At 67.9% G+C, this 43,336-nt stretch carries 40 protein-coding genes, 1 tRNA gene and 3 pseudogenes; 20 read left to right on the top strand and 24 right to left on the bottom strand.

Going from position 1 to position 43,336, the window contains the following annotated elements:
* Positions 1–234: 234 nt before the first annotated feature.
* From gatA to ML01_RS22250, 4 genes are all read right to left on the bottom strand, one after another.
* Positions 235–1,716 carry an Asp-tRNA(Asn)/Glu-tRNA(Gln) amidotransferase subunit GatA gene (gatA, locus tag ML01_RS22235; RefSeq protein ID WP_082674558.1) on the bottom strand — a complete coding sequence of 494 codons (1,482 nt, stop codon included), beginning with the start codon at positions 1,714–1,716 and terminating at the stop codon, positions 235–237.
* Positions 1,717–1,900: 184 nt separating this feature from the next.
* Positions 1,901–2,770 carry an IS21-like element helper ATPase IstB gene (gene istB / locus ML01_RS22240; protein ID WP_082674553.1) on the bottom strand — a complete coding sequence of 290 codons (870 nt, stop codon included), beginning with the start codon at positions 2,768–2,770 and terminating at the stop codon, positions 1,901–1,903.
* On the bottom strand, positions 2,767–3,417 hold the full coding sequence (locus tag ML01_RS22245; protein ID WP_058557591.1) for an IS21 family transposase: 651 nt from the start codon (positions 3,415–3,417) through the stop codon (positions 2,767–2,769). Before ML01_RS22245 ends, istB begins: the two co-directional genes overlap by 4 nt.
* A 75-nt stretch (positions 3,418–3,492) precedes the next feature.
* A complete protein-coding gene (locus ML01_RS22250; protein WP_216819252.1) occupies positions 3,493–3,780 on the bottom strand; it encodes a hypothetical protein in 288 nt (95 codons plus the stop codon).
* 252 nt (positions 3,781–4,032) lie between these two features.
* On the opposite strand from ML01_RS22250, the gene ML01_RS22255 reads away from it, so the two are divergent.
* From ML01_RS22255 to ML01_RS22265, 3 genes and pseudogenes are all read left to right on the top strand, one after another.
* Positions 4,033–4,461 (top strand): site-specific DNA-methyltransferase, encoded by a 429-nt coding sequence (locus ML01_RS22255; protein WP_058557593.1) that lies wholly within the window; start codon positions 4,033–4,035, stop codon positions 4,459–4,461.
* 132 nt (positions 4,462–4,593) lie between these two features.
* Positions 4,594–5,547: pseudogene (locus ML01_RS22260) on the top strand (amidase family protein); the annotation flags it as partial.
* 227 nt (positions 5,548–5,774) lie between these two features.
* Entirely contained in the window at positions 5,775–6,809 is a 1,035-nt protein-coding gene (locus tag ML01_RS22265; RefSeq protein WP_156427917.1) for a class I SAM-dependent methyltransferase, read from the top strand.
* Here the strand turns inward: ML01_RS22265 and ML01_RS22270 are convergent.
* From ML01_RS22270 to ML01_RS22280, 3 genes and pseudogenes are all read right to left on the bottom strand, one after another.
* Positions 6,764–7,234 carry a Uma2 family endonuclease gene (locus ML01_RS22270; RefSeq protein WP_058557595.1) on the bottom strand — a complete coding sequence of 157 codons (471 nt, stop codon included), beginning with the start codon at positions 7,232–7,234 and terminating at the stop codon, positions 6,764–6,766. The two genes, ML01_RS22265 and ML01_RS22270, sit on opposite strands and share 46 nt — an antisense overlap.
* On the bottom strand, positions 7,216–7,785 hold the full coding sequence (locus ML01_RS22275; protein ID WP_058557596.1) for a Uma2 family endonuclease: 570 nt from the start codon (positions 7,783–7,785) through the stop codon (positions 7,216–7,218). The genes ML01_RS22270 and ML01_RS22275 overlap by 19 nt, the downstream gene beginning before the upstream one ends.
* 173 nt (positions 7,786–7,958) lie before the next feature.
* A pseudogene (locus tag ML01_RS22280) lies at positions 7,959–8,216 on the bottom strand (putative PEP-binding protein); the annotation flags it as partial.
* 197 nt (positions 8,217–8,413) lie between these two features.
* Here ML01_RS22280 and ML01_RS22285 point away from each other — a divergent pair.
* Positions 8,414–9,754, top strand: a complete 1,341-nt coding sequence (locus tag ML01_RS22285) for a DNA methyltransferase (RefSeq protein ID WP_058557598.1) — start codon at positions 8,414–8,416, stop codon at positions 9,752–9,754.
* Between the two features lie 41 nt (positions 9,755–9,795).
* Here the strand turns inward: ML01_RS22285 and ML01_RS22290 are convergent, their stop codons facing one another.
* A complete protein-coding gene (locus tag ML01_RS22290) occupies positions 9,796–10,407 on the bottom strand; it encodes a hypothetical protein (protein WP_058557599.1) in 612 nt (203 codons plus the stop codon).
* Positions 10,394–10,645 carry a helix-turn-helix domain-containing protein gene (locus tag ML01_RS22295; RefSeq protein ID WP_058557600.1) on the bottom strand — a complete coding sequence of 84 codons (252 nt, stop codon included), beginning with the start codon at positions 10,643–10,645 and terminating at the stop codon, positions 10,394–10,396. The genes ML01_RS22290 and ML01_RS22295 overlap by 14 nt, the downstream gene beginning before the upstream one ends.
* Positions 10,646–10,769: 124 nt before the next feature.
* On the opposite strand from ML01_RS22295, the gene ML01_RS22300 reads away from it, so the two are divergent.
* Positions 10,770–12,005 (top strand): site-specific DNA-methyltransferase, encoded by a 1,236-nt coding sequence (locus ML01_RS22300; RefSeq protein ID WP_058557601.1) that lies wholly within the window; start codon positions 10,770–10,772, stop codon positions 12,003–12,005.
* A 146-nt stretch (positions 12,006–12,151) separates the two neighbouring features.
* On the opposite strand, the gene ML01_RS27830 is transcribed toward ML01_RS22300, so the two are convergent.
* The 4 genes from ML01_RS27830 to ppdK all read right to left on the bottom strand — a co-directional run bounded on the left by ML01_RS27830 (position 12,152) and on the right by ppdK (position 18,047).
* A complete protein-coding gene (locus ML01_RS27830) occupies positions 12,152–13,975 on the bottom strand; it encodes a DNA methyltransferase (protein ID WP_082674554.1) in 1,824 nt (607 codons plus the stop codon).
* Between the two features lie 417 nt (positions 13,976–14,392).
* Complete coding sequence (locus ML01_RS30020) at positions 14,393–14,653, bottom strand: Uma2 family endonuclease (protein ID WP_058557603.1); 261 nt, start codon at positions 14,651–14,653, stop codon at positions 14,393–14,395.
* Between the two features lie 31 nt (positions 14,654–14,684).
* Complete coding sequence (locus tag ML01_RS22315; protein ID WP_058557604.1) at positions 14,685–15,122, bottom strand: DUF29 domain-containing protein; 438 nt, start codon at positions 15,120–15,122, stop codon at positions 14,685–14,687.
* A gap of 135 nt (positions 15,123–15,257) precedes the next feature.
* Positions 15,258–18,047, bottom strand: coding sequence for a pyruvate, phosphate dikinase (ppdK, locus tag ML01_RS22320; RefSeq protein ID WP_058557605.1), 2,790 nt, complete (start codon positions 18,045–18,047; stop codon positions 15,258–15,260).
* Between the two features lie 381 nt (positions 18,048–18,428).
* Here ppdK and ML01_RS22325 point away from each other — a divergent pair, with 381 nt between their 5' ends.
* The 4 genes from ML01_RS22325 to ML01_RS22340 all read left to right on the top strand — a co-directional run bounded on the left by ML01_RS22325 (position 18,429) and on the right by ML01_RS22340 (position 20,825).
* Positions 18,429–19,040, top strand: coding sequence for a MarC family protein (locus ML01_RS22325; RefSeq protein ID WP_058557606.1), 612 nt, complete (start codon positions 18,429–18,431; stop codon positions 19,038–19,040).
* 256 nt (positions 19,041–19,296) lie between these two features.
* Positions 19,297–19,698, top strand: a complete 402-nt coding sequence (locus ML01_RS22330; RefSeq protein WP_058557607.1) for a hypothetical protein — start codon at positions 19,297–19,299, stop codon at positions 19,696–19,698.
* Between the two features lie 90 nt (positions 19,699–19,788).
* Complete coding sequence (locus ML01_RS22335; protein ID WP_058557608.1) at positions 19,789–20,460, top strand: flavodoxin family protein; 672 nt, start codon at positions 19,789–19,791, stop codon at positions 20,458–20,460.
* Between the two features lie 77 nt (positions 20,461–20,537).
* Entirely contained in the window at positions 20,538–20,825 is a 288-nt protein-coding gene (locus ML01_RS22340) for a UPF0175 family protein (RefSeq protein WP_058557609.1), read from the top strand.
* 46 nt (positions 20,826–20,871) lie between these two features.
* On the opposite strand, the gene ML01_RS22345 is transcribed toward ML01_RS22340, so the two are convergent.
* A complete protein-coding gene (locus tag ML01_RS22345; RefSeq protein ID WP_254045359.1) occupies positions 20,872–21,825 on the bottom strand; it encodes a DUF3179 domain-containing protein in 954 nt (317 codons plus the stop codon).
* A 165-nt stretch (positions 21,826–21,990) separates the two neighbouring features.
* Between ML01_RS22345 and ML01_RS22350 the strand changes: the two genes are divergently transcribed.
* Together ML01_RS22350 and ML01_RS22355 are read left to right on the top strand one after the other, a co-directional pair.
* Entirely contained in the window at positions 21,991–22,422 is a 432-nt protein-coding gene (locus ML01_RS22350; protein ID WP_058557610.1) for a type II toxin-antitoxin system HicB family antitoxin, read from the top strand.
* A gap of 14 nt (positions 22,423–22,436) precedes the next feature.
* On the top strand, positions 22,437–22,880 hold the full coding sequence (locus ML01_RS22355; protein ID WP_058557611.1) for an NUDIX domain-containing protein: 444 nt from the start codon (positions 22,437–22,439) through the stop codon (positions 22,878–22,880).
* Between the two features lie 10 nt (positions 22,881–22,890).
* On the opposite strand, the gene recJ is transcribed toward ML01_RS22355, so the two are convergent.
* Positions 22,891–24,645 (bottom strand): single-stranded-DNA-specific exonuclease RecJ, encoded by a 1,755-nt coding sequence (gene recJ / locus ML01_RS22360; protein WP_082674556.1) that lies wholly within the window; start codon positions 24,643–24,645, stop codon positions 22,891–22,893.
* Positions 24,646–24,998: 353 nt separating this feature from the next.
* On the opposite strand from recJ, the gene ML01_RS22365 reads away from it, so the two are divergent.
* The 3 genes and pseudogenes from ML01_RS22365 to ML01_RS31485 all read left to right on the top strand — a co-directional run.
* Positions 24,999–25,802, top strand: coding sequence for a hypothetical protein (locus ML01_RS22365; protein WP_058557612.1), 804 nt, complete (start codon positions 24,999–25,001; stop codon positions 25,800–25,802).
* A gap of 277 nt (positions 25,803–26,079) precedes the next feature.
* Positions 26,080–26,364, top strand: coding sequence for a type II toxin-antitoxin system ParD family antitoxin (locus tag ML01_RS22370; protein ID WP_058557613.1), 285 nt, complete (start codon positions 26,080–26,082; stop codon positions 26,362–26,364).
* 27 nt (positions 26,365–26,391) lie between these two features.
* Positions 26,392–26,517: pseudogene (locus ML01_RS31485) on the top strand (type II toxin-antitoxin system RelE/ParE family toxin); the annotation flags it as partial.
* 167 nt (positions 26,518–26,684) lie between these two features.
* Here ML01_RS31485 and ML01_RS30820 read toward each other — a convergent pair.
* Positions 26,685–27,104, bottom strand: coding sequence for a hypothetical protein (locus ML01_RS30820; RefSeq protein ID WP_156427919.1), 420 nt, complete (start codon positions 27,102–27,104; stop codon positions 26,685–26,687).
* A 97-nt stretch (positions 27,105–27,201) separates the two neighbouring features.
* On the bottom strand, positions 27,202–30,870 hold the full coding sequence (locus tag ML01_RS22380; protein WP_058557615.1) for an SUMF1/EgtB/PvdO family nonheme iron enzyme: 3,669 nt from the start codon (positions 30,868–30,870) through the stop codon (positions 27,202–27,204).
* A gap of 273 nt (positions 30,871–31,143) precedes the next feature.
* On the opposite strand from ML01_RS22380, the gene ML01_RS22385 reads away from it, so the two are divergent.
* Positions 31,144–31,329 carry a hypothetical protein gene (locus ML01_RS22385; protein ID WP_058557616.1) on the top strand — a complete coding sequence of 62 codons (186 nt, stop codon included), beginning with the start codon at positions 31,144–31,146 and terminating at the stop codon, positions 31,327–31,329.
* A 525-nt stretch (positions 31,330–31,854) separates the two neighbouring features.
* Here the strand turns inward: ML01_RS22385 and rlmB are convergent.
* Positions 31,855–32,622, bottom strand: coding sequence for a 23S rRNA (guanosine(2251)-2'-O)-methyltransferase RlmB (gene rlmB, locus ML01_RS22390; RefSeq protein WP_058557617.1), 768 nt, complete (start codon positions 32,620–32,622; stop codon positions 31,855–31,857).
* Between the two features lie 72 nt (positions 32,623–32,694).
* Positions 32,695–35,424 carry a ribonuclease R gene (gene rnr / locus ML01_RS22395; protein WP_082674557.1) on the bottom strand — a complete coding sequence of 910 codons (2,730 nt, stop codon included), beginning with the start codon at positions 35,422–35,424 and terminating at the stop codon, positions 32,695–32,697.
* Between the two features lie 116 nt (positions 35,425–35,540).
* Between rnr and ML01_RS22400 the strand changes: the two genes are divergently transcribed.
* A tRNA-Leu gene (locus ML01_RS22400) sits at positions 35,541–35,627 on the top strand.
* A gap of 111 nt (positions 35,628–35,738) precedes the next feature.
* On the opposite strand, the gene ML01_RS29205 is transcribed toward ML01_RS22400, so the two are convergent.
* The 3 genes from ML01_RS29205 to ML01_RS22410 all read right to left on the bottom strand — a co-directional run bounded on the left by ML01_RS29205 (position 35,739) and on the right by ML01_RS22410 (position 37,794).
* On the bottom strand, positions 35,739–35,954 hold the full coding sequence (locus tag ML01_RS29205) for a hypothetical protein (RefSeq protein WP_156427920.1): 216 nt from the start codon (positions 35,952–35,954) through the stop codon (positions 35,739–35,741).
* Between the two features lie 50 nt (positions 35,955–36,004).
* On the bottom strand, positions 36,005–36,919 hold the full coding sequence (locus tag ML01_RS22405) for a bile acid:sodium symporter family protein (RefSeq protein WP_058557618.1): 915 nt from the start codon (positions 36,917–36,919) through the stop codon (positions 36,005–36,007).
* Between the two features lie 188 nt (positions 36,920–37,107).
* A complete protein-coding gene (locus tag ML01_RS22410) occupies positions 37,108–37,794 on the bottom strand; it encodes an HAD family hydrolase (protein WP_058557619.1) in 687 nt (228 codons plus the stop codon).
* Between the two features lie 242 nt (positions 37,795–38,036).
* On the opposite strand from ML01_RS22410, the gene ML01_RS22415 reads away from it, so the two are divergent.
* Positions 38,037–38,318 carry a hypothetical protein gene (locus ML01_RS22415; protein ID WP_058557620.1) on the top strand — a complete coding sequence of 94 codons (282 nt, stop codon included), beginning with the start codon at positions 38,037–38,039 and terminating at the stop codon, positions 38,316–38,318.
* Between the two features lie 88 nt (positions 38,319–38,406).
* On the opposite strand, the gene ML01_RS22420 is transcribed toward ML01_RS22415, so the two are convergent.
* Together ML01_RS22420 and ML01_RS22425 are read right to left on the bottom strand one after the other, a co-directional pair.
* Entirely contained in the window at positions 38,407–38,769 is a 363-nt protein-coding gene (locus tag ML01_RS22420) for a hypothetical protein (RefSeq protein WP_058557621.1), read from the bottom strand.
* Between the two features lie 34 nt (positions 38,770–38,803).
* Positions 38,804–39,439, bottom strand: a complete 636-nt coding sequence (locus ML01_RS22425; RefSeq protein WP_058557622.1) for a ParA family protein — start codon at positions 39,437–39,439, stop codon at positions 38,804–38,806.
* 216 nt (positions 39,440–39,655) lie between these two features.
* Here ML01_RS22425 and hemF point away from each other — a divergent pair, with 216 nt between their 5' ends.
* The 3 genes from hemF to ML01_RS22440 all read left to right on the top strand — a co-directional run.
* Positions 39,656–40,597, top strand: a complete 942-nt coding sequence (gene hemF / locus ML01_RS22430; RefSeq protein WP_058557623.1) for an oxygen-dependent coproporphyrinogen oxidase — start codon at positions 39,656–39,658, stop codon at positions 40,595–40,597.
* A gap of 141 nt (positions 40,598–40,738) precedes the next feature.
* Positions 40,739–42,079 carry a hypothetical protein gene (locus ML01_RS22435; protein WP_058557624.1) on the top strand — a complete coding sequence of 447 codons (1,341 nt, stop codon included), beginning with the start codon at positions 40,739–40,741 and terminating at the stop codon, positions 42,077–42,079.
* Positions 42,076–43,336 (top strand): tetratricopeptide repeat protein (locus ML01_RS22440; protein WP_058557625.1); only part of this gene is annotated, 1,261 nt, incomplete at its 3' end. The genes ML01_RS22435 and ML01_RS22440, both read left to right, overlap by 4 nt.

Here is a 43,336-nt window from a genome sequence, read left to right on the forward strand (position 1 = left end):
TTTTGAGCGAATGGGTTGAAGTGACAACTACCTTGACAACCACCGAAGGGTGGCAGAAGCTCGGAAATGTTCTACTCTTGGAAGCGGCGGGAATTACTGATCTCGCCACCGGTCTCTCGTCTTCGCCCCTGGTTGCGGTTACAGTCCTACAAGGTGGAGGCGACAACTAGCCTGACACAGGGGGGCGGCCGCCGATCAGGAAGCGAACCATGAGATGCGCTCATGTGCACACAGTCAGTGATGTCGAACAGCTTCGAGTTCTCTTGCAACACTTATCACATCGGCGTCCCCCATGAGGCGTCCGGCGATCGTCGCGCCCAGCGCCATTCCCATTTTTGTGTAGGCGACAGGGAGCGTCAATGCGGGCATGCCAGCCAAATTTACCGGCACCGTAAAGATGTCCTCAAGGTACATCGCCGCAGGGGTGGCGTCGTATTGGCCTATAGGGAAGGCGGCCGTCGGTGTCGTTGGCCAGATTAGGGCAGTACTGTCATCAAGCGCCTTTAGCATTTCCTGCGCTAAGAGCCGTCGAAGTTTCTGTGCCTTCAAGTAGTAGGCGTCGTAATAGCCAGCGGACAAGAAATATGTCCCAATTATGATGCGCTTTCGGACCTCTCGTCCGAAGCCTTCGGCTCGTGTGCGCTTGTATAGTTCCTCAATAGTGGCGGCGTTGCTGGCCCGGTATCCGAACCGGACTCCGTCGTAGCGCGATAAATTGGACGACGCTTCGCTGATTGCAATGACATAATAGGATGCTAGAGCGTATTTAAGCGCCGGAATGCTCACAACTTTTGTCTCAAACCCTGCGCGCTTCGACAGTAAGAAAATCGCAGTCCATGTGTCTTTAAGATCCTGGCCGAGCTCTAGCTCAAGGAATTCTTGGGGGATGGCCAGACTCCTGATTCTGGCCGGGTGAGTTAGCGAAGCTTTAAGGGAAGGTCCGGAATAGGGAAGAGAAGTGGAATCCTTTGGGTCTTCCTTCATGATAAGATCGAGTAGAATGGCGGCGTCCTCTACGGTGCGTGTTATTACTCCTGCTTGTTCCAGCGATGAAGCGTACGCAACGATTCCGTATCTAGAACACATGCCATACGTCGGTTTCATGCCTACTAGTCCGCAGAAGCTCGCGGGTTGGCGGATTGAACCTCCAGTATCGGTTCCGATAGCTGCGGCGCAGATTCCGGCAGCGACGGCAGCAGCAGAGCCACCAGAGCTACCGCCCGGCACGTAGTCGCCGAGATTTAGTTCTAGCGCTAAGGGATTCTTGGTGGCGCCAAAGAAGCTTTTCTCGGTTGAGGATCCCATACCAAATTCGTCCATGTTGGTTTTGCCGAGGAACACAGCGCCAGCCTCGCGCAGCAACTGGGTGACGGTAGATTCGTAAGGCGCGATAAAATTGGAAAGAATCTTGGAGCCAGCGCTCGTTAGAGTACCTTTCACGCAAAAATTGTCTTTAACAGCTACCGGGATGCCGTCAATTTCGCTTAGCGGTCTGTTCGTGCGGTGCCGCGCATCCGACGCTTCTGCTTGAGCGTGAGCAAGTTCCTGGGTAATGGTTACGAACGCGTTGATTTCTTTGGCATGCTCAATTGCAGCCAGGGCTTTCGTAGTGAGGGTGGTTGAACCATGTGGCTGTACCCGCAGACGTTCAGCTAGGTCCGTTATGATGGACTCGCGGCAGGTGTCAGCAGCCGAGAGCGAAGGTGCGGGAGTCATCATTTGTTCCCCTTTGTGAGGTTACGCACGAGTGCCATTCTGTCCGGCTTAGGATAATCGTGCAAGCGTGCCGGGCGTTGCGGGCGACCCGCTCCAGATGTCGCTGTCAAGCGACACCAGGAACTGCCCCCCTGGCGACACGAACAATTGACCCCCTGGGTTTTTTGGTTTCCGTCCTGGAGGGTTAGTCCTGGGCGCCGGCGGGGGCGAGCCCGGGAGGGAGCCCGTAGGGCGACCGGGCGGGCTCGCCCCCGCCGGCGCCACGCGCCCGCTCGGCGCCGTCCGCGCGGGCGCCGAGCAGCCCGGCACGGCGCTTCTCGCGCAGCCGGTAGCTCTCACCGCGGATGGTGATGACGTGGCTGTGGTGCAGCAGCCGGTCGAGGATGGCGGTGGCGACGACGGGGTCGCCGAACACCTCGCCCCATTCGCCGACGCTGCGGTTGGAGGTCACCAGCAGGCTGCCGCGCTCGTAGCGGCGCGAGACGAGCTGAAAGAACAGGTGCGCGGCCTGCGGCTGCAGCGGCAGGTAGCCGAGCTCGTCGATGATCAGGAGCTTGGGCTTGGCGTAATGGCTCAGGCGCTCGTCGAGCCGGCCGCGGGCGTGGGCTTGGCTGAGCGCGGTCATCAGGGCCGTGGCGGTGGTGAACAGCACCGAGTAGCCGCGCACGATGGCCTCGCGGCCGAGCGCGACGGCCAGATGGGTCTTGCCGACGCCGGGCGGGCCGAGCAGCAGCACGGCGTCGCCATTGGCGATCCAGCGCCCGGTGGCGAGCTCGCGCAGCTGCGCGGGGTCGACGGCGGGCTGCGCGTAGGAGTCGAAGCCCTCCAGGGTGCGCACAAAGGGGAACTTGGCAATCGACAGGCCCATCTGGATGCGCCGCTGGTCCTTGTGCGCGATCTCGGCCTCGCACAAGTAGGCCAGGGCCTCGCGCAGGTTCAACTCGCCGCGGGCGGCTTCGTCGAGGAGACTGTCGAGCCGCTCGCGGATGGCGGTGAGCCTCAGGCGCGTGAGCATGGCGTCGAGGCGCTCGGGGTCGTAGGCGCGCGTGCTCATTGCCAGCCTCCGCCGAGGAGGGCCTCGTAGTCGCCGAGCGGGCGCAGCAGCTCGCCGGTGGCGGGCGCTGGCGGCGGTGCGGCAGCGGGTGCAGCCGGCCGCTGACGCTCGGGCCAGGCGCCGACGATGCCCTCCGGGTGGGCGGGCTGAATGCTGCGCTGGCGCCGGCCGGGGCTCTGGGCATGCACGGCCAGTTCCTGTTCGCGGTGGCAGATGCGCACTTGCTGCCCGGCCACGAGCACGCGCACCGGGTGGCCGATCCACTGCCAGGGCACGCTGTAGCGGTTGGTGTCGACCTCGACGCAGGCGTCGCTGTGCACGCGGCGGCTGAGCTCGCGGTCCTGCACGAAGGGCGGCTTGCCGGCCAGGGGCTTGAGCGCGGCGGCCTCGGCGGCCCGGAAGCGCGCGATCGGTGCCTCGCCGGTGGTGCCGTGGATGCGCACGTCGGCGACCTCGCGCAGCCACCACGCCAGATGCGCATGCAGCGCCTCCCAGCTGGCAAACTCGCGCCCCGCCAGGGCGTTGCCCTTGGCGTAGCCGACGCCGTTCTCGTCCTTGCCTTTGGTACGCGCGCGGTACGGGGCACACGCCTGCGGGCGCACGCCCCAGTAGCGGCAGAAGGCATGAAAGCGCTCGTTGTAGCGCACCTCGCGGGTCGCGGCGTCGTGGTGCTCGACCAGCGCGCGGGCATTGTCAAGCAGCAGCCGATAAGCTACTGTTTCTTATAAAGTCGTCTCTTGGTTAGCGCCATTCGGGACGTACGGCGAGTCGGGCAGGCGCAACGGCGCCGACAGCGCGCGGGAGCGGCGGTGCAGCTCGTGGCGCCGCTCGGCGCGGGTGCTGCGCGCCGCCACCCGCTCCAGATAGATCGCCGGGATGAGCTGTTGGTGCACGAGCGTTTCGAGCTCGGGGGCCAATCCCAAGGCCTCGACCTTGGCCTGGATGGTGGCGAAGAAGAAGGTCAGTGTCGCCAACAACTGCGTGGTCAGGCGTTCGGCCTTAGCCGTCACGCTCGCGCGCACGCTCGGGCAGGTCAATCGCGTCGGCCAACTCGCCAAGCCGCCGCCAGCAGGCGTCGCTTCTCGGCCGCGGAAAACCGTCGCCGGGTTCGTCGCTCCAGCTTCGGCTCGGTCAGGACTTCGTTGGACTCGCTCACGCTCGTTGTCTCCTCGGCTGGCCCTCGGATTCTTTATACAAGAATCCAGACGGCGAGTGTCGGCCGTCAGGTTGACACGTAGGGCTACGGCGGATATAAGTCCAAGATGAACCCAAAAGGCGTCAACCTCTCGGACGTCTGGTGGGACGTGTCCCCCGTGCGGCATGCCAAATGTAATGGCCGCAACGGCGCGAACGAGCTGCCGCTCAAGGTGCTGGACCGAGTTATCGAGCTGTCAACGGACGAGGGAGATCTCGTCTTCGACCCCTTCGGCGGCGCTGGCACCACCTACATGGCCGCGGAAATCAAGGCCCGCCGCTGGCTCGGTATCGAGATCGGTCCGACGGACGACATCGTTCAGCGCTTCGCCGAGATCGAGCAAGACAGTAAGATCCTGGACGACCAGAGAAAAGAGCTGAACGCGCTGTTTTCCGCGCAAGTCCGTGTGGCGAGAGAGCGGGCAGGTTGGTGGACTTGTGAGTCCGTCCGGGTCGCCGACGAGGAGAAGCGGCAGCGGGCCCTAAACTTGGGGTGATGCGTATCGGAGTTGCCCGGCAAGCGGCGAAGATTCCGATCGTATCTCCCAGTCCGAACAGGAAACGCGTGCAACGTGGTACGCCCCCGTTTGCCCGCACGTTTAACGTGGAACGTCGCCGTTTGCCCCCCGACCGGCACCGACACGGGCGGCTCCATCCGCCAGCCCGCCGCCTTCTGCGGCCTCACCGGCATCAAGCCCACCTACGGGCGCTGCTCGCGCTGGGGCATGATCGCGTTCGCGTCCAGCCTGGATCAGGCCGGCGTGCTCGCCCGCTCGGCGGCGGACGCGGCGCTGCTGCTCGGCGCCATGGCGGGCTTCGATGAGCGCGATTCCACCAGCGCGGACGCGCCGGTGCCGGACTACACCGCGACGCTCGCGGACGACCTCGCGGGGCTGCGCATCGGCCTGCCGCAGGAGTACTTCGGCGCCGGGCTCGACGCCGGTGTCGAGACCTCGATACGCGCCGCACTGGCGGAACTGGAGGCCCAGGGCGCGCGGCTCGTGGACATCAGCCTGCCGAACGTGCCGCTGTCGGTGCCGGTGTACTACGTCGTTGCGCCGGCGGAGTGCTCATCCAACCTTGCGCGCTTCGACGGCGTGCGCTACGGCTACCGCTGCGAGGCGCCGAAGGATCTGGAGGATCTCTACAAGCGCAGCCGCGCCGAGGGCTTCGGCGCCGAGGTCAAGCGGCGCATCATGATCGGCACCTACGCGCTGTCGGCGGGCTACTACGACGCCTACTATCTGAAGGCCCAACAGTTGCGCCAGCGCATCGCCGAGGACTTCCGCCGCGCCTTCGAGCGGGTGGACGTGATCATGGGCCCAACCACGCCGACGCCGGCCTTCGCGCTCGGCGCCAAGACCGACGACCCGGTGGCGATGTACCTGAACGACATCTACACCATCGCGGCCAACCTAGCCGGCCTGCCCGGCCTGTCCGCACCCGTGGCGCCGGTGGACGGGCTGCCGGCGGGCCTGCAGATGATCGGCAACTACTTCGCGGAAGGGCGGCTGCTCAACATCGCCCACCGGCTGCAACAGGCGACGGACTGGCACCGAGCGCTACCGCCGGGCTTCGACTGACCAAGAGGCCGCCCAGGCCGACATCAACCGAGGACGCCCGCCGGATGCCCGCCCTCGCTGCCGAGTCGCTGCGCGCGCCACCTGAGACCGATCCCGGCGACAGTCGGCCCATCGCCTCGGAGGCGGCGCTCGCGACCACGGCCGCGCGCCTTGCCGGCAATCCCGAGGACTGGACAGTCGCAGAACGGCGCCTCGCCGACGCGGCCCCGCCCGCCTGCCCCGTGAGCTTGGCGCGGCAGGTCGAACGCGTCAGGCAAGCCATTGTCGGCGGCGCCGACCCGCTCGGTGACGCCTTCTGCCGCTTGCGCACGGCGGCGGCGCGACGCCCGACCGGCGCCGTCTACACCCCGCACAACATCGTCACGGCGATGGTCGGATGGATTGCGGCCAAGCACTGCCAGCCGGCCAGAGTCGTGGATCCGGGCGCAGGCTCGGGCCGCTTCATCGCCAAGGCGGCAGAGGTCTTTCCCCTGTCGGAATTGGTCGCGGTCGAGTTCGACCCGCTTGCCGCGCTCATGCTGCGCGCCAACGCCAACACCCTGGGGTTCGGCGAGCGACTGCGGTTGTTCGTCGGCGATTACCGCGACCTATCGCTGCCGCCGATACGGGGCACGACCGCCTTCATCGGCAACCCGCCCCATGTGCGACATCACGGCATTGATGCCGCCCGCAAAACGTGGCTCAGCGACACCGCGGCGAGCCTCGGCATCAATGCCAGTCAGATGGCCGGCTTGCACATCCGTTTCTTCTTCAAGACCGCGCTACTCGGGCGCGATGGCGACCTCGGCTGCTTCATCACCGCCGCCGAATGTCTGGATGTGAACTACGGTGCGGCCCTGCGCAGGCTCTTTCTGGGGCGGCTGGGCGGCGCGGAGATCCGCTCGTTGGCGGCGGCGGCATCGGCGTTCCCGGACATCGCCACGACAGCGGCGATTGCCTGCTTCCGGATCGGTACGGACGCGCCGACGCTTCATCTGCGCCACGCCCGAACCGACGCCGAGCTGATGCGCCCGGCGCCGGTCCGCGCCGTTGCCCGAGCGAGCCTCGCGCAGTCGGAGCGCTGGACGCCGCTGATCCTGGGCGGCACGACCAAGGCGACCACTTGGTCTGCCACCAGGGCCGTCCTCGGCGACCTGTTCCGTGTCCACCGCGGCCAGGTCACCGGCGCGAACCGAGTGTGGATCGCAGGACCCAGGGCGGCCGACCTGCCGCCGCGCTATCTGCTCCCGGCAGTGACGCGCGCGCGGGAGGACGTGCGATAGGCGCCTGCCGTCGGCTCCCGGTGCACCCAGACTGCGCGCGCCGGGATGTCGATGAGCCAGACCTCGGGGATGGCGAATCGGGCGTAGAGCGGCAGCTTGCGCTTGCGGGCGTAGCGGACGCTGCTGTCGGCGATCTCGATGAGCCGGAGGATGTCTTCGGCCCTTGGATGCGCGGAGGTGTAGAAGTCGTCCCGCGGTTTGAGGATCGCGAGGTCGGGCTCCGGTGCGCTGAGGCCGCCGAGCAGGATCGGATCCTGCGTCGAGACGATCGCGCGCCTGCCGATGGCTTCGATGAGGAGCAGGTTGAGTCGCTTGGTGCGGCCAGCATGCGGCGGTGCGATGGGCGGCAGGTCGATCGTCTCTCCTTCAATGAGCTCGATCCTAGCGTCCGGGTAGCCCGCCGTCCCTACCCCGTCGGCCCCCACAGCGCATCGAGATCAAGCGGGACGGCATCGAAGGGCTGCACACATACGGTGTCGGCATCCCGAAAACGGCCGATCTCCCGCCAGTTGCCGGCATCGAGGGCATAGGCCTCAAGGGTGCGTGCCCGCGGGTCGAGGAGCCAGGCATAGGCGACGCCGAACTGCGCGTAGATCGGCATCTTGATTTCCCGATCCACGCTTTCCGTCGAGCCCGAGAGCACCTCGCATACCCAATCGGGCACGACCGTGTAGCGATGCCCCTGCGGCAACAGCGGCATGCGTTCACGTCGCCAGCCGGCGAGGTCGGGCACGTCGACTTCGCTGTCGCGGATGAAGTGCAGCTCCGGCTCGTCGATGATCCACCAACCGCCCGGCCCCCCGCGCCCGCGCTGAAAGGGGCCGATCAGGTCATAACCCAGGGATGAGGCGGCGAAGCCGTGTGGGCCGCTCGGCCGCGGGTGGACATGCAGTTGGCCATCCAGGATCTCGCCGACGACCCCGTCCGGCAGCGCCTGCAACCGCTCGTACAAGGTTGGTCGCGTTCGGGCATGCATGCTCTGGTTACCTCGCAAAGGCGGGCTTCTCCGGACTCGGCGTGTCGAGCGCGAACGAATGCCGTCGCCACGGATCAACGCAAAGCATAGCGCGGCGCCGGTTGCCCGGCGCCGCGCTTTTTCATCAGGTTGACCGAGGCGGTGCCGGCAGGATGCCGGCACCACGGGGGAGGCTACTGCGGCCGATGCGCCATGGCCGCCTGCGCGGCGGCGAGGCGCGCCACCGGCACGCGCGGGCCGGAGCAGCTCACGTAGTCGAGGCCGGCCTCGTCGCAGAAGCTGATGGACTTGGGATGGCCGCCGTGCTCGCCGCAGATGCCCACGTGCAGGTCCCGGCGCTCTTTGCGGCCCCACTCCACGGCAAGCTGCATGAGCTTGCCGACGCCCTTCACGTCGAGCACCTCAAACGGGTTGTCCTGCAGGATTTGGCTGCGCTCGTGAATCGGCGGGCAACGGGGCTCGCGCTTGGCCTTCGGGTCGAGACGCGGGAACAGCACCTGTTCCAGGCTTAGCGGGTCCACGCGCTTCATAACCCAGCCCCATTGCCGGCGACTTTCTAGTTGCGACCCGAGCGCACCCGAGCCATCCTCAGCGTCGGTGCAAGATCCATGGCAAGGACCTACCCGACTTGGAACATCCTCTGACTCAGGCCTTCCCCTCCTGCCTCTTCCCCGACAACCTGACGCTCATCCCGGGTCTCCGGGAAGTTTACGAGTTGCACCTCGCTTGGTTGGAGGCGGAGACCCTAACCGGCGCCGCGCTTGTCGAGCAGGCGGCATACTTCTGCGCTGTCGACGGTCGCCCGACACGGCACTTCCTAACCTGCGTGGGCGAGACACTGAAGCTCCCCGATTTCTCTTCCGCGCGGCTCAAGTCGTTTTTCAAGACCAACAGCTTCCGTACCGGGTACGCGACGCATGGATTGTTCCCGTACCGGGGCAAGTTTCATCCGCAGATGGTCCGGGGCATCTTGAACGTGATCGGAGTCGGCCCCGGCAAGACGGTTCTCGATCCGATGATGGGCTCGGGAACCGTGCTGATCGAGGCGGCGTTGCTGGGTGCCGATGCGGTTGGCGTCGATATCAGTCCCTTTTGCGCCTTCATGACCGAGACCAAGGCATCCGGGCTGACCATGTCTCTGGAACGGTCCGAGGGCGCTTTGGCGAATGTCGAAACCACGTTCGACTACTTCGCTCGCCGCTACGGGGTCGCGCTTCCCGTCCCGGCGCGGCAGTCGGCAGCGGCGGATGATCTGCGGCAAGTCATGGAGGAAGGGGCCGACTACGTGGTTTCCGGCCGCCGCTTCCGCGAGCGCGGGACGGCAGAGACTTATGCGTTGCTGCTGCTGGCGTTTCTGGACACCATGGGCTACACGCAGCGCTCGCAACGAAAGCCGCCGCTCGAGCAGTTCCGCGGCATCCTGGAGCGTTATCTCCATTGTTGCCGCAAATTCCAGCGCGTTCATAACGCTCAGGGCTTCGACTTGGGCCAAGTCGACGCCCGACAAGGCGATGCCCGACGGCTTGACCTTGCCGAGGCGTCCGTCGACGCCGTGCTCTTCTCCCCTCCCTACAGCTTTGCCATCGACTACGCCGAGAACGACGCCTTTCACCTCACGGCGCTAGGCGTCGACCGCGCGAACCTGGACGACAGCATGATCGGACTTCGCGGCGGCAGCAGGCTGGCCGATAAGTACGCATGCTATCTGGACGACATGGGTCAAGTGCTGCGCGAGTGCCACCGCGTGCTCCGGAACGGTTGCCACTGCGTGATCGTCGTCGGCACCAACAGCAATCAGTTGAGCAAGGTGCTCAAGCAGCCGGCGGATCAAGTGACCGGGCTGCATAAGGTACTGCGAGACGTTGCGGAGTCGGTCGGATTCTCGTTCAGCGCAGAGATTCCACGGGCCATCAAGGGCATTGCCAACACGATGCGTGAGGAGTACATCGTGTTTCTAAAGAAGAAGTAATCCGAATGCGTACCCGCCGGACGGGCGGTCGCAGGCGCCCGCTACCGCAACGCCCTACCGTCGGTTCCCTTCGGGATCTTGGGCACGTCGAAGCTTTCAGCATCATGCTCAACGACGACGATGCGCAGCGCGCCGTTGATGCCGGTCAGATCCCGCCACAGGCTGAAATACGGCTTCAACTCGCCGATATTGCCGATGCGGTCGGTCAAGTAGACCTTCAGGCGGTTGCTGGGCACGACAAGAAAGCTCCCGATTGTCTCCGTCTCCTTCATGGTCAGAAAGAGCTTGTTCAGCGCGCGATGACTCGACGAGATGTTCCCAGTCTCCCACTCGAAGGCGACGAAGCCCTCCGGCGTCGTCTTCAACGCATCCAGGTCACCGGTGCGCAGGACGCTGGAGCCGACATCGGGCAACCGCTCGACTTGCCAGCCGCGCTCCCGCAGCACGCGGATGCACGGCACCTTGATGAGCTTCACGCCGTTGCCCTTGCCGCTCTTCTTGCCGCACTCCGGGTAGATGGTGAAAGACCCGGAGCCGTGCGGCCAATCCGTCCGCGCGATGGCCTCGCGCACATCGCCCCAAGCAACCTGCAACGCGGCCGACTGCTTGAACAGCTCCGGATTGAGGATGTCGTGATGCTCAAGAAGCCTCATGGTCCATGCCTCCCCGGGACAGGACCGCGACGACGTCGCCCACGAGTTGCTCCGGCCGCACGCCGAGCGGACCGGCAAGCTGAAGGATCGTCGTCAGAGACGGCTGGCGTAGACCGCGCTCCAATAGCGAGATGAACGTTCGGTCCAGCTCGCTCTCCTGCGCCAGCGCCTCCTGTGACAGCGAGCGCCGGCGGCGCAGATCGCGCAGCACAATGCCGAATGCCTGCTCAGGCGCCATCTTCTGCTCCGACCGGACAACAGTCGGCAGCCTAAGAACCCGTCAGACAATAGTCGACGGACTATAGTCTTCAGGCCATGCCGCAGTCGTGCTAGGATGCGGGCGGCATGACAGAGGACCGCCGATGAGTTTCTCCGATCAGTTCTTCCGCGCCCTCGGCATTGCGCCAGGCGACCGACGCCAGCTCAACGCCTTTGCGGAGCGCAGCGGCGTGCCGGTGCCGCGGCTGCGTCACTACAACGACGGCAACATCCTGCCAAGCGGCGACGACCTGCCGCGCGTGCTCGTCGCGGGGGGCATCACGGAACTGGAGCTGATGCTCGCGATGGGCCGACTGACCCGCGAGACCCTGAACGCCATCCAAGCCAATGCGGCGACCGTAGCCAAGCTGCTGCAAGCGCAGTCCGAATCCGACGCAGGCCCGGAGACCGCCACCGCCGCACCCCGGATCGCGCTGGAAACCGAGCTTGGCCGCTTGTATCAAGGCGACTGCATGAACCTGATGCCCACGCTGGACAGCGACTCGGTGGACATGATCTTCGCCGACCCGCCCTTCAACCTGAACAAGCTCTATCCGTCGAGCATCAACGACAACCTCAAGACCGAGCGCTACCTGGAATGGTGCGAGGCCTGGCTCACCGAGTGCATTCGCCTGCTCAAGCCAGGCGGCGCGCTCTTCGTGTGGAACCTCCCGCGCTGGAACGCCGAGCTTGCCGCCTTCCTGAATGGACGCCTGACCTTCGTCCATTGGATTGCCGTCGATATCAAATACAGCCTCCCTATACAGGGCCGACTGTACCCATCGCATTACTCGCTGCTCTACTACGTCAAAGGGCCGCAGGCGCGCGTCTTCCACCCCGACCGCCTGCCCATGCAGGTCTGCCCGCACTGCGCCGGCGACCTGCGCGACTACGGCGGCTACAAGGCCAAGATGAACCCGAAAGGGGTCAACCTCTCCGATGTCTGGTGGGACGTTTCCCCCGTGCGGCACGCCAAGTACAAGCGCCGCAACGGGGCCAACGAGCTGCCGCTCAAGGTACTGGACCGTGTAATCGAGCTGTCAACGCACGAGGGCGATCTCGTCTTCGATCCGTTCGGCGGCGCCGGCACCACCTACATGGCCGCGGAGCTCAAGGCCCGCCGCTGGCTCGGTATCGAAATCGGCCCAACGGACGACATCGTTCAGCGCTTTGCCGAGATCGAGCAAGACCGCAAGATCCTTGCCGACCAGAGAAAGGAGCTGAACGCGCTGTTTCCCGCGCAGGTCCGCGCGGCGAGAGAGCGGACGGGTTGGTGGACTTGCGAGTCGGTCCGGATCGCCGACGAGGCGAAGCGGCAGCGGGCCCTAAACTTGGGGTGATGCGTATCGGAGTTGCCCGCCAAGCGGCGAAGATTTCGATCGTATCTCCCAGTCCGAACAGAAAAGGCATTCAGCGTGGTACGTCCCCGTTTGCCACAGTTTACCTCCACTGCGCTCCTCTGTGTGACCCCGCTCCTCCGGTCCTCTTATTCGGTGGCGCGCTGCGCTCTGTAGCTAAGGATTAATTCGTTGAGGCATTTGCGCACAGCATCTCTGCATCGGTCCGCTGTGACTTTGCTGAGGATATACGGGTGCGCGGCCTTAGTGCGGTAATCCGAGTTGATAAGCTCTATTTGCTGGAGGAATTGGCGGTCCATTATGTTTTGCCCGAAGTAGCGCTCGGCAAAGTCGCGAAAATCCTGCAGCAAGCGACTCTGTGCGAGCGTTTTGCCTGTCGGTTTCACTAGCCCGAGAATGAATGACATCTCTCCCAAAGTATAGGTTGTCTCGCGCTTGCTGAGTTTCCGGGCAAAAGGAGCATCTTTACCCTCGCCCTGTGCCCTTTCCACGATTTCTGGAGCCATATCTCCGCGCGCATGACAGTCTGTTGTGTAGGCAACAAAAAGCTTCGAGAGCAACTCGTTTTCAAGCGCTTTACAGTATTGTAAGACGAAAAGGGAGAAATCCTGGTCTACATTGGCGGCAAGAATTTCATAAACCTGCTCGGCCTGCGGCAAAAAGGATCTACTCGCCTCGTCAAGCTCATCCCAACCTGTAAGCCAATTGCAAACGACTGCGATGAATCTGCCAGACGCTTTGGTCGACAAGAATGCCGCGCGCTCGATCCAATCTTCCATCTCCGCGATTATTTCATCTGTGGTCCCGTGCGAATCCCCTTCGAGCGGCATCTTCGCCCGCAGTGAAGCGAATTGACTGTTCAGCGTGGCAACTTGTTCGCGCATTGATTCAATTTCTGCAAAATTTGTCACCACGGAGCGGTAATCCGCATCAGTTGGAGGGAGATCCTTGAGGTGAGATCGGTCGAGTACAGAGAAACCATGCCGCTGATCTTCTGGAAACTCCCGGAGTAGACGTTCCTGCACAAGCGACTGTATGTCTCGATCATGTTCCACTGCCCACCATGTCCGGTGCAAGCGATGCGCCGCAACCAGCGCGGTGCCCGATCCGCACATGGGGTCCAAGATACGATCACCTGGTTCGCTGGCCAATCTAAACAGCCTATCAAGCAATGCAACCGGCTGCTGATAAGGATACTCAGTACGTTCATTCCGTGGAATGTGGGTGGATATGTCGTCCCACGTAAGCCCCAGTTCAACGCCCGGATGCTCATCAAGATACTTCTTCAGCCGAGGCATTCCTTCTCCAACAAAGTGTATGAGACCGTTGGCTGCAAGCTCGTCGAGCTTCTCCGCCGTGTAAGCCCATGAGCGCCCTTCAGGTGGGCGATAGCCTCGCCATTCGAATTGTCGTCTAGGGCGCATGCCAGTTGTATGTAGGATCTTAGACTGGTAAGCCCCCCGGTCGTCACTCATCGAGAAATATCTGGAACGCTCGGATGCGGTCAATTGTCGTACCAGCGGGTTAAAAGTGAATCTGTCGGACTTCGCGTACGCGTAGATTTGGTCAGAGTTCGACGTAGGGCGTCTTGGATGGCTGCGAGCCGCAAGCTTCCGGATGTAGGTAATCTCATAGGTGGGAGCGGTGCCGAATGCTTGGGTTGCGACAAGGCGAGCGTCGAGATCAGGTTCAGATGACCAGTATAGAAAGAGGGTTCCGCGTTCGTTCAGTAACCGGTGGATTTGTTGAATGAGTTTAGAGAGGTAATTACCAAGGGCCGCGTCAGCGTTATCACAGTCCCCTGCGCCAGCACTAGCGACATGGAGGTTACTGTTCCAAGTGGGGTCCAAATACGCGACTGAGACAGATTCCGACGGCAATCGCTCAAGGGCGTAGAGTGCGTCGTCGCAGAAAAGGATATTGGCCGAGAGGACCGAGAGGTTTATCGACATGATGCCTAGCTTTGATGTGAGTCTGGAACAAGCCTGTTTGTTCGCTCGGTGCTTTAATCTGGGGAATGCTGCAATTACGGTGACAGTGCGGCCTCAATTACGGTGTCAATTACGGCAATTACGGTGACAGTTTACTAAATGCACCATCTAGCCGAAATCGGACCAGGCTCAATAGCGACCGTGTCCGTTGACACTCCATTTCTCATGCACCGTCGCCGCCTCTCAGACCATGCTCATGATCGCTGGCACGCCACCCTATCCCAGAATTACGGTGACAGTTTACTGAATGCACTAACTCTCGTAGCCCCGGAAAGCGACAAGCGGCCAGCTGCCATAACGACCGCTGCCGTTCACACCCCATTTCTCGTGCAGCGTCGCCGCCTCTCAGACCACGCTCTTGATCACCGACACGACACCCTATCCCACCACCCCGCCAAGCTCCAATTCCACCCCTTTGAGCAGCAACGGGCTGATCCGGTACGGGGCGTCGAGCCGGAAGGACGTGCGATAGGCGCCTGCCGTCGGCTCCCGGTGCACCCAGACTGCGCGCGCGGGGATGTCGATGAGCCAGACCTCGGGGATGGCGAACCGGGCGTAGAGCGGCAGCTTGCGCTCGCGGTCGTAGCGGACGCTGCTGTCGGCGATCTCGCGAGATAGTGTGTCATTCGCTTGCCTCATACTCCAGCCCCCACGCGCTCGCGCGGCGTGCCTAAGCCGGCCACCAACCATCGTCCAGCGCCTGCTCGACAGTGAACGGGCAGACCGCAGGAAAAGCCTCTTCCGCCAGACCGGTCTGCCGCGCGGCTTCGAGGATGGCGTCGCCGTAGGCATCTTCGCGCGCTTGCAGCAGTTTGGACTGGAGGCTCGGGTTCTGCGCCAGATGGCGGCGCAAGCGGCGGCGCTGCTCCTTGATGGTGAGCTCCCAACTGCGGCTGCGGTGGCTCGGCTGGAAGCGCCATTTGAGCAAGTGCGTGAACAGCACGGCCAAGCGGTTCTCCAGCTCGCGCAGCTCGGCCTTGCCCATGCTCTCGATCTCCTCGGCAATGTGCTCGATGTCCGCCGCATCGAGCTTGCCGGCGCGCAGCAGCTCGGCCTGGGTATTGGCCCAGGCGTAGAAGTCGGTTTCGTAGTCTTGGTGCGCTGTCATGGCGCTATCGCAAAGCTGCATGGGAGTTTGACGACTGGCCCAAAAGCATAGCGCGGCGCCGGTTGCCCGGCGCCGCGCTTTTTTCCTCAGGTTGACCGAGGCGGTGCCGGCAGGATGCCGGCACCACCAGGGAGGCTACTGCGGCCGATGCGCCATGGCCGCCTGCGCGGCGGCGAGGCGCGCCACCGGCACGCGCGGGCCGGAGCAGCTCACGTAGTCGAGGCCGGCCTCGTCGCAGAAGCTGATGGACTTGGGATGACCGCCGTGCTCGCCGCAGATGCCCACGTGCAGGTCCGGGCGCTCTTTGCGGCCCCACTCCACGGCAAGCTGCATGAGCTTGCCGACGCCCTTCACGTCAAGCACCTCGAAGGGGTTGTCCTGCAGGATTTGGCTGCGGTTGTAGAGCGGCAGGAACTTGTTCTCGGCATCCTCGCGGGAGAACGAGAAGGTGGCCTGCGTCAGGTCGTTGGTGCCGAAGGAGAAGAACTCGGCGATCTCGGCCAGGGACTGGGCGCGCATGCAAGAGCGCACCACCTCGATCATGGTGCCGAACTTGAACGGCACCGGGCGGCCGTGCTTGGCCTCAAGCTCCGCGTGGATCTCGTCCACGTACGCCTTCACGCGCAGCAGCTCCTGCTTGGTGCAGACCTGCGGCACCTTGATCTGCGGATGCACGTCGATGCCGGCGGCGACGCACTCGGCGGCGGCCTCCAGGATGGCGCGGATCTGCATCTTGTAGATCTCGGGGAAGCTGATGCCGAGCCGCACGCCGCGGTGGCCGAGCATGGGGTTGGTCTCGTGCAGCACGCGCACCTTGCGCAGCATGGTCTCCTTCTTGGAGATGGCCTCTTCCACCAGCATCGGGTCCATGACCCGGCGCAGGTCCTCGAAGGCGATACGCTCGTTGTCCGGCGTGTGCAGCAGGCCCATGGTGCCGGCCAGCGCGGTCATGCCGCGGGTGCTCTGCGCGAGCACGTGCAGGTCCGCAAGGTCGCGCTCCAACTGGTGCTCGTCAGGCAGGAACTCGTGAATCGGCGGGTCCAGCAGCCGGATGGTGACCGGGTGCGGGGCCATCACCTCGAACAGCTCGCGGAAGTCTTGGCGCTGCAACGGCAGCAGCTCGGCGAGCGCCTGCTCGCGCTGCTCCGGCGTCTCGGCGACGATCATCTCGATGACGATGGGCAGCCGCTCGACGGTGTTGAACATGCGCTCGGTACGGGCCAGGCCGATGCCGACGGCGCCGTACTTGCGCGCGGCGCGGGCGTCGTCGGGGGTGTCGGCGTTGGCGAGCACCTTGAGGCGCGCGGTCTCGTCCGCCCATTCGAGCAGCGTGGACAGCTCGGCGGTGAACTCGGGCTCCACGGTGGGGATGGCGCCGATGTAGACGTGGCCGTTGGAGCCGTCGAGGGTGATGACATCGCCTTCCTTGAAGCTGGTGAGCCCGACCTTCGCCTCGCGCCGGGTCACGTCCACGCTGATGCCCTCGGCGCCGGCGACACAGGGCTTGCCCATGCCGCGGGCGACGACGGCGGCGTGGGAGGTCTTGCCGCCGCGGGAGGTGAGGATGCCCTTGGAGGCGAAGAAGCCGTGGATGTCCTCCGGCTTGGTCTCCTCGCGCACCAGGATCACGTCCTGGCCCAAGTCCCGGCCGAGCTGCTCGGCGCGGTCGGCGTCGAACACGGCAATGCCGGAAGCCGCGCCGGGCGAGGCCGGCAGACCTTCGGCGACGGGCTCACGCTTGGCCTTCGGGTCCAGCCGCGGGAACAGCATCTGCTCCAGGCTCATCGGGTCCACGCGCTGCAAGGCCTGGTCTTTGCTGATGAGGCCCTCGTTGACCATCTCGATGGACGTGCGCACCATGGCGGCGGCGTTCATCTTGCCGTTGCGGGTCTGCAGGCAATAGAGCACGCCGCGCTCGATGGTGAACTCGAAGTCCTGCACCTCGTGGTAGTGCGTCTCGAGCTTCGCGCGCAGCTCGGCCAGCTCCTCGGCCATCTTGGGCATCTCGACCTTGAGGCGGGCGAGCGGCTTCGGCGTGCGGATGCCGGCCACCACGTCCTCGCCCTGGGCGTTGATCAGGTACTCACCATACAGCTCGTTCTCGCCGGTGCCGGGGTTGCGGGTGAAGCCGACGCCGGTGGCGGAGTCGTCGCCGCGGTTGCCGAAGACCATGGTGCAGACGTTGACGGCGGTGCCGTTGGCCATGTCCGGCGTGATGTGGAACTGGTTGCGGTAGTCCACGGCGCGCTTGCCCGACCAACTGTTGAAGACGGCCTTGATGGCGATCTCGAGCTGCTGCATCGGGTCCGCCGGGAACGGCTTGCCGGTGTGCTCCTCGACGACGCGCAGGAAGCGCTCGGAGATCTCTTTCAGGTCGGTCGCGGACAGGTCCACGTCCTGCTTGGCGTGGGCGTGCTCCTTGACCTCTTCGAACTCGCGGTCGAACAGCTCATCCGGCACGCCGAGCGCGACCTTGCCGAAGAGCTGGACGAAGCGGCGGTAGGCGTCGTAGCCGAAGCGCGCATCGCCGGTGGCGCGGATCTCGCCCTGCAGGGTCTCGGCGTTGAGGCCAAGATTCAGAATCGTGTCCATCATGCCCGGCATGGACATGGCCGAGCCAGAGCGCACGGACACCAACAGCGGCTTGTCCGGGTCGCCGAAGCCCTTGCCGGTCTTGCGCTCCAGCGCGGCCATCTGCGCCTGCACCTCCGCCATGACGCCCGCCGGCAGCGCATGATCCGACGTGTCCAGGTAGGCCAGGCAGGCCTCGGTGGTGATGACGAACCCCGGCGGCACGTTGAGCCCGATCTGGGTCATCTCGCAGAGGTTGGCGCCCTTGCCTCCCAAGAGCTTCTTGTTCTTGCCGTCGCCTTCCTCAAAAGCGTACACCCATTTGGTCGACTCGGACTTCGTTGCCTCGGACATGCCAGCGTTCTCCTCGGATCGGTTCGTTGCGGTTTGTAATGGACGCTATTTGAAACCCATTGTCCGACGCTTCCAAGCGACGTTGCCCAACGGGTTGTCTTGCATCAGCATCGGCGGGCCGGTTGCCCGCGGTTGCGGCCTCGGGCATGCGGCCCGGACCGGCGGCACGCAAGAGAACCATGATCTGAGTCAGGCGTTGAGCATGCAGATGATCCACCAGCACAGAGACGAGTGCGGCGGCAGCTTGGCGATGTGTCACGGTTCGTAGCGACAAGGTGCTTGAGGGCCAAGGGCCAAGGGCCAAGGGAGCGCTCCTCGGTCCTCGGTCCTCGGCCCTCGACCTTGCCCTTTACCTACCTCAGGCCTGCCGATAGACCCACCATGGAGCTCATCTCCGCCGCCGTGCTGCTCGCCATCATCATGGACCCGCTCGGGAACATCCCGGTATTCCACGCGCTGCTGGCCGGCTATGCGCGGCGACGGCGGCTCTGGATCATCGCCCGGGAGCTGCTGATCGCCTACGCCGTGCTGGTGCTGTTCCTGGTGGGCGGCGATGCGGTGCTCGGATTACTCGGCCTGGAGCAGCCGGCGCTCGGCATCGCGGGCGGCGTGGTGCTGTTCGTTATCGCGTTGCGCATGGTCTTCCCGGACGGGCCCGAGCCGGTGCGGACCACGCCGGACGAGGAACCCTTCATCGTGCCGCTGGCGATGCCGATGATCGCGGGGCCGTCCGCCCTCGCCGCCGTGCTGCTCCTGGTGAGCCGCGACCCGGCACGCTTCTGGGTTTGGCTCGGCGCACTGTCGGCCGCCTGGGGCATCAGCGCCGCGATCCTGCTGGCCTCCAGCCTGTTGATGGAGAAGCTCGGCACGCGCGGGCTGCGGGCCTTGCAGCGGCTGACCGGCATGCTGCTCATCATGATGGCGGTGCAGATGCTGATGGACGGCGTCACCGCTTACGTGCTGTTGCTGCGGGCGTTGTCGCAAAGCGGCTAGCTCGCTGTCGTTGCCGTTGTCGTAATCGTGCATCGTCCGTCGCGACCGACTACGACAACGAAAAGCCTCCGCACCGAAGCCCCGCCGGCGGCTTGCGCGATGTTTGCACCGGCCTTGCGGCGGTGCTGCACGCTCGCGGGCTAGGCTTTGAATCAGGCGGCAGAGGCAACACGCCCCGGCCGCCGGGCGGCGCCGACGCTGGCAGAGCAGCGCATCGCCGTTGTCCATCAATTCACCGCCACTGACGGAGGCTCACATGTCACGCAATACCGGCATCTTCACCATCACTCTGCTCGCCGCGAGCATCGGCCTCATCGGCGCCGGCGGCACGGCCGTCGCGCAGCCGGGCTGGATGGGCGCACCCGGCGGCTCGGGGAGTCGCGGACCGGCCGCCTTCTCGGCCATGGACAGCGACGGCGACGGCGCCATCAGCGCCGCCGAGCACGCGGCCTTCCGCGCGGAGCGCATCGCCGCGAACGCCGCGGCAGGGCGCGCCATGCGCAACGTCGGCAACGCGCCGGCCTTCGAGGACATCGATGCGAACGGCGACGGCGAGCTGAGCCAGGCCGAGCTCGGCGACTTCCGCAGCGCCCGCATGGCAGCGCGCGGCGGCGATGCCGGCCGGGGCTGGAACGGGCAGCAGCGGGCGCGCTGGTGACCTCTCGCCCCGCGACGGGCGGCGCTGACCGCGCACCGGCAGCGCCGTAGCATGGACGCATCGCATTGCCTCCCCAAGAGGACCAGCCGCATGCCAAGCAGCCCGCCGTCACCGACCCTGCCACGCCCCCGGATCATCGCCGTGGACGGCAGCTACCGCCGCGGCGGCATCACGGATCAGCTCGTTGATCAGGTGCTGGCGGCGGCAGCCGCCGCCGGCGCCGACACCGAGCGCGTGCATCTCATCGATCAGCCCATCGCCTTCTGCCGCAACTGCCGCGCCTGCACGCAGGAGCAGACCGATGCAGCCCCGGTGCGCGGCACCTGTGAGCTCGGCGACGGCATGGCGGCGCTGCTTGATCGCATCGACGCGGCGGACGGCCTGGTGCTCGCCGCGCCGGTCAACTTCGGCACCGTCACCGCCGTGATGAAGCGCTTCATGGAGCGGCTCATCTGCCATGCGTACTGGCCCTGGGGCCAGCCGGCGCCGAAGCTGCGGCGGGATCTCTCCGAGGGCAAGCAGCGCCGACGCCGCCCGGCGGTGCTGATCACATCCAGCGCCGCGCCGTCGCTGCTGGCCCGGCTGTTCGACAGTGCGCTCAAGGAGCTGACCCAAACGGCGGAGGTGCTCGGCTGCGCGCCCGTCGGCAAGCTCTGGCACGGGCTGTCCGCGCAGCAGCCCCAGCAGCACATCCACGCCCGCACCGAGCGGCGCGCCGCGGCGCTCGGGCGGCGGCTCGCGGCAGGCGCTCGACATGTCTGATCGCTGCTCCGCGCGGGCCATCCCTTCCTCAAGCATTAGAATCGCCACACCAGTCTGCTCCGCACCGAGCCCGTCCCATGACCTCCATCACCGTCGACATCCCTGACGAGCTGGCAGCGCACTTCGAGACGCATGACGCGATTCGCCGGGCGTTGTTCGAGGATTTCATCATCGAGCAACGCCAGCGCGGCGTAATCAGCATGGCCAGGGCCGCTGAGCTGCTCGACCTGACTTACGCCGAGTTTCTAGCCCTGATCGGCAGGAAGGGCTTGGGTCCGATCAACGCCACACCCGAAGAGCTGGAGGCGAGCTGGCGTCGGTTCTCCGAGCCGGGAATCCCCGCCGAACCATCAGACAGGCCCTGAGCCGGCCTTTTCGGTTGCGCAGGCAACGGCGGCGGCGAACAGGACCTCACCCACGCCCGGCCCGAAACACCTCGGTCTCCGGGTGAAAGGCATACCACGCAAACCAGAAGCCGGTCATCGCCGGCAGTTGGCGGCCTTGGGCATCGAAGGCGCGGGCGCTCTGGTTCAGCCGGTCGAAGCGGATGGTCACCGGCTGCCCGGCGATGCGGTCCGCCACCTCGCCGTCGGTCCGGGACAGCTCCGCGAACGGATAGGCCTTGTACGCGCCGTCGATCTCGACCCCGAGCACGCGTTCCTTGGGGTGATAGCGACGGGACTTGTTCGCCACCGGAAAGTACAGGCCGCGCTCGGTCTCGTAGCCGTCGTAGGGCTGGCGGGCGTAGTCGCGCCGGTAGCCCGTGTCGGTGGACAGCACCACCGTGTCCGGATGCTCGCGCAGCCACCCGCTCCAGCTCGTGTGGGTCAGCGGCAGCGCGGTCAGCTCCCGGCCTGCCAGGGGCCCGGCGATGGCCTGCTTCTTGATCTGGCTCCAGAGGCTCTCGGTCTCGCGGTCGTAGAGCAGCATGTCGCTGTTGTAGAGCAGCCCCGACACGCCGAAGGTTAGCGGCCGGCCGCCGGACGCCGACGCAAAGGCCACGCCGGTGCCGCAGAGCGGGCAGTAGGTGACGGCGATGCGCTCGCCTTCGATCTCGTCGTTGACGATCTCGTGCCAGTTCATGATGCGGATCGGATAGGCCCGCGCGACGCCGTTGCGCACGATGCCGAGCACCTGATCCGCGCCGCGCAGGAAGTCGGCGTCGCGGGCCGGCAGGAAGCGCGGGCGGTCGATGGACGGGATGCCGTCGCGCGCTGGGCCGCCGGCGTGGATCTCCGCCACCGGCACCAGCGCGTTGTCGAGGTCGAAGTCGCCGTGCTGCGCCGGCGCCGGCGTCGGCGCGGCGAGCAGGCTCGCGGCGAGCATCACGAGGAGGAAGCGGATGCGTAGCTGTCGGATGGTCATGGGCAGGCTGCTTCGTCGATGATGGATACCTCTGAGACCGCCCGACCCGCGGCGCGATTTCGCAAGCGGAAAGAGTTGTCTGATACTGGCTCGCATGAAGGGGGCGGAATTGCGATGCTCAGGCAGCTTGGCTTCCGCCCCGGCGATCTGTGAGCGGAGCACCCGATGCAATTTATCTATCCTGCGACCCTGACGCCCGAGCCGACCGGTGGCTTCGTCGTGACCTTCCGCGACTGGCCGGAGGCCATCGCCCAGGGCGACACCCGCGATGAGGCGCTTTTAGAGGCGGCCGACTGCCTGGAAGAGGCCGTCGCAGCGCGCATCGACGACCGAGGCGATATTCCGGCGTCCTCTGCGCTTCTGCCCGATGAGCATCCGGTGGCGGTCCCGATCCAGACCGCGCTCAAGGCGGCCCTGTACCTGGCCGTGCGCGACATGGGCGTCGGCCCGGCCGAGCTGGCGCGGCGGCTGGGAATCAACGAGAAAGAGGCGCGACGCCTCATCGACCCTCGTCACGCCAGCAAAGCAGCGACGCTGGAGCGGGCCTTGCGCGCCCTGGGGCGACGTCTGGCGGTCGAGGTCGAAAAGGCAGCGTGACGCAGGGTTCTCCGATGCCGACCCGCAACAGCACAGACAAGCCCGTCACCCGCGCCGCCGGCGTCGTGCCGGTGCGCTTCGCCGGCGACGCACCGCGCTTTCTGTTGCTGCGCTGCTTCAGCTACTGGGACTTTCCGAAGGGCGAGCTGGAGCCGGATGAGGAACCCCTCGCCGCGGCGCTGCGGGAGGCCGAGGAAGAGACGAGCCTCACCGGCCTAAGCCTGCGCTGGGGCGAGGACTGGATCGAGACCGAGCGCTACGGCCGCGGCAAGATCGCCCGCTACTACATCGCCGAGGCAGCGCACGGCGACGTGACCCTGCCGGTGAGCGCAGAGCTCGGCCGCCCGGAGCACGACGAGTGGCGCTGGGTGAGTGCCGAGGAAGCCGATGCGCTGCTGAACCCGCGCCTGCGCCGCGTGCTGGCTTGGGCACGCGCGCGCATCGAGCACCCCGGCTGAGCGCGCGGGGTCAGTCCGCCACCGGCTCCAGATGCTCGAACACCAACTGCGGTGCCTTGAGCCCGCGGTACTCGTTGATGTCGAGCCGGTAGGCGAGCCGCACGCGCTCGCCGACGGCGCCGCGCTGCTCGGCCAGATGAAAGCCGATGGCGTCCAGCGGCGGCGCGTCGCCGAGCCGCACCCGGAGCTTGAGGTGCCGCTCCGCGGCGATGGTCTTGTGCGCCACCGCGAAGACGCCGTCGAACACCGGCTCCGCGAAGCCCTTGCCCCAGGGGCCGGCGCGGCGCAGCGCCTCGGCGGTGCCGAGCGTGAGCAACGGCGCCGGCAGCTCCCCGTCGGACAGGATCTCCCGCACGGCGGGTGCGCCGCCGAGCTCGCGCTCCACCTCGGCCGCGAAGGCGTGCCGGAACTCCGCCAGCGCCTGCCGTGGCAGGGTCAGGCCCGCGGCCATCGCGTGCCCGCCGAAGCGCGCGATGAGCGCCGGCCGGCGCTTGTCCACCGCGTCGATGGCGTCGCGGATGTGCAGGCCCTCGATGGAACGCGCCGAGCCGCGCAGCAGCCCGTCGGCGCCGTCGGCGAAGACAATGGTCGGCCGGTGCCAGCGCTCGCGCAGGCGCGCCGCGACGATGCCGATGACGCCCTCGTGCCAGTGCGCGCCGTAGACGCAGAGCGCGGCGGGCAGCGCACCGCTCGCCGCGGCGTCGCGCTCCACCAGCGCGACGGCCTCATCGAGGATGCCGTGCTCCAGCTCCCGGCGCTCGCTGTTCAGGCCGTTCAACTGCTGCGCGAGGCGCATCGCGCGCACCGGATCATCGGTGGTGAGGCATTCCACGCCGACGCCCATGTCATCCAGCCGCCCGGCGGCGTTGAGCCTGGGGCCGGCCGCGAAGCCGAGATCCCGGGCCGTGACGCCTTCGATGCGGCAGCCGGCGATCTCGAGCAGCGCCCTTAAGCCCGGCCGGCAGGCACCGGCGCGGATGCGCCGCAGCCCCTGCTCCACCAGGATGCGGTTGTTGCGGTCCAGGGTCACCACGTCGGCGACGGTGCCCAAGGCGACCAGGTCCAGCAGCGTGGCCAGGTTCGGCGGCGAGCGCCCGCCCGCTGCGGCACCGGCGGCGAACCAGCCGCGCCGCAGCAGCTCCGCGCGCGTGGCCGCGAGCAGGTAGAACATGACCCCGCAGCCGGCGACATGCTTGCTCGCGAAGCCACAGCCGGGCTGGTTCGGGTTGACGATGGCCGCGGCGGCGGGCAGCTCGGCGCCCGGCAGGTGGTGGTCCGTGATCAGCACCGGGATGCCGTGCTCGGCGGCGCGCGCGACGCCGGCGTGGCTGGCGATGCCGTTGTCCACGGTCACGATCAGATCCGGACGGCGCTCCGCGGCGGCGTCGGCAACCGCCGGGCCGAGCCCGTAGCCGTGCTGGAAGCGGCTCGGCGTGAGGTGGTCCACATGCGCCGCGCCGAGCGCCCGCAGCCCGAGCAGCGCCACCGCGCTGCCGGTGGCACCGTCGGCGTCGTAGTCGCCGACGATGAGGATGCGCCCGCCGCGCTGGACCTGGTCCGCGAGCACCGCCGCGGCGGCGTCGATGCCTTGCAGCCCGGCCGCCGGCAGCAGCTCCGCCAGGCTCACGGCGGGCTCTGCGTCGCCGCGGTGGGCGTAGAGCCGATGGAACAGCGCGGGCAGGTTCGCCGGCGCCGTCGCATGCTCGCCGAAGCGGCGGATGCGGACCGGGGCGGCGTCGGCGATGGTCTGGGGCGGTGCTGGCATGCGGGGAGCTTACCGGGCCGGCGGCGCGGATGCAGCCCGATGGGGCGGGCTGACGACAACGACAACGCCCGGAAAGGGCGAGTACACAGCGGGGCGAAGGGTGTGCCGATCGCGCGCCGGCCCGCGGCGCCGCTCCGAAGAGGAACTACGAAACACGCCAAAAGCGCGAAAGAGCCCCCACAACCGTGACAGTTACGTCCAGCTTTCGCGTGTTTCGCGCATTTCGTAGTTGCACATTCTTCTCCCTCGCGTCTCTCTGACCCCTTCCGTGGCGACGTCGCCGGTGCGATGCTTTCTGGATACGGGGCCGGGAGAGGTTGCGCGCACGCCTTCCGGCCGGCATCTGCTGCGCCATGAAACCTCGCCTCGGCACGCTCTATCCGTTCCTGCTCATGCTGCTCGGCGGCTGCAGCGGGCTCCTGCTGCGCCCGGATGCGGCGGCCCGGACCACGCCCGCGGACCTGCCGGCCGGCGTGCAGGTCGCGGCGGGGCAGCTCAGGTCCAGCACCGGCTGCACCATCGACTACCGCCGCTATCGGCCGGCGGCGACGGCCGACGGCGACGCCTGGGTGATCCTCGCCCATGGTTTTCTGCGCAGCCAGCAGCGCATGCAGGGGCTTGCCGCCGCGCTCGCCGCCGACGGCATGCAGGTGGCCACGCTCGACTTCTGCAACCAAAAACCCTGGGCCGGACGGCATGTGCAGAACGGCCGGGACATGCTCGCGCTGGCCCGGCACCTGGGCGCGGAGCGGGTCGTCTACGCGGGCTTCTCGGCCGGCGGGCTCGCGGCCCTGCTGGCGGGCCGGGCGGATGCAAACACCGTCGGCATCCTGACGCTGGATCTGGTGGACGCGGGCGGGCTCGGCCTCGGCGCCGCCCGGCAACTGGACAAGCCGCTGGTCGCGCTGGTCGGCCAACCGACCAACTGCAACGCCGGCGGCAACGCCGCGGCCGTTTACGCATCGACCGCGCACGCCCAGGTCGCACCTATTGCGGGCGCCGGACACTGCGACTTCGAGTCCCCCACCGACGGCCTCTGCGAGCTGGTCTGCGCGGACCCCGACGGCGCGGCCGCCTCCCACCGGCAGGCGATCATCGCCGACGCCGCCGCGGCGGTGTCCGCGCTGCTGGGCGGCACCGCCGGTGGACGGCCTTAACGCGCATCCCGGCCGCAACTCCCGGGACAGTAGCAGGCGCTGCGGTTCGCCAGGATGCTCGCATCGATGGCAACGAGTAGGAATAAGGCGATTGCCGGAAAAAAACGTACCGAATGGCGCAGGATTTTCGTCCGCCTTCAAGGAGCGGCAGCGGGTGCATAGTCGAACTATGCACCCGCTGCCGCGACGCAGAAGGCGGGCGAAAAGACAAGCCAGGCGGTATGTTTTTTGACAGAAATCGCCTGATGACCCGCCTGGAGTCGAAAGGTACCCATCCATGGCAAACGTCGAGAAACTCAGCATCGCCTTGACCCCGGAGATGGCCAGGCTGGTTCGTGTCGCCGTCGAGAGCGGCGAGTACGCGAGCAACAGCGAGGTCGTTCGGGATGCCCTGCGGGAATGGGAGCAGAGACGCGCACTTCGGCAACCGGACATCGAGGATATGCGACGGTTCTGGACCGAGGGGCTTGCCAGCGGTCCCGGGCGTTTCGAAGACATCGAGGCAATCAAAGCAGAGGCGCGGCGCCGACTAGACGAGCAGCAGCGATCCGGCAACCGCTGAGCATATCGATCAGGCTGGCGACGGAACATGGCTGCCCTTCGCCGTACCGCCAGGGCCGAGGACGACCTCGTCGAGATCTGGCTCTACATCGCTGCCGACAACCCGGACGCCGCAGACCGACTGCTTGAAGAGATCGACCGCAAGTGCCTCCTCCTGGCCGCGAATCCCCTCCTCGGCCGCGCCCGCCCCGACATTGCCCCCCCAACTTCGCTACCTGCCGGTCGGCAACTATCTCATCCTCTATCGTGCTCTATCGTGCTCTATCGAAAGGCATCGAGGTCGTCCGCGTCGTCCACGGCGCGCGTCGGCTGGACGGACTGTTACGACAGCGCCGCGGCCGGCGGGCCGGCGCTCACCCGGTGCCAGCCGCCGAAGAGCCTGCCCACCTCCGCCAGCATGGCGGCCGCGTGCTTGTACTGCCCGCCGGTGAGCCAGCCCCGATGCACGGCGAGCCGCAGGTAGAGCCGCAGCCGTGCCAGGGCCTCGTCGGCCGCATGCAGGTGTTCCGTCTGGTGCCGAGGCTCCGCCTCGGCACCGCGTTCGCCGGCTCTGCCGGCAGTGAACGTCCCGGGCGGCAGAGCCGCGGGAAGGCGTGCCGAGGCAGAGCCTCGGCACGAGGGCAGCAGCCGCCGCGTGAAGTCGTGGCGGTGGGCGCGCGGAACCTCGTGGGTGGCGGGCAGCAGCCAGGACAGCAGGTGGAAAGTGCGGGAGAAGATCGGCATCTGTCGTGGCTCGCGCATGCGGGGGTCTCTACGGCAACCCTCGCGTACACGAGAACGCCGCCCGTCACCCCATCGACGACGACGTCAGAGGGACAGAGATCAGAGGGGACAGAGATCAGAGGTATGGGGACCAGGCGACCCGGAAGCCGACGTCGTAGAGGCGGCTGCCGGGGTTGCTTCTGTAGCGCATGGCGCAACGCAGGAGGTCGCAAGAGAGGCCGAACGAGCCGCCGCGCAACACCCGCCGCCGGTCGCCGGGTGCCTGGCGATCCTCCCGCTCGGCGTCATCCGGATCGTAAGGGTAGGGGAAATCCGGCGTGTCTTCCTGCCTGCCCCAGAGGCTGCGGGTCCACTCCCAAACGTTGCCCGACAGATCCTCGCACGCAACGGGGCTCCGGCCCGCGGGGAAGCAGCCGACCGGGCAGGCACCACCGATGCGGGTGTCCGAACCGTTGGCCCGCGTCGCGTCGAAGTCGTCGCCCCAGGGATAGACGCGACCGTGCGCGTCGGCGCGGTCCTCGCCGCCGCGCGCGGCCTTCTCCCACTCGGCCTCGGACGGCAGCCCGGGGTTGACGGCGCGCTCCGCAATGGCCTTCCAGAAGCGGTACGCGGCCTGCCCCTCCGGCGCCCCATCGATGCGTGCCTCGAGCCGCTCCACGCGGCGGCCGGCTTGCGTGCGCATCTGCTGCGCCAGCCAGTCGATATAGGCCGACGCCTGTGCGCAGCTCACGTAGACCACGGGCATCGTGGGCAGCGCGGTGCGCCAGTGCTGATCCCATGCGTCGATCGGCCAGCGCTCGCGAACATCCGCTGCCGTCAGATAGGCCCGGAACTGCCCCACCGTCACCGGCCAGCGGGCCAAGTAGAACGTCCTCAGCGCGACGGGATGTTCCGGCACGCCTTCCCGCGGGTGATAGAGCTCGTCCCACCGCGCCTGCGCCGGCGGCGTGCCCATCAGAAACCGCCCAGCCGGCACCTCCCGGAACCCGAGCATGTCGTCGTCCGGCAGGTGCCAGTGCAGCGGGTCGAAGCGCGGGTCGCCCAGGCGCGCGAGGCCTTCGGCGCAGCGGGTGCGTCGCATCGGCCTGCCCGCGTGGTCCGCGAGCACCTGCTCGAAGGAACGGCTCAGGAACCGGCGCCGTTCGCGCTGCGCCTGCCATTGCTCGGCCGTGGCGGGCTCGGGCAGCAGCGGCGGCTCGGGCGATTGCCGCGCGGCGGCCGCGGCGGGGGCGGCGGCCTCGCCCGGCTCGTCGTCGGCGTCGGGCTCGGCGCGGTCTTCCGGCACGAACCCGAGGAAGCGGTCGTCGCCCCAGAGGCGGTCGTCGGGCCGCCCGGCCTGCTCCCATGCCGCCAGGTCGCGCCGCAGCAGCCAGTCGGCGCGGAACGCCGGCTCAAGAAAGGCACGCTGCTCCGGCGTCAGCGCCTCGCCGAGGGCCGCCATCGCGTCGCGCATCTCGGCCACCTGCACCGCGGCGGCCAGGTAGCCACGGTGGCAGTCATGGGCCAGCCAGAGCTGCGTCAGCCCCGCCAGCCGGTGCTTGAGCCAGAGCTGGTCCTTGCGGGCGTCGATCCACTTGGCGAGCAGCGGCCACTCGGTGAGCAGGGCCTCGTGGGCGACCTCGATGCTCGCGACGCGCCGCGGCGGGTCGTCGGCCTGCGCCTCCGCGCTGGCCTCGGGCGCGGTGCCGCCGCTCGGGCCGTCGCTCACCAGCAGCCGTGCCTCGTCTTCGAGCAAGGCCGCGAGCCGGGCGGCGGGGCCGTCCGCGGCGCCGAGCACGGCCTTGGGCGCCCGGCAGCGGGTCGGTGGCTTGTCGAGATCCGCCACCTGCACCAGCTTGCCGAACAGCAGCGCGAGGGCCTCCTCGGCGCACTGCCCGCCGTGCGCTTCGCGAAACTTGCCGAGCGCCTGCTCGGCGCTGGCGGCGATGGCGCCCTTGGCGCCGCGCATCTTGTCCAGGCGCAGCCTGAAGTCGGCGGGCTCGAGCGCCTGCAAGCGGCGCAGCACCTCCTCGGCGGGGCACTCGGGCTGCGCCTCCGGCGCCACCAGCGCGGCCAGGGTGTGGGCCATCATGGCGAGCGCGCCGGGCTCGTCGCCTGTATCCAGGACGATCTCGGCGGCGACGTCGGCGGGAAACCGGATGCCGGCCAGGCGGGCGGGCTCCAGGATCATCCTCTCCCGCTCCGCCTGGCTTGGCATCGGCAGGGCGTAACGGGCCTGGTTGAACAGCGCCGCCAGCGCCGGGGTGTCGCTGACGCGGGACGCGAATTCCCGACGCATGGTGACGACGACGCGCGCCCGCTCCTCAGCGGCTGCGTCGGACAGCAGGGCGACGAAGGGCTCCCAGGGCCAGGGCGGCCCGTCGGCGGCCCCGTCTGCGGCCCCGTCTGCGGCGGGCATCGTAAACAGCTCTTCGAACTGGTCCACGAACAGCAGCAGCCGGGCGCCCTGAGGACGACCGGCAAGGGCCTGTCGCAGGACGTCTGCGAAGCCGCCCACCGGGCGTCGTAGCTGATCAACGAGCGGGCCTGGATTCGGCCAATGCCCCTTGAGCTGCGGATGCGCCGATAACTGGGTGGCCAGTTCGTTGAACGGTCGATCCGTGGGCACGAAGCGCACCGCCAACCAGTGCTCGGAGCCTTCGATCGCGCCGCCGCGGGCCAGGCGCGGCAGCAAGCCGGCCCAGACCAGCGACGACTTGCCGGAGCCCGAGGCCCCCTCGACGGCGACGAACCGGGTCCGCGGGTTGCGCAGCAGCTTCATCAGCGCGTCGACGTGCCGGCCGCGGCCCTTAAAGACGAGGGCGTAGTCATCCGTCAGGGGCAGCAGCCCGCGGAACGGGGAGCCGGCCATCCAGCGCTCCGCACCGGCCGTGTCCGTCTCGCCGGCGCCCGGCGCGGCGCTCAGCGCCGGGAGCAGTGCCTCGACCGGTCCGGCCAGATCGCCGGCGAGGCGATCGGCCAGCCTGGCGATCTCGTCCTGGTGGTAGGCGATACAGGTCAGGCCATGGGTCTGGCCCGGCAGCGCGTGCGCTGTGGCCCCATCAAGCAGCGCGTCGGCCCAGGTCCGGAATTGCCTGGCGGCCTCCGTGGCCGCGTCGAGCGCGACGGGGTCGTCGAAGTCCCGTGCGTTGGGAGCACAGTCACGCCAGTTGCGGCGATAGACGATGGCGGGGGCGGAGGCGGCAGTGGCCGAATCCTCGGCCGCAGCGCAGCGCGCGCGGAACCCCTCCCAGCAGCGCTGCGTCTGCCGCGCCTGCTCGCTGCCGGGCGCGCCCAGCGTGCAGCCGAGCACGGCGATGACCAGGGCGGCATCCGGGTCGAGCGCGGGGTGCTCGGCGTCGGCGGCCGAGATCGCGACCTGAAACGCCCCCGGCATCCGCAGCTCGGCCGCGAGCCCTTGCAGGCGCTTGCAAAGCTCTGCTGCCTCGTGGGTGGCGTCCGGGGTGACAAGGACTTGGACGCGGAGGGTCTTGGCCGGTGGCGGCGCTGTCTCGGCATCCAGGGGCAGGGCCGGTTCGGTGCCGCTCGTATCGCCGAGGCGATAATGATCGCGGGGCTTCACCAGCTTTTTGAGCTCGGGCTTGTTCTCGACCGCCGTCAACACCTTGCGCTGCAAGCGGGGCTGCGGCCTGTTGACGGCCTCGTCCCGATAGCCTCGCAGCGTCTTGGCGTCCACGCCCGACAGATCCGCGAAGCCTTCCATGGTCACACCGGCGTCCTCGATGCTGCGCAACAGCTCGGCGATCTTGTGGGGATCGAGCTTGTCCCCTTGCCTTGCGCTCATATTCGGCCTCCGGCAAACAGCAGACGCGGCAAAGACTTCAGCGAACACTGCGGCGCAATCTTACCCCAAGGCACGGGTCATCCCCGATGGCTTGGGCAAGCGGCGCGTGCTTGGAAGACGCAAGCCCGCATCATGGCCACAAATTTTCCGGAATCTCCCGTTTGGCCGGACTTTCCCGCGGCGGGAGGAACGGGAGCCGGCAAACTCCCGTACAGCAGGCGCAAGTGCGTGTATTCGTTAAAGCGTGCTCAACGACAACCGCCGAGGCCCGCCATGCTCGACCTGATGCTCCTCCTCACCGCCGCCTACATCACCTGCTACGTCCTGCTCGGCCTGCTGCACCTGGTCCCCGAGCACCGGCTGCCCCTGCCCGAGGACCACCGCCACCGCCTGATGGGGTTGCTGCACCTGCTGATCGCCATCGCGCTGCTGGTGAAGCAGTTGCCGCCGGGGCATTGAGGCCTTGATTGCCGGCTGGGCAGGCGGCGCCGCCGGGGGAGCGGCGTGCGCGCCGCCAATCGCCGCGGAGCCGATCGGCGCGGATCGCGCCGGGGACGGCGCTCCCACGGGCGACGACGCGCCCAGGCCGGCGGCGCTGCGCACAGTCCGCGGCAATTTTCTCGCAGAGGCGGTCGGTGGGGGACTCGAAGTCGCAGTGGCCGGCACCGGCGATGGGCGCCACGTGCGCGCGTGCCGTCGCGGTATCGACAGGCTTCGCGTTGCCGTTCGCGTTGCAGTTGGTCGGAGCGCCGGTGAGCGCGACGAGCGGTTTCTCGAGCTTGCGGGCGGCGCCGACGCCTGGTCTGCGCGGACCCCGACGGCGCCGTCGGTGCCCACCGGCAGGCGATCATCGCCGACGCCGCCGCGGCCGCGTCCGCGCTGCTCGGCGGCACCGCCGGTGGACGGCTTTGGGGCGCAACGGCGGCTCGTTCGGGGCGGCCATTATGACCGACGCGCTGCCCGTGACCGGCTCGCCGCGGACGCTCAGGCCGGCCGCTGCTCGCGCTGCCGCAGCGCCTCGTACAGGCACACGCCGGCGGCGACGGAGACGTTCAAGCTCTCCACGCGCCCGCGCATCGGCAGGTGCACCAGCAGGTCGCAATGCTCGCGGGTGAGTCGGCGCATGCCGGTGCCCTCGGCCCCGAGCACGATGCCGATGGGGCCGCGCAGGTCCGCTTGAAACAGGCCCTGCGCCGCGTCGTCGGCGGTGCCGATGAGCCAGACCCCGGCGTCCTTCAGCCGCTCCAGCGTGCGGGCGAGGTTGGTCACCTGCACGAAGGGCACGGACTCGGCGGCCCCGCTCGCGACCTTGACCGCCACCGGCGTGAGCCCGACCGCCTTGTCTTTGGGGGCGACGACGGCGTCGGCGCCGGCGCCATCGGCGCTGCGCAGACAGGCACCCAGGTTGTGCGGGTCGGTGACGCCGTCCAGGATCAGCAGCAGCGGCGGATGGTCGAGCCCGGCGAGCAGCGCGTCCAGGTCCTGCACCGGCCGGCTCGCCGGGCCCTGCACCCAGGCGATGGCGCCCTGGTGGTTGGCACCGCCCGCGGCCGCATCCAGCGCCTCGCGGTCCACTTGGCGCACCGGGATGCCGGCCTCGCGCGCCAGCGCGGCGAGCTCGGCGAGCCGGCGATCGCGCCGGCGGCGGTCGAGCCACAGCTCCGCCGCCTGGCCGGCACCGAACTTGAGCGCGCTGCGGGCGCTGTTGATGCCGGCGGCGGGCGTGGCGGCAGGGGGAGAGGGCGCGCTCACGGGGTCATGCGGTCATGGGGCCGGGCGCCGTCGGCGGCAGTACCGAGCTGCCGGTGATGGCGCCCAGGCGCGTCATGGCGCCTCAGGCGCGGCCTTGCGCTTGCGCCGCGGGCGTGAGCGCTTCTTCGCGGCGGGCGCTTCGCCCGGCTTGGCGCCCTCTCCGCCCTGCTCTGCGCCCTGCTCTGCGCCCTGCGGTGCACTCTGGGTCTTCGGGTCCTGCGCCTGAGCAGGTTGTCCGTTACCACCCTGTCCCTTAGCAGCCTGTCCCTTAGCAGCTTGTCCCTTAGCAGCCTGTCCGTTAGCAGCCTGTCCGTTAGCAGCTTGTCCCTCAGCACCCTGTCCCTTAGCAGCTTGTCCGTTAGCAGCCTGTCCCTTCGCCGCTTGTCCCTGAGCACCCGGTCCCCGACCGCCCTTGGGTTTCCGGCCACGCGGCCGGGCCGGATTGGCGCCTTCGGCACCCTGCTCTGCGCCCTGCGGTGCACCCTGACCCTGCGGACCCTGCGCCTGGGGCGCTTGTCCCTGGTGAGCTTGTCCCTGAGCACCTTGTCCTTGAGCACCTTGTCCCTGAGCACCCGATCCCCGACCGCCCTTGGGCTTCCGGCCGCCCGGCCGGGCCTGCTCGGCGAGCACGAAGTCGATCTTGCGATCGTCCAGATTCACGGCCGCGACCCTGACCCGCAACCGGTCGCCGAGCCGATACACCTGCCCGGTGCGCTGACCGGTCAGGCGATGGCCGACGGGGTCGAAGTGGTAGTAGTCGTTGTCGAGCGCCGTGATGTGCACGAGGCCGTCGACGTAGATCTGGTCCAGCTCCACGAACAGGCCGAAGCCCTGCACGCTGGTGATGGTGCCGTCGAGCTCCTCGCCGAGCTTGTCGCGCATGTACTCGCATTTGAGCCAGCTCTCGGCGTCGCGGGTGGCCTCGTCGGCGCGGCGCTCGGTGCCGGAGCAGACGTCGGCGATCTGCTGGAGCCCGGGCTTGGAGTACTCCAGGTCCGCCGCCGTGCCGCCAGCCAGCATGTGCTTGATGATGCGGTGGACGATGAGGTCCGGGTAGCGGCGGATGGGTGAGGTGAAGTGCGTGTAGGCGTCGTACGCGAGGCCGAAGTGGCCGACGTTGTCCGAGCTGTACATCGCCTGCTGCATGGACCGGAGCAGCACGGTCTGGATCAGGTGCGCATCCGCGCGGCCCTGCACGGTGCTCAGCACCGTCGCATAGTCCTGCGCCGTGGGCTTTTCACCGCCCGGCAGGTTGAGGCCGAGCTCGGCGAGGAACTCGCGCAGGTCGGCGAGCTTTTCCTTTTTGGGCGTCTCGTGAATGCGGTACAGCGCCGGCATCTTCTTGCGCTCGAAGTGCCGCGCGGCGGCGACGTTGGCGGCGAGCATGCACTCCTCGATGAGGCGGTGCGCGTCGTTGCGCTGCACGGGCGCGATGCGCTCGATGCGTCGCGCCTCGTTGAAGATGAACTTGGTCTCGGTGGTGTCGAAGTCGATGGCACCGCGCTGGACGCGGGCCTCGTGCAGGGCCTTGAACAGCGCGTGCAGCTCGTGCAACTGCGGCAGCCGCTCGGCATGGCGCTCGGCCAGCTCCGGGTCGTCGCCGTCGAGCAGCGTGGCCACCTGGTCGTAGGTGAAGCGGGCGTGGGAGCGCATCACCGCCTCGAAGAAGCGCGAGCGCGTCACCTTGCCCTCGCGATTCACGTACAGCTCGCAGGTCATGCAGAGCCGATCCACCTGCGGGTTGATGGAGCAGAGCCCGTTGGAGAGCACCTCCGGCAGCATCGGAATGACGCGATCCGGGAAGTACACCGAGTTGCCGCGCTTGGCGGCCTCTTGGTCCAGCGCGCTGCCGGGCGTCACGTAGGCCGACACGTCGGCGATGGCCACCAAGAGCCGCCAGCCCTTGGGCTTGCGCTCGCAGTACACCGCATCATCGAAGTCGCGGGCGTCGGCGCCGTCGATGGTGACCAGCGCCAGCTCGCGCAGATCGGTGCGGCCGACCTTGGCGTGCTCCGGCACCTCTTCACCAAGCCCGGCGATCTCGGCCAGCACCGCTTCGGGCCAGTCCACGGGCAGATCATGGGCGCGGATCGAGATGTCCGTTTCCATGCCGGGGCCCATGTGATCGCCCAGCACCTCGACGATGCGCCCGATGGGCGGCGTGCGCTGGGTGGGCTGATCGGTGATCTCGGCGACGACGATCTGGCCGCGCTGCGCCTGCAGCAATCGGTCGCTCGGGATGATGACCTCGTGGGTCATGCGCTTGTTGTCCGGCACCACCAGACCGACGCCGCTGTCGGAGTAGAGCCGGCCGACGACGGTCCTGGTGCTGCGCTCCAGGATCTCGACGATGGAGCCCTCCAGCCGGCCGCGCCGGTCTTGCCCCGTGACGCGGGCGACGACGCGGTCGCCGTGGAAGACGGCCCGCATCTCTTTGGGATACAGGTAGAGGTCGTCGCCGCCCTCATCCGGCTTCACGAAGCCGAAGCCGTCCGGGTGCGCGATGATGCGCCCGGCGACGAGGTCGCGCTTGTTCACCAGGCAGTAAGCGTCGCGGCGGTTACGGACGAGCTGCCCGTCGCGGACCATGGCGCCCAGGCGTCGCTCAAGGGCGGTCAGGTCCTCTTCCCCGGAGAGCCCCAAGGCGTCCGCGACCTCCTGGAACTCCATCGGGGCTGCGTGCGTGGTCAGCGTTTCGAGGATGAACTCGCGACTCGGAATGGGGTTGTCGTACTTTTTGGCTTCGCGCTGGCGATGGGGATCCTGCGCCTTCGCGGATTGGGCCGATTTGCGTCGTGCCACGGGTTACCTGCCACTGTCTAAAGCTCGCTAGTGTAGCGTTGACAGGGCCTCGCTGTCTCACTATGATTCCCGAGCTTCGCAGGCCCGCATCGTTCGCGGCTCACTGCGCGCCCCCTGCCGAGGTGGCGGAATTGGTAGACGCGCATGGTTCAGGTCCATGTCTGGGAAACCAGGTGGAGGTTCAAGTCCTCTCCTCGGCACCATCTCACGGCGCCGCCCCGCTTACCCGCGGAGCGAGCTCCCGACAAAAAACGCTGCCCTAGGGCAGCGTTTTTCGTTTCCGCCGGCCAATTATCGCCCGGCGTCGCCCGTGCTCAGCGCCGCCGCGCCGCGGTGCGGCCACGGCGTTGCAACTGCGGTGCGGCCCGCACCACGACCTGCTGCCGACGCGAGCGCTGCACCGCGCGCAGTTGCCAGACGCACAATGCAATGGCGGAGCCGCAGAGCAGCAGGATCTGCAGGCTGTTGAAGTTGGTGTAGTCCATCGGATGCTGAGCCTCGCTGTTACCGCCGGCGGCGCCGGCCTGCAAGACATGATCGAGGCAATGTCCCCGGTCATCAACAGGCAACGCGCACGGAATCAGCGCCCGGCCAACGGCGGGGGCGTGCGCCGGGACCACCAGGCCGCCAGCACCGAGCCCGAGAGGTTGTGCCAGATCGAGAACAGCGCCGCCGGAATGGCGGCGGCGGCCGAGAAGTGCTGCACCGCTAAGGCGACGGCGAGACCCGAATTCTGCATACCGACCTCAATGGCCAGCGTCCGCGCGGTGCGCCGATCCCGAGTCGCAAGCCAGCCGAGCCAGAAGCCCGCGGCGAGCCCAACGCCGTTGTGCAGCACCACCGCGAGCACGATCGCCCAGCCGCCGGCGCCGATGCGTGGCTGGTTCAGCGCGACGATGATCATGATGATCAGCACAATGGCCGCCACCGACACCAGCGGGAACAGTTCCTTCACCGTGCCGAGTCGCTGCCCCGCCCAAGTGTTCAGTGCCACGCCGAGCGCCACCGGCAGCAGCACGATCTTCGCAATGGACCAGAGCATGTCCCAGGCCGGCACCGGCACCTGCTGGCCGACGTAGAGCCAGGTGAGGAACGGCGTCGCAACGACGGCGAGCAGCGTGGACGCCGCCGTCAGCGTGATGGACAGCGCCACATCGCCGCGCGCAAGGAAGCAGATCACGTTCGACGCCGTGCCGCCCGGGCTCGCCCCCAGCAGCACCAGGCCGGCGATGAGCGCCGGCGGCAACCCGAGCCCATGCCCGATGGCCCAGGCCGCGAACGGCATGACGCCGAACTGCAGCGCCATGCCGAGCCCGATGCGCCCCGGCTGCCGCCACGCTTGCGCGAGCTCCCGCCAAGTGAGCGTGACGCCCATGCCGAACATGACGACACCGAGCAGCGGCACGATGGCGGGCTTGAGCGGCGCAAACCAGTCCGGTTGCCAGTAGGCGATGGCGGAGCCGAGCAGCGCCCAGAGCGGAAACAGCTTGGTCATGGACGATCGGAACAGAGGACCGAGGGCCGAGGGCCGAGGAAGCCCGTCTCGGTCGCCGCTTGGTTAGGCCTCCTTGCCGTCTTCATCGAAATCGAAATCGGTATCGAAATCGGGATCGGGATCGCGGCTCTGCTCTGCGCGCATTACGCACCGCAGAATCCGGCGTCGACTTCTTCACGAGCACTCGCTCAGTCCGGGTCGAGCCCCAGCGCATGCAGCACGCGCCACGAGAGCTCGTCCGGCGTGCGGGAGATGACCTCGGCCGGGATCTCGTGCTTGAGATGCAGGCGGTCGAAACCCTCGAACCCGTAGCAGACCATGAACGGGTGCATGCCGGTGTTGACGGCGGCGCGAAAGTCCTTCGCCTCGTCGCCGCAGGCGTAGGCGCGAGCCGGGTTGATCTCTAGCTCCTCGCGCGTGCGCCGAAAGTACGGCAGCTTGTCGTCCGACAGCGGCAGGTGCACCAGAAAGTCCAGCAGGTCCGGCTCGATGCCGTGGCGGTCGAACAGCTTTGTGAGCGTTTCCACGGGGTGATTCGTGATGTTGCGCGTGACGATGCCGACCTTGACGTCGCGCGCCGATGCCAGCCGCCGGATGAGCCGCTCCATGCCCTCGAACATGACGGCCTCCTCCCGGTAGACTTCCGTCAGCGTGTCGACGATCTTGGAGCGGGTGCCGCGGCCAAGCTGCTGGCGCAGGTTCTGCGGCATCTCCTTGAGGCCACCCAAGTACTTGAAAATGTTCCGCCGCTTCTGAAATCGGGCCAACGGGCCGATGTCCATGCCGTGATGGGAAAAGGTCTTCTCGATCGCCTTGAAGGCGTCGATGGTGGTGCCGTCAGCGTCGAGTATCACCAGACGGTCATTCGTATACATGGCATGTCCATCAACCCGCGGCGTGCGGCGAGATCGGCCGCGAGGGCGCGCGTCCACGGCGCCGGCGGCACTGTCGTTGTCATCAGCGAAACCGCGCGGATTCTCGCACATCGGCGCCGCAAAACAGCACGGAACTGGAGCGCCGCTGCTTGCATCTTCCCGCTTGTGCGCGCGCGGCCTGCCGGCCACAATCCGGCGCACCGACAGCAAGCGCGGGGGCAAGACCCGCGGGGCGCAACGATATGACGGCTAATCAACAGCATGAAGCGGGGGTCGTGCAGGCGATCCTTGAGCAACTGGAGCAACACACCCTGCCGCGGACCGTGGACATCAGAGCGCGGGTGGACGCCGGCGAGCGGCTCGCGGACAGCGACACGCAGTTCCTGGAGGAGGTTCTCCAAGGCCTGCGGCGCGACGGGCCCTACGTGCAGCACCACCCGGAATGGGAGCCGCTCTACTCCCGCATCATCGACCTCTACGACCAGATCACGCGCAGGGCGCTGGAGAACGAGCAGCGGCGCTGAGCATCGCCAAAGAAGACACGGATTGATTGGACATCCTGCCCAACAATCGGACCCGCTGTTTCGCTGCCCGCTTCGGCGCGACGCCCGCTCAGAACAACCGGCGACGCAATAGATAGATCGACACCCCGGCCAGCACCGCCACGCCGACGGCCCGCACCGCGGGCTTGCGCGCGAGCACCCTGGCGACGGCCACAACGGTGCTGCCCGCGGCGCGCAGCGGATGCTGGGGCGCGGCGGCGACGGCACCCTCCTCGGCACAGGGCGTGGGCCGGTCGGCCTGCCAATGCCGGGCGACGCGTTCGGCCTCGGCGATGCCCTCCGCCGCAGCGGCCGGTGCCGGGGCCGGCACCGCGTCGGGTTCCTGCTTATCGGGCTCGCCGTCGAAACCGTGCGGCGGCGCGGCCTTGGTGCGCTGCTCCGGGTCGAGGCTGAGCTTGGCGCGTCTGGTCATGGCCTTGTCCTCGGCTGGGGTTGGTGGCGGCCGTTCACAGGCCGAGCCGCGGCTTGACCGCCCGCCACAGCGCGTCGATCTCCGCCGCGGCCTTGCCGTGGGCCTCGAATTCCACCACCGCATGGCCGTCGATCAGCGCATGGCTGAAGGCGGCGCGCTGGCTGACGGCTACCGGACAGACCGACACCGGATAGGCGCCCAACGCCTCGCGTGCCTCGGCGACGATCCGCGTCTCGTGGCCGAGCAGCGGCGGCGGGCAGGCGTTGAGCACGATCTCCGCGGGCACGCTGAGGCCCGCCACCAGCGCCGTCGTGATGCCGATGGCGTCCAGGTCCAGGATCGCCGGGCGGGTCGGGATCAGCACCGCGTCGGAGCACTCGGCGCAGGCGCGGGACTGCTCGGAGCTGTGCGGCGCCGTATCGACAATCACCAGGTCGAAGCCGCGCGCCCGCGCCTCGGCCTGCATGCCGGGCAGCTCCGTACCCTGCCCCTGCACCAGCGCGGGCACCTCCGCCTGCCGGCGCTGCCACCAGGCCCCGGCGCTGCCCTGCGGGTCCGTGTCGATGAGCAGCACGCTCCGCCCGTCGCGCAGCGCCTGCACGGCGAGGTGAATGCCGAGCGTGGTCTTGCCGGTGCCGCCCTTCTGCGCAATGAGGCTGAGCGTCTTCATAGCTTGAGTATTGACCACGGGTTTGCGGGCTGTCGAGGCAAGCCCCGCCGGACAGCGAAAATGCCGGGCAAGATCAGGCGGCGACCCTCGCCCCCGGCAGGCATTTCGCCGTGCAAGGCCCCCCGACTACCCGAAGAATCCCGCGGCATTCCGGCCCTCGCCCGCGCCGGTGCTTGGTTACCATGCGACCCCACACCGCCGCGCCCCGGAGGCGACATGCCCGACCTGCCCGACACCGACGCCGTTCGCGCCTATCTGCTCGACCTGCAGGAGCGCATCTGCGCGGACCTCGCCGGCGAGGACGGCGCGGCCGACTTCCGCGAGGACGCCTGGGAGCGCCCCGGCGGCGGCGGCGGGCGCTCGCGCGTCATCGAGGGCGGTGCCGTGTTCGAGAAGGGCGGCATCAACTTCTCCGACGTGCAGGGCGAGCGGCTGCCGGCCTCGGCCAGCGCCGCGCGGCCGGAGCTGGCGGGCCGCGGCTTTCGCGCCATGGGCGTGTCCTTGGTCATGCACCCGCGGAACCCCTTCGTGCCGACGTCGCACATGAACGTGCGCTTCTTCATCGCCGAAAAGCCCGGCGAGCCGGCGGTGTGGTGGTTCGGCGGCGGCTTCGATCTCACGCCGTACTACGGCAACGACGAGGACGTGATCCACTGGCATCGCACCGCGCGCGCCGCCTGCGAGGGCTTCGGCGACGCCGGCGAGACCTCGGATGAGCTGCACGGGCGGCTCAAGCGCGCCTGCGACGAGTACTTCTATCTCAAGCACCGCCAGGAGCCCCGCGGCGTCGGCGGGCTCTTCTTCGACGATCTCAACGCCTGGGGCTTCGCGCGCTGCTTCGCGTTCATGCAGAGCATCGCCGAGCACTATGTGCCCGCCTACCGCCCCATCGTCGCCCGCCGCAAGGGGCTCCACTACGGCGATGCGGAGCGCGACTTCCAGCGCTATCGGCGCGGCCGCTACGTCGAGTTCAACCTGGTCTACGACCGCGGCACCCTGTTCGGCCTGCAATCCGGCGGGCGCACCGAGTCCATCCTCATGTCCCTGCCGCCGGAGGTGAGCTTCCGCTACGACTGGCACCCGGCGCCCGACAGCCCCGAGGCGGAGCTGTACGACCGCTATCTGGTGCCGCAGGATTGGCTGGAAGAGGCGCCGTGAGGGCTGGTCGCGGCTGCAGCCGCTCCCACGGGGAATCGCGGCTGAAGCCGCTCCCACGGGGAATCGCGGCTGAAGCCGCTCCCACGGAGCGCGGGCGGCCTCGCTACAATCGGGCGGTGCCCATCGTCACCGAGGCGCCCGATGTCCCAAACCACCGACCCGCTGAAAGCGCTCTACCAGAGCCTCAATGGCCGCGGCGCGCTGCCGCTGGAGCCGAGCGACCCCTATTACGTGCCGCTGCTGGAGTCCACGCCGGACAAGGACCCGATCCTGAAGCTTTGGCAGCGACTGGATTGGGCGCAATCGGAAAGCGTCAATCTGCTGACGGGCTTCCGCGGCAACGGCAAGAGCACGGAGCTGCGGCGCCTGAGGGATCTGCTCCAACGCCAAAGCGGCGCCCGCGTGTTCCTGGTGGACATGGCGGACTTCCTGTTGATGACCAAGCCGGTGGAGCTCTCGGACTTCGTGTTGTCCTTGATGACGGCGCTCGGCCAAGCGGTGGAGGCCGAGACCGACCTCAAGGCGCTCACGCACGGCTACTGGGAGCGGCTCCAGCGCTTCTTGACCTCGGATGTCCACGTGGAGAGCTTCGACCTCGACCTGCAGGTTCCGGGCGCACCGGCCAAGCTCGGCCTCAAGCTCAAGAACGAGCCCGACTTCAAGCAGCGCATCCAGGAGCACCTGCGCGGCCACCTGGCGCGGCTCATCGACGGCGCCCAAGGCTATGTCATCAGCCTGGTGCAGGCGCTGCGCAAGGAGGCACAGGATCCGGACCTGAAGGTCGTGCTGCTGGTGGACTCCGTGGAGCAGATCCGCGGCGTCGGCGCCGACGCCGGCAAGGTGCACGACAGCGTGGTCAGCCTGTTCTCGGGGCAGGCGGCGAGCCTCGGCTTTCCGATGCTGCACGTCATCTACACCGTGCCCCCCTATCTGCTGCCGTTGGCGCAAAATCTGGGCCGCACCCTGGGCGGCCACCCCATCGTCTCCTGGCCCAACGTGCATGTGAGGCACCAGGACGGCCGCGACGACCCCACGGGCCTGGCCCTGATGGAGCGCATCATCGACCGCCGCCACCCGGGCTGGTCCGACATCGTGCCGACACCCAAGCTGCGCCGGCTGGCGAAGTGCAGCGGCGGCGACCTGCGCGACTACTTCCGGCTCATCAGCGAATGTGTCGTGACGCTGCGCACGGCACGCTACACGCGGCCCGAGGCCGGGCTCGACGACGACATGGTGCGCCGCGTGGAGGAGCAGCTACGCAACGAGCTGCTGCCCATCGCCGCCGATGACGCACGCTGGCTGGCGCGCATTCACGCGACCAAAGACGCCGCGCTTCCCAGCACCGGCGAGCTGCCCGCGCTGGCGCGCTTTCTGGACGGCAACCTGATCATGAACTATCTGAACGGCGAGCCCTGGTACGACGTTCACCCGCTGCTGGTGGACGCGATCCGGGGCGTCTTGGCGGACGAGGCCGACCATTGATCGGCGACGCGCACGCGCGCTCGGCGCTCGCCCCCGACGGCGAGGCCGCCTGGCTCAGGTTCAAACTGCACCTCGATTGGCTGGACAGCTTCGACCTGATCTTTATTTTCACCGCCCATCCGGCCGTGGTGCGCGTGTTGCGCGAACGCCTCGCGGCCATCTATCGGGCCCGCGTCACCGGGCTCGCAACGCCGACTCCGAAGAACCACGACGAGCTGCTGCACCGCGTCCTGCCCTGGCTGCTGCAGCCACCGAGCTATCAGCAGGCGCTGCACGCGCCGGTGTGGCTGGACCTGACCCACACGCCCGCAGGCATGGACGCCGCGGACTGGCAGCAGGCACGGCTCAACTTTCTCGCCCGGCTCAACGAGCGCCGCGAGCCGCTGCGCCACGCCCTCACGCGCCCGCTGATCCTGGTGCTGCCGCTGGCCGAGAAGGCGCGCATCAAGGCCCTGGCGCCGGACCTTTGGGCGATCCGCCGCTTCAGCATCGAGACCGGCAATTGGCTCGCCGCCGACACCGCCGAGCCCCCGCCCACCCGCCCCCCGGAGGCCCCCACCCCCTTCCCGCTCGGCGCCACGGAGCAGGCGCTGGTGGACGAATGGCGGCGCGTGCGGGACAAGGCCGAGCCGGACCGCGGCGCGCTCGCCGCCGCGGATCGGGCCGTCGATGCCCTGCGCCGCTGCGGGCAGATCACGGAAGCGGCCGAGGCCGCCGTCTGGATGGTCGAAGCCGCCCGGCAGCGGGTCCTCAAGCAGCCGGATGATGCAGAGGCGCTGCGCGATCTGTCCGTCTCGCTCGACAACGTCGGCAACACGGATCAGGCCCTCGGCGACTTCGAGGCGTCGCGCGCGGCCTTCGCGGAGTCGCTGGAGATCTGCCGGCGCATCCTCGCGCGCGTGGGCGAGACGCCAGAGGCGCTGCGCGATCTGTCCATCTCGCTGAACAACGTCGGCGACACCGATCGGGCCCTCGGCGACTTCGAGGCGGCGCGCGCGGCCTTTGCGGAGTCGCTGGACATCCGCCGGCGCATCCTCGCGCGCGTCGGCGAGACGCCAGAGGCGCTGCGCGACCTGTCCGTCTCGCTCGACAACGTCGGCAAGATGGATCAGGCCCTCGGCGACTTCGAGGCGGCGCGCGCGGCCTTCGCGGAGTCGCTGGACATCCGCCGGCGCATCCTCGCGCGCGTCGGCGAGACGCCAGAGGCGCTGCGCGACCTGTCCGTCTCGCTCGACAACGTCGGCAACACCGATCGGG

This window comes from Thiohalocapsa sp. ML1 (assembly GCF_001469165.1).
Classification (GTDB): Bacteria; Pseudomonadota; Gammaproteobacteria; order Chromatiales; family Chromatiaceae; genus Thiohalocapsa.

Bases quoted from the DNA above. Each gene is read 5' to 3' on its own strand.
- gatA (WP_082674558.1), bottom strand. From the start codon at position 1,716: ATGACTCCCGCACCTTCGCTCTCGGCTGCTGACACCTGCCGCGAGTCC.
- istB (WP_082674553.1), bottom strand. From the start codon at position 2,770: ATGAGCACGCGCGCCTACGACCCCGAGCGCCTCGACGCCATGCTCACG.
- ML01_RS22255 (WP_058557593.1), top strand. From the start codon at position 4,033: ATGAACCCAAAAGGCGTCAACCTCTCGGACGTCTGGTGGGACGTGTCC.
- ML01_RS22275 (WP_058557596.1), bottom strand. From the start codon at position 7,785: ATGCATGCCCGAACGCGACCAACCTTGTACGAGCGGTTGCAGGCGCTG.
- ML01_RS22290 (WP_058557599.1), bottom strand. From the start codon at position 10,407: ATGAGGCTTCTTGAGCATCACGACATCCTCAATCCGGAGCTGTTCAAG.
- ML01_RS22295 (WP_058557600.1), bottom strand. From the start codon at position 10,645: ATGGCGCCTGAGCAGGCATTCGGCATTGTGCTGCGCGATCTGCGCCGC.
- ML01_RS22300 (WP_058557601.1), top strand. From the start codon at position 10,770: ATGAGTTTCTCCGATCAGTTCTTCCGCGCCCTCGGCATTGCGCCAGGC.
- ML01_RS27830 (WP_082674554.1), bottom strand. From the start codon at position 13,975: ATGTCGATAAACCTCTCGGTCCTCTCGGCCAATATCCTTTTCTGCGAC.
- ML01_RS30020 (WP_058557603.1), bottom strand. From the start codon at position 14,653: ATGAGGCAAGCGAATGACACACTATCTCGCGAGATCGCCGACAGCAGC.
- ML01_RS22315 (WP_058557604.1), bottom strand. From the start codon at position 15,122: ATGACAGCGCACCAAGACTACGAAACCGACTTCTACGCCTGGGCCAAT.
- ppdK (WP_058557605.1), bottom strand. From the start codon at position 18,047: ATGTCCGAGGCAACGAAGTCCGAGTCGACCAAATGGGTGTACGCTTTT.
- ML01_RS22325 (WP_058557606.1), top strand. From the start codon at position 18,429: ATGGAGCTCATCTCCGCCGCCGTGCTGCTCGCCATCATCATGGACCCG.
- ML01_RS22330 (WP_058557607.1), top strand. From the start codon at position 19,297: ATGTCACGCAATACCGGCATCTTCACCATCACTCTGCTCGCCGCGAGC.
- ML01_RS22335 (WP_058557608.1), top strand. From the start codon at position 19,789: ATGCCAAGCAGCCCGCCGTCACCGACCCTGCCACGCCCCCGGATCATC.
- ML01_RS22340 (WP_058557609.1), top strand. From the start codon at position 20,538: ATGACCTCCATCACCGTCGACATCCCTGACGAGCTGGCAGCGCACTTC.
- ML01_RS22345 (WP_254045359.1), bottom strand. From the start codon at position 21,825: ATGACCATCCGACAGCTACGCATCCGCTTCCTCCTCGTGATGCTCGCC.
- ML01_RS22350 (WP_058557610.1), top strand. From the start codon at position 21,991: ATGCAATTTATCTATCCTGCGACCCTGACGCCCGAGCCGACCGGTGGC.
- ML01_RS22355 (WP_058557611.1), top strand. From the start codon at position 22,437: ATGCCGACCCGCAACAGCACAGACAAGCCCGTCACCCGCGCCGCCGGC.
- recJ (WP_082674556.1), bottom strand. From the start codon at position 24,645: ATGCCAGCACCGCCCCAGACCATCGCCGACGCCGCCCCGGTCCGCATC.
- ML01_RS22365 (WP_058557612.1), top strand. From the start codon at position 24,999: ATGAAACCTCGCCTCGGCACGCTCTATCCGTTCCTGCTCATGCTGCTC.
- ML01_RS22370 (WP_058557613.1), top strand. From the start codon at position 26,080: ATGGCAAACGTCGAGAAACTCAGCATCGCCTTGACCCCGGAGATGGCC.
- ML01_RS30820 (WP_156427919.1), bottom strand. From the start codon at position 27,104: ATGCGCGAGCCACGACAGATGCCGATCTTCTCCCGCACTTTCCACCTG.
- ML01_RS22380 (WP_058557615.1), bottom strand. From the start codon at position 30,870: ATGAGCGCAAGGCAAGGGGACAAGCTCGATCCCCACAAGATCGCCGAG.
- ML01_RS22385 (WP_058557616.1), top strand. From the start codon at position 31,144: ATGCTCGACCTGATGCTCCTCCTCACCGCCGCCTACATCACCTGCTAC.
- ML01_RS22405 (WP_058557618.1), bottom strand. From the start codon at position 36,919: ATGACCAAGCTGTTTCCGCTCTGGGCGCTGCTCGGCTCCGCCATCGCC.
- ML01_RS22410 (WP_058557619.1), bottom strand. From the start codon at position 37,794: ATGTATACGAATGACCGTCTGGTGATACTCGACGCTGACGGCACCACC.
- ML01_RS22415 (WP_058557620.1), top strand. From the start codon at position 38,037: ATGACGGCTAATCAACAGCATGAAGCGGGGGTCGTGCAGGCGATCCTT.
- ML01_RS22420 (WP_058557621.1), bottom strand. From the start codon at position 38,769: ATGACCAGACGCGCCAAGCTCAGCCTCGACCCGGAGCAGCGCACCAAG.
- ML01_RS22425 (WP_058557622.1), bottom strand. From the start codon at position 39,439: ATGAAGACGCTCAGCCTCATTGCGCAGAAGGGCGGCACCGGCAAGACC.
- hemF (WP_058557623.1), top strand. From the start codon at position 39,656: ATGCCCGACCTGCCCGACACCGACGCCGTTCGCGCCTATCTGCTCGAC.
- ML01_RS22435 (WP_058557624.1), top strand. From the start codon at position 40,739: ATGTCCCAAACCACCGACCCGCTGAAAGCGCTCTACCAGAGCCTCAAT.